Origin of the sequence: Roseobacter sp. FCG-D35, assembly GCF_033436665.1 — a bacterium.
GTDB lineage: Bacteria > Pseudomonadota > Alphaproteobacteria > Rhodobacterales > Rhodobacteraceae > JAWQFO01.
In genome coordinates this window covers 30,324-85,819 of sequence record NZ_JAWQFO010000012.1, presented here as the reverse complement: position 1 = coordinate 85,819, position 55,496 = coordinate 30,324, and the positions used below count along the sequence as shown (strand labels likewise).

The 55,496-nt window shown below is 66.2% G+C and carries 57 protein-coding genes (1 of these 57 only partly in view); 15 read left to right on the top strand and 42 right to left on the bottom strand.

Features of this window, described 5'->3' with window-relative positions; translation table 11 throughout:
• The 6 genes in view from xdhB to R5H30_RS20605 are tightly spaced (at most 52 nt apart) and all read left to right on the top strand, a layout consistent with a single transcriptional unit that may run on beyond the window.
• Positions 1–2,094, top strand: the 3' portion of a protein-coding gene (gene xdhB, locus R5H30_RS20630; protein ID WP_318330631.1) for a xanthine dehydrogenase molybdopterin binding subunit. Its footprint begins 183 nt before the window's first position; only the last 2,094 of its 2,277 coding nucleotides appear in the window; the start codon falls outside the window, past its left edge; it ends in the stop codon at positions 2,092–2,094.
• Complete coding sequence (gene xdhC, locus R5H30_RS20625) at positions 2,091–2,855, top strand: xanthine dehydrogenase accessory protein XdhC (RefSeq protein WP_318330630.1); 765 nt, start codon at positions 2,091–2,093, stop codon at positions 2,853–2,855. The genes xdhB and xdhC overlap by 4 nt, the downstream gene beginning before the upstream one ends.
• Entirely contained in the window at positions 2,852–4,366 is a 1,515-nt protein-coding gene (locus R5H30_RS20620) for an ABC transporter ATP-binding protein (protein ID WP_318330629.1), read from the top strand. Before xdhC ends, R5H30_RS20620 begins: the two co-directional genes overlap by 4 nt.
• Positions 4,367–4,384: 18 nt before the next feature.
• Positions 4,385–5,467, top strand: coding sequence for an ABC transporter permease (locus R5H30_RS20615; protein WP_318330628.1), 1,083 nt, complete (start codon positions 4,385–4,387; stop codon positions 5,465–5,467).
• Entirely contained in the window at positions 5,467–6,387 is a 921-nt protein-coding gene (locus tag R5H30_RS20610) for an ABC transporter permease (protein WP_318330625.1), read from the top strand. Before R5H30_RS20615 ends, R5H30_RS20610 begins: the two co-directional genes overlap by 1 nt.
• 52 nt (positions 6,388–6,439) lie before the next feature.
• Positions 6,440–7,513: a BMP family ABC transporter substrate-binding protein gene (locus R5H30_RS20605; protein WP_318330623.1), complete on the top strand. Its 1,074-nt coding sequence runs from the start codon at positions 6,440–6,442 to the stop codon at positions 7,511–7,513.
• A gap of 169 nt (positions 7,514–7,682) precedes the next feature.
• Here the strand turns inward: R5H30_RS20605 and R5H30_RS20600 are convergent, their stop codons facing one another.
• On the bottom strand, positions 7,683–8,111 hold the full coding sequence (locus R5H30_RS20600; protein ID WP_318330622.1) for a CBS domain-containing protein: 429 nt from the start codon (positions 8,109–8,111) through the stop codon (positions 7,683–7,685).
• Between the two features lie 171 nt (positions 8,112–8,282).
• On the opposite strand from R5H30_RS20600, the gene R5H30_RS20595 reads away from it, so the two are divergent.
• Positions 8,283–9,164: a sulfotransferase domain-containing protein gene (locus R5H30_RS20595; RefSeq protein ID WP_318330621.1), complete on the top strand. Its 882-nt coding sequence runs from the start codon at positions 8,283–8,285 to the stop codon at positions 9,162–9,164.
• Positions 9,165–9,231: 67 nt separating this feature from the next.
• On the opposite strand, the gene R5H30_RS20590 is transcribed toward R5H30_RS20595, so the two are convergent.
• The 3 genes from R5H30_RS20590 to R5H30_RS20580 all read right to left on the bottom strand — a co-directional run bounded on the left by R5H30_RS20590 (position 9,232) and on the right by R5H30_RS20580 (position 11,908).
• Positions 9,232–10,602, bottom strand: a complete 1,371-nt coding sequence (locus tag R5H30_RS20590) for a glutamate--cysteine ligase (protein ID WP_318330620.1) — start codon at positions 10,600–10,602, stop codon at positions 9,232–9,234.
• A 68-nt stretch (positions 10,603–10,670) separates the two neighbouring features.
• Entirely contained in the window at positions 10,671–11,198 is a 528-nt protein-coding gene (locus tag R5H30_RS20585; RefSeq protein ID WP_318330648.1) for a hypothetical protein, read from the bottom strand.
• A complete protein-coding gene (locus R5H30_RS20580; protein ID WP_318330618.1) occupies positions 11,189–11,908 on the bottom strand; it encodes a 16S rRNA (uracil(1498)-N(3))-methyltransferase in 720 nt (239 codons plus the stop codon). Before R5H30_RS20580 ends, R5H30_RS20585 begins: the two co-directional genes overlap by 10 nt.
• An 11-nt stretch (positions 11,909–11,919) precedes the next feature.
• On the opposite strand from R5H30_RS20580, the gene ubiA reads away from it, so the two are divergent.
• Genes ubiA through R5H30_RS20565 form a run of 3 tightly spaced genes read left to right on the top strand, consistent with a single transcriptional unit; the run spans position 11,920 to position 15,271 of the window.
• Entirely contained in the window at positions 11,920–12,882 is a 963-nt protein-coding gene (ubiA, locus tag R5H30_RS20575) for a 4-hydroxybenzoate octaprenyltransferase (protein ID WP_318330617.1), read from the top strand.
• A 60-nt stretch (positions 12,883–12,942) separates the two neighbouring features.
• Positions 12,943–14,955 (top strand): OmpA family protein, encoded by a 2,013-nt coding sequence (locus tag R5H30_RS20570; protein WP_318330615.1) that lies wholly within the window; start codon positions 12,943–12,945, stop codon positions 14,953–14,955.
• A complete protein-coding gene (locus tag R5H30_RS20565) occupies positions 14,948–15,271 on the top strand; it encodes a hypothetical protein (RefSeq protein ID WP_318330613.1) in 324 nt (107 codons plus the stop codon). The genes R5H30_RS20570 and R5H30_RS20565 overlap by 8 nt, the downstream gene beginning before the upstream one ends.
• Here the strand turns inward: R5H30_RS20565 and R5H30_RS20560 are convergent.
• The gene (locus tag R5H30_RS20560; RefSeq protein WP_318330612.1) at positions 15,268–15,891 is read right to left on the bottom strand and encodes a methyltransferase domain-containing protein; all 624 of its coding nucleotides are present in this window, start codon (positions 15,889–15,891) and stop codon (positions 15,268–15,270) included. The genes R5H30_RS20565 and R5H30_RS20560 overlap by 4 nt on opposite strands.
• Positions 15,892–15,993: 102 nt before the next feature.
• Between R5H30_RS20560 and R5H30_RS20555 the strand changes: the two genes are divergently transcribed.
• The gene (locus R5H30_RS20555) at positions 15,994–16,887 is read left to right on the top strand and encodes a LysR family transcriptional regulator (protein ID WP_318330610.1); all 894 of its coding nucleotides are present in this window, start codon (positions 15,994–15,996) and stop codon (positions 16,885–16,887) included.
• Between the two features lie 2 nt (positions 16,888–16,889).
• Here the strand turns inward: R5H30_RS20555 and R5H30_RS20550 are convergent, their stop codons facing one another.
• From R5H30_RS20550 to R5H30_RS20505, 10 genes are all read right to left on the bottom strand, one after another.
• Complete coding sequence (locus R5H30_RS20550) at positions 16,890–17,333, bottom strand: molybdenum cofactor biosynthesis protein MoaE (protein WP_318330609.1); 444 nt, start codon at positions 17,331–17,333, stop codon at positions 16,890–16,892.
• A gap of 3 nt (positions 17,334–17,336) precedes the next feature.
• Positions 17,337–17,582 carry a molybdopterin converting factor subunit 1 gene (gene moaD / locus R5H30_RS20545; protein ID WP_318330607.1) on the bottom strand — a complete coding sequence of 82 codons (246 nt, stop codon included), beginning with the start codon at positions 17,580–17,582 and terminating at the stop codon, positions 17,337–17,339.
• Positions 17,582–18,247: a CDP-diacylglycerol--glycerol-3-phosphate 3-phosphatidyltransferase gene (gene pgsA / locus R5H30_RS20540; RefSeq protein ID WP_318330605.1), complete on the bottom strand. Its 666-nt coding sequence runs from the start codon at positions 18,245–18,247 to the stop codon at positions 17,582–17,584. Before pgsA ends, moaD begins: the two co-directional genes overlap by 1 nt.
• A gap of 64 nt (positions 18,248–18,311) precedes the next feature.
• Positions 18,312–20,195 (bottom strand): excinuclease ABC subunit UvrC, encoded by a 1,884-nt coding sequence (gene uvrC, locus R5H30_RS20535; RefSeq protein ID WP_318330604.1) that lies wholly within the window; start codon positions 20,193–20,195, stop codon positions 18,312–18,314.
• Between the two features lie 278 nt (positions 20,196–20,473).
• Positions 20,474–21,253, bottom strand: coding sequence for an SDR family oxidoreductase (locus R5H30_RS20530; protein ID WP_318330602.1), 780 nt, complete (start codon positions 21,251–21,253; stop codon positions 20,474–20,476).
• A 25-nt stretch (positions 21,254–21,278) separates the two neighbouring features.
• Complete coding sequence (locus R5H30_RS20525; protein ID WP_318330600.1) at positions 21,279–22,226, bottom strand: calcium/sodium antiporter; 948 nt, start codon at positions 22,224–22,226, stop codon at positions 21,279–21,281.
• Positions 22,223–22,396 carry a hypothetical protein gene (locus tag R5H30_RS20520; protein WP_318330598.1) on the bottom strand — a complete coding sequence of 58 codons (174 nt, stop codon included), beginning with the start codon at positions 22,394–22,396 and terminating at the stop codon, positions 22,223–22,225. The genes R5H30_RS20525 and R5H30_RS20520 overlap by 4 nt, the downstream gene beginning before the upstream one ends.
• 3 nt (positions 22,397–22,399) lie before the next feature.
• Positions 22,400–23,197, bottom strand: a complete 798-nt coding sequence (locus tag R5H30_RS20515) for a S49 family peptidase (RefSeq protein ID WP_318330595.1) — start codon at positions 23,195–23,197, stop codon at positions 22,400–22,402.
• A gap of 69 nt (positions 23,198–23,266) precedes the next feature.
• Positions 23,267–24,028 carry an ABC transporter permease gene (locus tag R5H30_RS20510; RefSeq protein WP_318330592.1) on the bottom strand — a complete coding sequence of 254 codons (762 nt, stop codon included), beginning with the start codon at positions 24,026–24,028 and terminating at the stop codon, positions 23,267–23,269.
• Positions 24,025–24,978: an ABC transporter ATP-binding protein gene (locus R5H30_RS20505; protein WP_318330590.1), complete on the bottom strand. Its 954-nt coding sequence runs from the start codon at positions 24,976–24,978 to the stop codon at positions 24,025–24,027. Before R5H30_RS20505 ends, R5H30_RS20510 begins: the two co-directional genes overlap by 4 nt.
• A gap of 202 nt (positions 24,979–25,180) precedes the next feature.
• Here R5H30_RS20505 and R5H30_RS20500 point away from each other — a divergent pair, with 202 nt between their 5' ends.
• Positions 25,181–25,951, top strand: a complete 771-nt coding sequence (locus R5H30_RS20500) for a class I SAM-dependent methyltransferase (protein WP_318330588.1) — start codon at positions 25,181–25,183, stop codon at positions 25,949–25,951.
• 74 nt (positions 25,952–26,025) lie between these two features.
• On the opposite strand, the gene R5H30_RS20495 is transcribed toward R5H30_RS20500, so the two are convergent.
• Positions 26,026–26,550 (bottom strand): SRPBCC family protein, encoded by a 525-nt coding sequence (locus R5H30_RS20495; RefSeq protein ID WP_318330585.1) that lies wholly within the window; start codon positions 26,548–26,550, stop codon positions 26,026–26,028.
• Positions 26,551–26,671: 121 nt separating this feature from the next.
• Here R5H30_RS20495 and R5H30_RS20490 point away from each other — a divergent pair, with 121 nt between their 5' ends.
• On the top strand, positions 26,672–27,646 hold the full coding sequence (locus tag R5H30_RS20490) for a DMT family transporter (RefSeq protein WP_318330584.1): 975 nt from the start codon (positions 26,672–26,674) through the stop codon (positions 27,644–27,646).
• A gap of 6 nt (positions 27,647–27,652) precedes the next feature.
• On the opposite strand, the gene R5H30_RS20485 is transcribed toward R5H30_RS20490, so the two are convergent.
• From R5H30_RS20485 to R5H30_RS20455, 7 genes are all read right to left on the bottom strand, one after another.
• Positions 27,653–28,615: an NADPH:quinone oxidoreductase family protein gene (locus tag R5H30_RS20485; RefSeq protein ID WP_318330580.1), complete on the bottom strand. Its 963-nt coding sequence runs from the start codon at positions 28,613–28,615 to the stop codon at positions 27,653–27,655.
• A gap of 169 nt (positions 28,616–28,784) precedes the next feature.
• Complete coding sequence (locus R5H30_RS20480) at positions 28,785–29,339, bottom strand: VPLPA-CTERM sorting domain-containing protein (RefSeq protein WP_318330577.1); 555 nt, start codon at positions 29,337–29,339, stop codon at positions 28,785–28,787.
• A 159-nt stretch (positions 29,340–29,498) separates the two neighbouring features.
• Complete coding sequence (locus R5H30_RS20475) at positions 29,499–29,606, bottom strand: DUF2474 domain-containing protein (RefSeq protein ID WP_318330575.1); 108 nt, start codon at positions 29,604–29,606, stop codon at positions 29,499–29,501.
• A complete protein-coding gene (gene cydB, locus R5H30_RS20470) occupies positions 29,606–30,613 on the bottom strand; it encodes a cytochrome d ubiquinol oxidase subunit II (protein WP_318330573.1) in 1,008 nt (335 codons plus the stop codon). Before cydB ends, R5H30_RS20475 begins: the two co-directional genes overlap by 1 nt.
• A gap of 10 nt (positions 30,614–30,623) precedes the next feature.
• Entirely contained in the window at positions 30,624–32,036 is a 1,413-nt protein-coding gene (locus tag R5H30_RS20465) for a cytochrome ubiquinol oxidase subunit I (RefSeq protein WP_318330571.1), read from the bottom strand.
• A gap of 141 nt (positions 32,037–32,177) precedes the next feature.
• Positions 32,178–33,557 (bottom strand): sensor histidine kinase, encoded by a 1,380-nt coding sequence (locus tag R5H30_RS20460; protein WP_318330568.1) that lies wholly within the window; start codon positions 33,555–33,557, stop codon positions 32,178–32,180.
• Positions 33,554–34,225 (bottom strand): winged helix-turn-helix domain-containing protein, encoded by a 672-nt coding sequence (locus R5H30_RS20455; protein ID WP_318330563.1) that lies wholly within the window; start codon positions 34,223–34,225, stop codon positions 33,554–33,556. Before R5H30_RS20455 ends, R5H30_RS20460 begins: the two co-directional genes overlap by 4 nt.
• Positions 34,226–34,425: 200 nt before the next feature.
• Here R5H30_RS20455 and R5H30_RS20450 point away from each other — a divergent pair, with 200 nt between their 5' ends.
• A complete protein-coding gene (locus R5H30_RS20450; protein ID WP_318330561.1) occupies positions 34,426–35,541 on the top strand; it encodes a Do family serine endopeptidase in 1,116 nt (371 codons plus the stop codon).
• 175 nt (positions 35,542–35,716) lie between these two features.
• On the opposite strand, the gene R5H30_RS20445 is transcribed toward R5H30_RS20450, so the two are convergent.
• The 11 genes from R5H30_RS20445 to glpD form a co-directional block, all read right to left on the bottom strand.
• Positions 35,717–36,259, bottom strand: a complete 543-nt coding sequence (locus R5H30_RS20445) for a hypothetical protein (protein ID WP_318330557.1) — start codon at positions 36,257–36,259, stop codon at positions 35,717–35,719.
• A gap of 203 nt (positions 36,260–36,462) precedes the next feature.
• On the bottom strand, positions 36,463–37,608 hold the full coding sequence (locus tag R5H30_RS20440) for an iron-containing alcohol dehydrogenase (RefSeq protein ID WP_318330647.1): 1,146 nt from the start codon (positions 37,606–37,608) through the stop codon (positions 36,463–36,465).
• Positions 37,609–37,617: 9 nt separating this feature from the next.
• A complete protein-coding gene (gene glpK, locus R5H30_RS20435; protein ID WP_318330556.1) occupies positions 37,618–39,105 on the bottom strand; it encodes a glycerol kinase GlpK in 1,488 nt (495 codons plus the stop codon).
• 85 nt (positions 39,106–39,190) lie between these two features.
• Positions 39,191–40,915: an ABC transporter substrate-binding protein gene (locus R5H30_RS20430; RefSeq protein WP_318330552.1), complete on the bottom strand. Its 1,725-nt coding sequence runs from the start codon at positions 40,913–40,915 to the stop codon at positions 39,191–39,193.
• 71 nt (positions 40,916–40,986) lie between these two features.
• On the bottom strand, positions 40,987–41,259 hold the full coding sequence (locus R5H30_RS20425) for a DUF2160 domain-containing protein (RefSeq protein WP_318330549.1): 273 nt from the start codon (positions 41,257–41,259) through the stop codon (positions 40,987–40,989).
• Between the two features lie 15 nt (positions 41,260–41,274).
• The gene (locus R5H30_RS20420) at positions 41,275–41,604 is read right to left on the bottom strand and encodes an SH3 domain-containing protein (RefSeq protein WP_318330548.1); all 330 of its coding nucleotides are present in this window, start codon (positions 41,602–41,604) and stop codon (positions 41,275–41,277) included.
• A complete protein-coding gene (locus R5H30_RS20415) occupies positions 41,604–42,491 on the bottom strand; it encodes a carbohydrate ABC transporter permease (protein WP_318330546.1) in 888 nt (295 codons plus the stop codon). The genes R5H30_RS20420 and R5H30_RS20415 overlap by 1 nt, the downstream gene beginning before the upstream one ends.
• Positions 42,491–43,363 carry a carbohydrate ABC transporter permease gene (locus R5H30_RS20410; protein ID WP_318330544.1) on the bottom strand — a complete coding sequence of 291 codons (873 nt, stop codon included), beginning with the start codon at positions 43,361–43,363 and terminating at the stop codon, positions 42,491–42,493. The genes R5H30_RS20415 and R5H30_RS20410 overlap by 1 nt, the downstream gene beginning before the upstream one ends.
• Complete coding sequence (locus R5H30_RS20405) at positions 43,363–44,448, bottom strand: ABC transporter ATP-binding protein (protein WP_318330540.1); 1,086 nt, start codon at positions 44,446–44,448, stop codon at positions 43,363–43,365. The genes R5H30_RS20410 and R5H30_RS20405 overlap by 1 nt, the downstream gene beginning before the upstream one ends.
• Complete coding sequence (locus R5H30_RS20400; protein ID WP_318330534.1) at positions 44,448–45,536, bottom strand: ABC transporter ATP-binding protein; 1,089 nt, start codon at positions 45,534–45,536, stop codon at positions 44,448–44,450. The genes R5H30_RS20405 and R5H30_RS20400 overlap by 1 nt, the downstream gene beginning before the upstream one ends.
• A 10-nt stretch (positions 45,537–45,546) precedes the next feature.
• Complete coding sequence (glpD, locus tag R5H30_RS20395) at positions 45,547–47,151, bottom strand: glycerol-3-phosphate dehydrogenase (protein ID WP_318330531.1); 1,605 nt, start codon at positions 47,149–47,151, stop codon at positions 45,547–45,549.
• A gap of 242 nt (positions 47,152–47,393) precedes the next feature.
• Here glpD and R5H30_RS20390 point away from each other — a divergent pair, with 242 nt between their 5' ends.
• Positions 47,394–48,155 carry a DeoR/GlpR family DNA-binding transcription regulator gene (locus tag R5H30_RS20390; RefSeq protein ID WP_318330530.1) on the top strand — a complete coding sequence of 254 codons (762 nt, stop codon included), beginning with the start codon at positions 47,394–47,396 and terminating at the stop codon, positions 48,153–48,155.
• A 1-nt stretch (position 48,156) separates the two neighbouring features.
• Here the strand turns inward: R5H30_RS20390 and R5H30_RS20385 are convergent, their stop codons facing one another.
• The 8 genes from R5H30_RS20385 to R5H30_RS20350 form a co-directional block, all read right to left on the bottom strand.
• Positions 48,157–49,599: a PAS domain-containing sensor histidine kinase gene (locus R5H30_RS20385; RefSeq protein ID WP_318330529.1), complete on the bottom strand. Its 1,443-nt coding sequence runs from the start codon at positions 49,597–49,599 to the stop codon at positions 48,157–48,159.
• 6 nt (positions 49,600–49,605) lie between these two features.
• Positions 49,606–50,640 (bottom strand): adenylate/guanylate cyclase domain-containing protein, encoded by a 1,035-nt coding sequence (locus R5H30_RS20380; RefSeq protein WP_318330528.1) that lies wholly within the window; start codon positions 50,638–50,640, stop codon positions 49,606–49,608.
• Positions 50,630–51,001: a group I truncated hemoglobin gene (locus R5H30_RS20375; RefSeq protein ID WP_318330527.1), complete on the bottom strand. Its 372-nt coding sequence runs from the start codon at positions 50,999–51,001 to the stop codon at positions 50,630–50,632. Before R5H30_RS20375 ends, R5H30_RS20380 begins: the two co-directional genes overlap by 11 nt.
• Positions 51,002–51,120: 119 nt before the next feature.
• Positions 51,121–52,296: an NAD(P)/FAD-dependent oxidoreductase gene (locus tag R5H30_RS20370; RefSeq protein ID WP_318330526.1), complete on the bottom strand. Its 1,176-nt coding sequence runs from the start codon at positions 52,294–52,296 to the stop codon at positions 51,121–51,123.
• Between the two features lie 12 nt (positions 52,297–52,308).
• Positions 52,309–53,553 (bottom strand): flavin-containing monooxygenase, encoded by a 1,245-nt coding sequence (locus R5H30_RS20365; protein ID WP_318330523.1) that lies wholly within the window; start codon positions 53,551–53,553, stop codon positions 52,309–52,311.
• A 25-nt stretch (positions 53,554–53,578) separates the two neighbouring features.
• Positions 53,579–53,725 (bottom strand): hypothetical protein, encoded by a 147-nt coding sequence (locus R5H30_RS20360; protein ID WP_318330521.1) that lies wholly within the window; start codon positions 53,723–53,725, stop codon positions 53,579–53,581.
• 63 nt (positions 53,726–53,788) lie between these two features.
• Positions 53,789–54,370, bottom strand: coding sequence for an OsmC family protein (locus tag R5H30_RS20355; protein ID WP_318330520.1), 582 nt, complete (start codon positions 54,368–54,370; stop codon positions 53,789–53,791).
• A 677-nt stretch (positions 54,371–55,047) separates the two neighbouring features.
• A partial coding sequence (locus R5H30_RS20350; protein ID WP_318330519.1) for a glutaredoxin domain-containing protein occupies positions 55,048–55,496 on the bottom strand: 449 nt, incomplete at its 5' end.

Sequence of the window (55,496 nt, the reverse complement as noted above, 5' to 3'; positions counted from 1 at the left end):
GTGGCGGTGCTGACTGCCTCTGATCTCGACAACGACGCCGATTGCTCGCCCTCGAACCACGACGAACCGCTCTTGTCGACCGGCGAGGTGCACTACGCCGGCCAGCCGCTCTTTCTGGTGATCGCGACGTCGCATCTTGCCGCGCGCAAGGCGGTGCGGCTGGCCGAAGTCTCGATCAAGGTCAATGACCCGATCCTGTCCATCGAGGATGCGCTCAACGCCGAATCGCGGTTTGAGGACGGTCCGCGTATCTACGAAAGGGGCGGCCCCGCCCAAGCGCTCGCCGACGCACCGCACCGCATCGAAGGCCGGATCGAAATCGGCGGGCAGGAACATTTCTACCTCGAAGGCCAGGCCGCGCTGGCGATCCCGCAGGAAGGCGGCGACATGGTCGTGCACTCCTCGACCCAGCACCCCAGCGAGATCCAGCACAAGGTCGCCCACGCATTGGACATCCCGATGCACGGCGTGCGGGTCGAAACCCGACGCATGGGCGGCGGCTTCGGCGGCAAGGAAAGCCAGGGCAACGCTCTGGCCATCGCCTGCGCGCTGGCCGCGCGCCGGACCGGTCGGCCCTGCAAGATGCGCTATGACCGCGACGACGACATGGTGATCACCGGCAAGCGGCACGATTTCCGCATCGACTACGCCGCCGGGTTCGACGACGACGGTGTGATCCGTGGCATCTCCTTCACTCATTACACCCGCTGCGGCTGGTCGATGGACCTGTCGCTGCCCGTGGCCGACCGCGCGATGCTGCATGCCGACAACGCCTACCACCTGCCCCACGTTCGCATCACGTCGCACAGGCTGCGCACCAACATACAGAGCGCCACCGCCTTCCGCGGCTTCGGCGGCCCGCAGGGGATGCTGGGCGTCGAGCGCGTCATGGATCATGTCGCGGCACATCTCGGGCGTGATCCGCTGGAGGTGCGCCGCGCGAATTATTATGCCAAGGACGGCACGCAGAGCACGCCCTACGGCCAGCCGGTCGAGGATTTCATCCTGCACGAGATGACCGAGACCCTGGCCAAAACGAGCGACTACGCCGCGCGGCGGGAGGCTGTCGCCAAGTGGAACGCGGAAAACGATGTGCTGAAGAAGGGCATCGCCCTGACCCCGGTCAAGTTCGGCATCTCCTTCACCCTTACCCATCTCAACCAAGCCGGCGCGCTGGTGCATGTCTACAACGACGGCTCGATCCACATGAACCACGGTGGCACCGAGATGGGCCAGGGCCTGTTCCAGAAGGTGGCACAGGTCGCCGCGGCGCGGTTCGGCGTGCCGCTCGAATTGGTCCGGATCACCGCGACGGATACCGGCAAGGTGCCGAACACCTCGGCCACCGCCGCCTCGTCCGGCAGCGATCTCAACGGCATGGCGGTTCAGGCGGCCTGCGACACCATCCGCGAGCGCATGGCAGACGTACTGGCCGAAGAGCACCAGTGCGCCGCAAGCGACGTGATCTTCGCGGACGGCAAGGTGCGCGTCGCGGGCGCCGAGTACAGCTTTGCCGAGGTGGCGCAGAAGGCGTACCTCGCCCGCGTCAGCCTGTCGGCCACCGGCTATTACAAGACACCGAAGGTGGCCTGGGACCGCCTCAAGGGTCAGGGCCGGCCGTTCTTCTACTTCGCCTACGGCGCGGCGGTGACCGAGGTGGTGATCGACACGCTGACCGGCGAGAACCGTATCCTGCGCGCGGACATCCTGCATGACGCGGGTGCCTCGCTGAACCCGGCGCTCGACATTGGCCAGATCGAGGGCGGTTACGTGCAGGGCGCGGGCTGGCTGACGACCGAAGAGCTGGTGTGGGACGACAAGGGACGCCTGCGCACCCATGCCCCCTCGACCTACAAGATTCCGGCCTTCTCGGACCGGCCACGGATTTTCAACGTGGCGCTCTGGGATGCCGAGAACCGCGAGGAAACCGTCTATCGCTCGAAGGCGGTGGGCGAGCCACCGTTCATGCTGGGCATATCGGCCTTCGCAGCGCTTGGCGCCGCCGTCCAGGCCTGCGGGCCGGGCTACGGCGACCTGCACGCTCCGGCGACCGCCGAGCAGATACTCGCCGCCGTGGGACGGACCCGGGCATGACCGCGCTCTGGGTCGAGATCACCGGCACGCGCGGATCGGCACCGCGAGACACGGGCACGGCGATGAAGGTCACGGAGAAGGACATCGAGGGCACCATCGGCGGCGGCGCGCTCGAGCATCGCGCGGTCGCGCTGGCCCGGGACCTGATGGCGCGCGGCGATGCCGAACTGTCGCGCAGCTATCCGCTGGGGCCGGATCTGGGTCAATGTTGCGGCGGTGCGGTCACGTTGCGCTTCACGCGCCAGCCCTGCCGGACGGACGCAGTGCCGCAGACGCCGCTGCCTGCCGCCTTACCGACGGGCGAGCGGTGCGACCTCTGGCTCTGGGGCGCAGGGCATGTCGGCCGCGCCGTGGCGCTTGCGGCCCCGCCCGAGGCCTTCCGCATCACATGGATCGACAGTGCGGCGGAGCGCTTTCCCAAGAGCGTTCCCGACCACGCGACCGCCCTGCCCGCCGCCGACATGCCGCTTCTGGCCACGCGCGCGCCGCAGGGCGCGCATCACCTGATCTTCACCTATTCCCACGACATCGACTTCGCGCTCTGCGCGGCCCTTCTCGACCGTGGCGCGACCGCGATCGGACTGATCGGGTCCGACACCAAACGCGCACGTTTCTTCAAGCGCCTGCGCGCCGCGGGCCTCGATCCCGCCCCGATCACCTGCCCAATCGGGGACAAGTCGCTCGGCAAGCGCCCCGACCAGATCGCCCGGGGCACCATCGCCGCCCTGATGGCAGGAACTTGCGAGACCGCCGCTTCATGACAGCACTACTCAAACTCGAAGGTCTCACCAAGGCCTATCCCGGCGTCGTCGCCAATGACGATGTGTCGCTGCAGATCGCACCGGGCGAGGTCCACGCCCTGCTCGGCGAAAACGGCGCCGGCAAGTCGACCCTGGTCAAGATGATCTACGGGCTGGTGAAACCGGATGCCGGGCACATGCAGATGAACGGCACCGATTTTGCCCCGTCCGAACCCAGCGCCGCGCGGGCGGCCGGGGTCGGGATGGTGTTCCAGCATTTCTCGCTTTTCGACGCGCTGACCGTGGCCGAGAACATCGCGCTCGGCATGGAGCACGCGCCGAAGATGCGCGATCTTGCGCGGCAGATCCGCGAGGTGTCGGAAACCTACGGCCTGCCGCTGTCGCCCGACCGGATCGTCGGCGATCTCTCGGCAGGCGAACGCCAGCGGGTCGAGATCATCCGCTGCCTGTTGCAGGAACCGAAACTGCTGATCATGGACGAGCCGACGTCGGTCCTGACCCCGCAGGAGGTCGAGATCCTTTTCGAAACCCTGCGCAAGCTCAGCGCCGAGGGCACGGCGATCCTCTACATCTCCCATAAACTCGAGGAGATCCGCGCGTTGTGCGACACCGCCACGATCCTGCGGCTCGGCAAAGTCGTGGGCCACTGCACGCCGCGCGAGACCACCGCGCGCGACATGGCCGAAATGATGGTGGGCAAGGTGCTCTCGACGCCCACGCGCTCGGGCGTGACACCGGGCGAGGTGGTGCTGGAACTCGACCGGCTCTCGCTGACCTCGCCGTCCGCCTTCGGCATGCCGTTGCGCGAAATATCCCTGAAACTGCGGGCCGGCGAGGTGCTGGGCATCGGCGGGGTCGCCGGCAACGGGCAGGACGAACTGCTGGGCGCGCTTTCCGGCGAACTGGTCAGCGCACCCGGCATGATCCGCCTCAAGGGGCGCGAGATCGGCACGACCCGCCCCATCGCGCGGCGCGCGATGGGCCTTCTGACCGCGCCGGAGGAACGGCTCGGCCATGCCGCCGCCCCGGACATGTCGCTGACGGAGAACGCGATGCTGACCGGCGCCGCCCGCGAGAACCTCGAGCGCCGCGGTTTCCTCGACTGGCCCGCCGCCCGAGGCTTTGCCGAACGCATCATCGAGGCGTTCGACGTCCGCACACCGGGACCGGCCAACGCCGCGCGATCGCTGTCGGGCGGCAACCTTCAGAAATTCGTCATCGGCCGCGAGGTGCTGCAGCGCCCCGAGGTCCTGGTCGTCAACCAGCCGACCTGGGGCGTCGACGCATCGGCCGCCGCCGCAATCCGGCAGGCGCTGCTCGATCTCGCGACCGCCGGGGCGGCGCTGCTGGTGATCTCGCAGGATCTCGACGAGCTGATGGAGATCTCCGACCGGTTCGCGGCCCTGAACGAGGGGCGCCTGTCCGACCCGCGCCCAAGCGCCGGTCTGACCGTGGACGAGATCGGGCTGATGATGGGAGGGGCGCACGGAATGGAGGTGGCGCATGTCTGAAACTAAAGGTCGCGCCGCGTGATCCGGCTGGAAAGGCGCCCGCAGCCCAGCCGGGCCTTCGCCTGGGCAACGCCCCTGCTGGCCGTGCTCGCCACCTTCTTCTTCGGCGGGCTGCTCTTCGCCGCACTCGGCAAGGACCCGGTGCAGTCGATCCTGACGATCTTCTGGCAACCGCTCTTCGGCGAGTTCTCGTTCTTCTACCGCCCCCAACTTCTGGTGAAGGGCGCGCCGCTGATCCTGATCGCCATCGGCCTGTCGCTGGGATTCCGCGCCGGTGTCTGGAACATCGGCGCAGAGGGCCAGTACATCATGGGCGCGCTGTTCGGCGCTGGTGTGGGCCTCGCCTTCTACCCCGCGGAGAGCGTGCTGATCTTTCCGCTGATGGTGCTGGCGGGCGCCTTCGGCGGCTGGATCTGGGCGATGATCCCGGCCTTTCTCAAGGTCCGCTTCGGCACCAACGAGATCCTCGTGTCACTGATGCTGGTGTATGTCGCCGAGCAGTTCCTCGCCTCGATGTCACTGGGGCTGCTGAAAAATCCCGAGGGCTTCGGCTTTCCCGGCAGCCGCAACCTGCAGCAGTACCCCTCGGCCTTCAACGGAGAGCTGATCGCGGGGACCGGCATGCACTGGGGCGTCGTCGCGGCCTTCATCGCGGTGATCCTCGCCTATGTCCTGCTCGCCCGGCACAAACTCGGCTTTGCCATCCGCGTGACCGGCGAGGCGCCGCGCGCCGCACGCTTCGCCGGCGTCAACCCGGCGCGGCTGGTGCTCTTCTGCCTCGGCATCTCCGGCCTGCTCGCCGGGCTTGCCGGGCTCTTCGAGGTCTCGGGCCCGGCGGGTGTGGTCAGCATCGATTTCAACGTCGGATACGGCTTCACCGCGATAATCGTGGCCTTCCTCGGCCGTCTGCACCCCATCGGCATCCTGCTGGCCGGGATGCTGATGGCGCTGACCTACATCGGCGGTGACATCGCGCAAAGCCAGCTCGGCCTGCCCGCTGCCGCGATCCAGGTCTTCCAGGGCATGCTGCTCTTCTTCCTGCTCGCCTTCGACATCCTTACCCATTTCCGGCTGCGCATCGGCCAAGCGGAGGCCGCCTGATGGACCTGTCTGCAATCAACCCGCTGCTGCTGATCGCGGCCCTGATGAGCGCCGCCACGCCGATCCTGCTGGCCGCGACTGGCGAACTGGTCGTCGAGCGGGCGGGCGTGCTGAACCTCGGCGTCGAGGGCATGATGATCGTCGGCGCGATATGCGGCTTCGCCGTCGCGGTCGAAAGCGGGTCACCCTTGCTGGGCTTTATCGGCGCAGCCCTCGGCGGGGCCGTGCTGAGCCTGCTCTTCGCCTTCCTCACGCAGGTGACGCTGGCCAACCAGGTCGCCTCGGGCCTCGCACTCACGCTTTTCGGCCTTGGACTTTCCTCCCTGCTGGGGCAGGGGTACGTCGGTGTGAAGCCGCCGCGCATGGGCGACATCGACTTCGGCCCACTGGCCGACATCCCCGTCATCGGTCCGATCCTCTTCACCCACGACCTCATCCTCTACATCGGCCTCGCGCTCGTCGCCGGCGTCTGGGCGCTGCTGCGCTACACCCGCGCGGGGCTGATCCTGCGCGCCGTGGGCGAGAACCACGATGCCGCACATGCGCTCGGCTACCGCGTGGTGCGGGTCCGCACGCTTGCCATCCTCTTCGGCGGTGCCTGCGCCGGGCTGGGCGGCGCCTACATCAGCCTCATTCGCGTGCCGCAGTGGACCGAAGGCATGACGGCGGGTGTCGGCTGGATCGCGCTGGCCCTCGTCGTCTTCGCCAGCTGGAAGCCCTGGCGCGTTCTGCTGGGTGCCTATCTTTTCGGCGGCATCACCCAGTTGCAGCTCAATCTGCAAGGGGCGGGCGTTGCCATACCGGTCGAGTATCTGGCAATGTCGCCCTACCTGATCACGATCATCGTGCTGGTGATCCTGTCCGCGGACAAGAGCGCGGCGCCCGGCTCTTTGGGCCGCAGTTTTCACGCCTCGAACTAGGGGCCAAACAAGAGCCCCGCGAAGGGGCGTTCAACATGGGGAAGACCTGAAAATGAAACTCACAACGCTTCTGACCGGCGCCACGCTGGCGCTTGGCCTTGCGACCGGCGCCCTGGCGCAGGACAAGACCAAGGTCGGCTTCGTCTACGTCGGCCCGGTGGGCGACGGCGGCTGGACCTACGAGCACAACGAAGGCCGCCTTGCCGTCGAGGAAGAGTTCGGCGATGCGGTCGAGACCGTCTTCGTGGAAAGCGTGCCGGAAGGTCCCGACGCCGAGCGCGTCATGACGCAGATGGCACTCGACGGGGCGGACCTGATCTTCACCACCTCCTTCGGCTACATGGACCCGACGATCAACGTCGCCCAGAAGTTCCCGGACGTGAAGTTCGAGCATGCCACCGGCTACAAGCGCGCCGACAACGTGTCGACCTACTCTGCGCGCTTCTACGAAGGCCGCGCGATCCAGGGCCACATCGCCGGCAAGATGACCGAATCGAACATCATCGGCTACATCGGCTCCTACCCGATCCCCGAAGTGATCCGCGGCATCAACGCCGCCTTCATCCACGCCCGCAACGCCAATCCGGACGTGCAGTTCAAGATCGTCTGGGCCTACACCTGGTTCGACCCGGCCAAAGAGGCGGATGCCGCCAAGGTGCTGATCGAACAGGGTGCCGACGTGGTGTTGCAGCACACCGACTCGACCGCGCCCCAGGCGGCAGCCCAGGAGGCCGGCAACGTCATCACCTTCGGCCAGGCCTCCGACATGGCGCAATATGCGCCGAAGCCGCGGGTCTCGTCGATCATCGACAACTGGGCGCCCTACTACATCGCCCGCACCAAGGCGGTGATGGACGGAACCTGGGAGAGCATGGACACCTGGGACGGGATCGGTGCCGGCATGGTCGGCATCGGCGAGATCACCGACGCGGTGCCCGAGGACGTCAAGGCCGAGGCGCTCGAGATGAAGGACAAGATCGCCAGCGGCGAGTACCACCCCTTCACCGGCCCGATCAACAAGCAGGACGGCAGCGCCTGGCTTGCCGAGGGCGAGACGGCGGATGACGGCACGCTGGCCGGGATGAATTTCTACGTCGAGGGCATCGAGGGCGACATCCCGCAATGATCCCGCGCCGCCCGGTCACATCGACCGGTGCGGACAGCGACCTGTTACAGCCGCCCCGACCGGGGCGGCTGTTTCTGCTTCGGGAATGCGCAAAAAACGCGTTGAAACCCCGCCAATCGCGGGAGCTTCGGTCAGGGACTCGGGCGGCGCGGAGCCGGTGGTCCTGCGCTCAGCCCGTTGCGGGGCTCAGGCTCTTGCGCAGACGCGCGCCAAGACCGGGCCCGGCAGGCTGGAAATCGCGGATCGACACCATTCCGACGACCTTGCCGTGGTCGCAGACCGGCAGGTGACGAAAACGCCCCTTGTTCATCACCGCGACAGCCTCGGCGGGTTTGGCGTCAGGCGGCAGCCATTGCGGGTTCGGCGTCATCACCTGCTTGACGGTGGTCTTGTCCGGCGTCCGGTTGACGATTACGCAGCGCCGGATCACGTCGCGTTCGCTCAGCATGCCGACGAGGTCTCCGTTCAGGTCGACCACCGGCAGCGCTCCGACATTGGCCGCACTGAGGATCATGCAGGCGGTCTGGACGCTTTCGTCCGGGGTGGTCTTGTGGACCGGGCCGCTGGAAATGACATCGGCCAGTTTTGTGAATTTCATGCTCGAACCCTCGACTGGATGCCCCTTCGCCCCAGTACCACGCCCGGCACCTTCCAGGCTAACGGTTAGTGGCTTGACTTTTAATCGTTTTTTTTCCGGATCGTTCGAAACTGCCGAGGTGCGCTGCTGCGCCTGTCGTGCTAGGGTCGCGACAGGGACGGGAGGGCGCCGATGCGGACCGGGCCGCGGATCTATAACTCACTCATAACCGACAACCGGCGCTGGGCCCATATCGCGCTGCGCACCGGCGACATCCTGGTCTGCACCCCGCCGAAATCCGGCACGACATGGACCCAGGTCATCACCGCGCTGCTGTTGAGCGGGGATCCGGACCTCGCCCCCGAACTCTCGGTCAATCACCCCTGGGTCGACAACCGGATGCGCCCCATCGAGGACCGTGTCGAGGCTCTGACATCGCAGACGGGACCGCGCAGCCTGAAATCTCACACGCCACTCGACGGTCTGCCCTGGCACGACGGTGTCTACTACATCGCCGTCTACCGCCACCCGCTCGATGCTCATTACTCGATGCGCAACCACGTCGCCAACATGCCGGACGCGATCACCGCCTTCGCGTGGTACTTCCCGGAGGACGATCGGCTCTGCTTCCGGCGCTTCCTCGAGGGGGCGGACGAGGGGGCCGACTACGACGCGCTGAGCCTCGCCAGCATCCTGACCCACTACCGGACCTTCCGCGACGCGGCCCAGCGGCCGAACGTGTCCCTGCTGCACTATGCCGACATGTGCCGCGACCCGGCCGGAACGGTGCGGCGCATCGCCGGCATCCTCGGCATAGATCACGACGCCGCACTGATGGAGCGGCTGATCGGGGCAGCGGGCTTTGCGAACATGAAGGCCAACGCCGGGCGCTACGCGCCGGCGGGCGGCACCGGATTCTGGCGCGCGGACGATCGCTTCTTCGACAGCGCCTCGCATGGCAAGTGGCAGGGAAAGCTGAGCGACGCGGAGATCGCGGCCTATGGCGCGATCATGGACGAAACACTCGACCCCGAGGACCGGCGCTGGCTCGAATGGGGATCACAGAGCCCATGACGGCACCGCGCGGGACCCGAAAAATTGCAATTTTCCGGCCCGTTTTCTTGCAAGAAAACGGTGGCGCTCAGTAGGAATAGTCCGCGTAGATGCGGTCGAGATCGCCGTCCCAGTCGCCATGATAGCGATCGATCAGCTCGTCTGCCGGCGCCTTGCCGCTTTCCACGCTTTCTTGCAGCGCGTTGAGGAAATGCGTCTCGTCCGGGATCATCCCGCCGGCCCCGGCACGCGCGCGTTCTTCGAGACCAGCCCGGCTGATCGCTACCGCCTCGCGCGCGACGTCGAGCAGCTTGACCCCCGCGACCTCGGCCGCAAGACCGTCGACCGAGGCCGCGACGCGCAGGGCCTCGCGCGTCTCGGCGTCCCAGCCCTTCACCAGATCCCAGGCCGCGTCGAGCGGGCCTTGCTCGTACATCATCCCGACCCAGAAGGCCGGCAGGGCGCAGAGCCGGCGCCAGGGACCTCCGTCCGCGCCGCGCATCTCGATGAAGCGCTTGATGCGGGCCTCGGGGAACAGGGTCGTCAGGTGATCGGCCCAGTCCGACAGCGTCGGCGTCTCGCCCGGCAGGGCCGGCAGCTCGCCCTTCAGGAAGTCGCGGAAAGACTGGCCCAGCGCGTCGATGTACTCGCCGTTGCGGTAGACAAAGTACATCGGCACATCGAGCGCGTATTCGACCCAGCGCTCGAAGCCGAAGCCCTCCTCGAAGACGAAGGGCACCATCCCCGTGCGCGCCGCATCGAGGTCGCGCCACACCCGCGAGCGCCACGACTTGTGCCCGTTGAGCTTGCCCTCGAAGAACGGCGAATTGGAAAACAGCGCCACCGCGACCGGCTGCAGCGCGATGGCCACGCGCAGCTTCTGAACCATGTCGGCCTCGGAGGCGAAGTCGAGGTTGACCTGCACCGTGCAGGTGCGCCGCATCATCACGCGCCCCATAGTGCCGACCTTGCCCATGTATTCGTTCATGAGCTTGTACCGGCCTTTCGGCATCATATCCATCTGCTCATGGGTCCAGACCGGGGCCGCGCCGAGCCCGATGAACCCCGCACCGATGCGGTCGGCCACGTCCTTGACCTCGCGCAGATGGGTGTTCACCTCGTCGCAGGTCTCGTGAATGGTCTCGACCGGCGCGCCCGAAAGTTCGAGCTGCCCGCCGGGTTCCAGGCTGATGTTGGCCCCGCCCTTCTCAAGCCCGATGATGTGTCCGCCCTCGCGGATCTCGGCCCAGCCATGCGCGTCCCGGAGACCCTCGAGCATCGCCCGGATCGAACGCTTGCCCTCGTAGGGCAACGGCAAAAGCGTATCCTTGCAGTAGCCGAACTTCTCGTGCTCGGTACCGATCCGCCAGTCGGACTTCGGCTTGCAGCCGTCCGCGAGGTATTGCGCAAGTTGCTCGTGTCGTTCGATCGGGCCGCCGCCGGACTGGGGGATGGACATGCGTGGGGGCTCCGATCAGGCGTTCGTTTCTCAATACCGTCAGGACATGCGAAAGTTACGCCAGCGTGTCAATGCAGACGAAATTCCGCAGGCCGCGAGGGTCGGCGCTCCCAGATCACCACGCCCTGCACTGCCGGTGACTGCAATTCCTGCAGCATGCGTTCGGTCCGAAGGCCGGGCAGTGTGGCGAATGCGTCAAAGAGCGCATCGGTCCCGGCAGCGTTCACCGGGATCATCAGCGGCGGCTGCCCGGGCTGGTCGAGCCGCCAGTGCGCTGGGTGCGGTTCACGAAGAAGTGTCAGCCGTTCCAGTTCGCGCAACGCGACAGAGCCTCCGGTCAGCGGTCCGAGGTAATAGACCCGTCCCTCGTCGACCTGCACGGCCCCGACCCCGTCGCTCGGCCCGCGGAAGCGCCCGCGCTGGACGCCGACCCAGAGCAATCCGAGCCCCGCCGCCAGAAGCCCCAGCGCCGGCAGCACCATGATCCCTCCGGGACCGGCCAGCCACCAGAGCCCCAGGAGCACCAGCGCGCCGCCGACCAGCGCCTCGCGCCAGCGCAGGAGGGCCGCGCGCGCCTCGGGCCGGATCACGTCCAGTCTCCCAGGTGCGTCTGCCAGAGCGTCATCGCGGCGACGGCGGCGGTGTCCGCGCGCAGGATGCGCGGCCCGAGGGCGACGGCATGGGCCTGCGGCAGCGAGCCGAGCCGCGCGCGCTCCGGCTCCGAGAACCCGCCTTCGGGTCCGATCAGGATGGCCCAGGGTCCGGGGTCGGCAGGCAGATCCGTCACCGCGCCGGCCAGCGCCTCGTCGCAGAACATGATCCGGCGCGTCGCGTCCCAGCCGTCGAGCAGCCGGTCGAAGCGGACCATCTCGGCCACCTCCGGCACGTAGGTTCCGCCGCATTGCTCGGCCGCCTCGACCGCATGAGCCTGCAGCCGCTCGCGCTGGATGCGTCCGGAATTGGTGAACGCGGTCTGCACCGGAACGATCCGAGCCGCGCCCATCTCGGCAGCCTTCTCGACGATGAAATCGGTGCGCGCCTTCTTGATCGGCGCGAAAACGAGCCAGAGGTCGGGCGGCATCCGCAGCGGCGCAGTCTGCTCGACAGCCGCAAGCGTGCCGCCCCGCTTGCCCGCCTCGGCGACCTCGGCGCGCCATTCTCCGTCGCGCCCGTTGAACACCAGCACGGCGTCGCCTGCGCCCAGCCGCATCACCCCGAAGAGGTAATGCGCCTGCTCGCGCGTCAGAGGAAAGGTTTGCCCCTGCCCCAGCGGGTGATCTACATAAAGCCGGATTTTCGCGGTCATGGGAGTTACATATGCGCGACAAGGTGCAAGCGCCAGACGGGCAGGTCGCCGACGCCGTCCGCGGCAACTGGGTCGACCGCTACGCCCCGGCAGCCATGCGCCCGTATCTGCGCCTGAGCCGCGCCGACCGGCCCATCGGCACCTGGCTCTTGCTGCTGCCCTGCTGGTGGGGTCTCGCGTTGGCCATGTTGCACGACCAGAGCGCCAGCTGGCACGATCTCTGGATCGCCGTCGGCTGCGGCATCGGTGCCTGGCTGATGCGCGGCGCGGGCTGCACCTGGAACGACATCACCGACCGCGATATCGACGGCAGTGTCGAGCGCACCCGCTCGCGTCCGATCCCCTCGGGGCAGGTCAGCGTGATGGGCGCGCTTGCCTGGATGTGCGCCCAGGCGCTTGTGGCCTTCGCCATCCTGCTGACTTTCGCCCCGGCCGCCATTGCGCTCGGCGTGTTGGCACTGCTGCCGGTCTGTATCTACCCTTTCGCCAAGCGATTCACCTGGTGGCCGCAGATCTTTCTCGGCCTTGCCTTCAACTGGGGCGCGCTGCTGGCCTGGACGGCGCATACCGGCCGGCTCGAACTGCCGGCCGTGATCCTTTATGTCGCGGGGATCTGCTGGACACTTTTCTACGACACGATCTACGCCCACCAGGACAGGGAAGACGACGCGCTGATCGGGGTAAAGTCCACCGCACGTCTCTTTGCCGACGACACGCCCAGATGGCTGCGGCGGTTTCTCGTCGGCACCGTCGCGCTGATGGGCCTCGCCGTCCTCTACGCCGCCCTGCCGCAGGCTTCGGTGCTTGCTCTGGTCCTGGCGCTCGGAGGGCCCTGGGCGATGGGCTGGCACATGATGTGGCAGCTGCGCATGCTCGATATCGACAACGCCGACCGGTTGCTGAGCCTCTTCCGCGCCAACCGCGATACCGGCATGATCCCGCTGGTCTTCTTCTGCGCGGCCCTGCTGGCCTGATTGAAACCGGCAGGCACGGGGCGTACATCTCTCATCTGACGAAACCACTCCGACGGTGACATGCGCCTTTCCATCGCCCTCTTCACAGGTCTCTCCTTCGCTGCGGCAGCCGGTCTGTCCTACGTGACCGCAAACGCCTCGGTGCAGTTCATCGAGGACAATACCGAGATCGAAGTCCGCGATACGCTCGACGAGGAGGGCCTGACCTGGGCCGAGGTCGAGGCCGACGGCCTGCGTGTCATCGTGGCCGGCACCGCCCCGACAGAGGCGCTGCGGTTCCGGGCGCTGAGCACCGTGGGCTCGATGGTCGACGCCGCTCGGCTGGTCGACGAGATGGAGGTCGAGGCGACCGCGGCCATCGACCCGCCGCGTTTCTCTGCGGAGATCCTGCGCAACGATTCGGGGTTTTCCGTGATCGGCCTGATCCCGCAGAGCACCGACCGCGAGGCGCTGATCGAAGCCTTCGACCGGCTCAGCGACGAACCGGTCGCCGACCTGCTGGAGACCGCCGACTATCCCGCGCCGTCAGGCTGGCAGGATGCCGTCGCCTTTGCGACCAACGCCATGCGCGACCTGCCGCGGGCCAAGGTCTCGATCGCCTCGGGCAACGTCTCGATCACCGCAATTACCGACAGTGAAGAGGACAAGCAGGCGCTCGAAGAGAAGCTGCGCAGGGCCCAGCCGCCGGGACTTTACGTCACGCTGGCGATCTCGGCCCCGCGCCCGGTCATCACGCCCTTCACCCTGCGCTTCGTCATCGACGAGGCCGGACGGCGCTTCGATGCCTGCTCGGCCGATACCGAGGACAGCCAGCAGCGCATTCTCGACGCCGCGATGGCAGCGGGGCTGACCGGGCCGGGCCGCTGCACCATCGGCATGGGCGTGCCCAGCCCGAACTGGAGCGATGCTGCCGTGACCGCGATCGCGGCACTTGCGGAACTGGGCGCCGGCTCGGTCACCTTTTCCAACGCGGACGTGACCCTGACCGCCGCCCCCGGCACCGAACAGGCGCTCTTCGACCGCGTCGTCGGCGAGTTGCAGAACGATCTGCCCGAGGTCTTCGCGCTGCATGCCGATCTGCCGAAACTCGAGGATCCCTCGGCCGGGCCGCCCGAATTCGTCGCCACGCTCAGCCCCGAAGGCCAGGTGCAGCTGCGCGGGCGCATCTCGGACGAGGAGATGCTGCGCCTTGCCGACAGCTTCGCCAAGTCGCGTTTCGGCAGCGGCAACGTCTACACCGCGACGCGCATCGTCGAGGACCTGCCCGAGGACTGGCAGATGCGCGTCTTGACGGGGCTGGAGGCCCTGGGCGAACTGGGCAATGGCGCGGTCTCGATCCAGCCGGAGCTCGTACGCGTCACCGGCAGCACCGGAGACCCCGACGCAAGTGCCGAACTTGCCCGGCTGCTCGCCGCCCGGCTTGGCGACGCCGCGCGTTTCGAGATCGACGTGGCCTACAAGGAAGAATACGACCCCGTGGCGCTCGCCCCGACGCCCGAACGCTGCGAGGAAGAGATCGCCGGGATCGTCGCCGTGGGCAAGATCAACTTCGAACCCGGCAGCGCCACGATCGACGCCACTGCGCTCAAGACAATGGACGAGATCGCGGACGTGCTGAAGGAATGCGGCGACCTCCCGATCGAGATCCAGGGACATACCGACAGCCAGGGCCGCGAGGAGATGAACCTCGCGCTGAGCCAGGCGCGAGCAGAGTCGGTCATAAACGAGCTGCGCGCGCGTCGCGTGTTGACCGGCTCGTTCGTGGCCGTGGGTTACGGTGAAACGCAACCGGTGGCCGACAACGGCACTGAAGATGGTCGCGAGGAAAACCGGCGGATCGAATTCCACCTGATCCGCCCGGATACCGTGACGCCAACGGGCGAAACGACACTGGAAAGCCTCGCCGAAAATGGCGATACAGGGGCCGAACCGGACGCCGCCGCATCGGAAGAGACCGACGCGGACGCGGACGGCGATTCGGCTGAAACGGAGACTGCGGATGGCGATGCGCCCCCGTCTTCGGAGGCCGGGGACGATGCGGCATCCGAAGAAGGGGACAGCGCCAGTGAATAGAACCGAGTTCGTCGTCGCAACGGCCGTCGTCCTTTTCGTGGCCTTCTGCCTCGGCTGGTTCGCGCACTGGCTTCTGAACCGGTTCACGCGCGTCAAAGCCGAGGACGTGGCCCAGCTTGACCGGATGAGCCAGGAGTTGCACGAGGCCGAAGAAACCCGCGATCAGGCGATCACCTACCTGCAGCAGCGCGAGGCGGAGCTTACCAACCAGCTTGCCCAGACCGAAGCCGAGCTGCGCGCCGCGATGGACGGGCTGCGCGACGCCCGGCACGAGGCCGAGGACCTGCGCGCCCGGCTCGAACGGCAGGCCGGCTAAAGCTTTCGCGCGACGACGAACCGGCTCGGCGGCGACCGGTCGGGATACGACCCCGTCTCGACGATCTCGAATCCGGCCCGCGCGATGCGCGCCTCGATCTCTTCGGTCGTGAAGGCGTGAACCATCGGCGCCTTTCCGACCAGTTGCATGACCTTGATCATCGCCAGAAGCAGGCGCTTGCCGCCCACGCAGCCGGTCTTGGAAATGAAGAGCCCGCCAGGTTTGAGCGCGGCATGGACTTGCGCAAGCGTGCCGTCCACGTCCGGCACGAGGTGCAGCAGGTTGAAGGCCATCACCACGTCCAGCGGCTCGGGCGTGCCGATCCCCTCGGGAAAGGCCGTCACGCGAAAATCGAGATTCGCCGGACCGTCCGTCTGCGCCTTGCGCCGCGCGATACGGATCATCTCGGCGGAGATGTCGGTCGCTGTCAGATGGGCAACCGAAGGCGCCAGCACCAGTGCGGTCGACCCGGTCCCGCAGCCGATCTCGAGCGCGCGGTCGGTCTCGTTCAGCCAGGAGCGCGTCCGCTCCAGCGTCTGCGCGTAGGCGTCGGGATCCGACACCGGGCGCCTGGAGTATTTCTCGGCGACCTTGTCCCAGAATTTCGCATTGGCGTGCATGGCAATATCCGTCCTCGGCTCTCTTGCGCGTCGGCGTCGACATAACAATGCAATTCCGTTAGGTGAACTGGTCAGAACTCTACCGTTGCTATGCAGGAACGCATGGATAACCGGCTTGCCGATTTCGACTGGATGCAGGCGCGCGCCTTTCTCGCCGTGGCCGAGGCCGGATCGCTTACCGCCGCGGCACGGGTGCTGGGTCTCGCCCAACCGACGCTGGGCCGGCAGATCCGCGCGCTCGAGGCGGACATCGGCGTCGCACTTTTCGAGCGCGCTGGCCGGGGGCTGACGCTGACCCCGACCGGGCTCGACCTGCTGGAGCATGTCCGCACGATGGACGCGGCGGCGCAGCGCTTCGCGAGGGTGGCCTCGGGTCGCAGCGAAGTGCTGGAGGGCCGGATCGTCATCACCGCCAGCGAGATGATCGCGGGCTACACGCTTCCGCCGATCATCGCCGCCCTGCGCCGAGCCCACCCTGGCATCCAGGTCGATCTGCTGCCCTCAAATGCTGCGAAGGACCTGCAGCGCCGCGAGGCCGACATCGCGATCCGCAACTTCCGCCCGACCCAGCCGGACCTCGTGGCGCGCAAGATCCGCGAGGATCGCGCGGGTTTTTACGCCACGCCCGAATGCTTCGAGCGGTTCGGACGGCCCGAGACCCTCGCCGACCTGGCGCGCGCCGAATTCATCGGTTTCGATGCGGGCGACGGCATGATCGAGGCGATGAACGGCCTGGGCCTCGCCGTGACCGAGGCCAACCTCACCCTGCGCGGCGGCAACCACTTCGTCTGCTGGGCGCTCTGCCTCGAAGGTCTCGGGATCGGCGTCGTGCCGGAAGAGGTCGGCGATGCAGAAAAGCGCGTCGTCCGCGTGCTGCCGGCGTTCGACAGGATGGTCTACCCGCTCTGGCTGACCTCGCACCGCGAGGTCCGGACAAGCCGCCGGGTGCGCGTCGTCTTCGATTTCCTGGCCGAGGCGCTGAGCCGCAACGCCTGAGGCTACCAGCGGTCGAGCGCGGCTTCGTCCTCGTCCTTGGCCTCGACCCAGTGCGCGCCCTTGGCGGTGATCTCGCGTTTCCAGAAAGGCGCGCGCGACTTGAGGTAGTCCATCAGGAACTCGGCCGCCTCGAAAGCATCCTTGCGGTGCGGTGCGGCGGTGCCCACCATCATGATCAGCTCACCCGGCGCAAGACGTCCGTGGCGGTGAATGACCAGCACCTGCCCCAGCGACCAGCGCGCGACCGCCTGCTGCGCGATCTCGCGGATCGACGCTTCGGTCATGCCCGGGTAATGCTCGATCTCCATCGCCTGAAGCGGCACGCCAGGAAGGTCGCGCACGATCCCGGTGAAGGTGACCACCGCGCCCATGTTGCTGCAGCTTTCCGCGAAGACCGCGGTTTCCGCGCCCAGGTCGAACGGTTCCTGCTGGACCGCGATGCGCATGGCTCAGCCCCCGGTCATCGGCGGAAAGAACGCGACCTCGCGGACGCCTGCCAGCGGCGCGTCGAAGTCGGACAGCTGCTGGTCGAGCGCCACGCGCAGGGCGCTGGTGTCGGCGAAAGCCGCCTCGTAGCGTGCCTCGCGTCCGCGCAGTTCGTCGACCAGTTCCGACACGGTCGCGGCTCCGGTCTCGATCCTCTCCCGCGGCAGGCCGATGCGTTCGCGCACCCAGGCAAAGTACAATACGTCCATCACGTCTCATCCTTCAGATGCGGCAATGCCTTGCGAAAATAGTCCCATCCCGTCACCAGCGTCAGAGCCGCGGCGACCCAGAGCAGGAACAGCCCGAGAATACCGGCCGAGTGCATCGCCCAGCTTTTCCAGCGCAGGTTCTGCGTGTCCTCCGCAGCGCCGGCCAGTGCCGCCTGCACCTGCCCGGGATCGAGCCCCTCGGCGGAAACCGCGAGGTAGTGCTCGAAAACGCCCTGCGAGAACAGTACTGCGATCGCGACCATCTGGAAGGTCGTCTTCCACTTGGCGAGGTTTGTGACCTTGAGCGTGCCGGCCACGTCGCCGAGAAATTCGCGCAGCCCGGACACGAAGACCTCGCGGAACAGGATCATGGTCGCCGGCAGAACCAGCCAGGCCGACCAGCTGGAAAAGCCGATGATGACCATCAGCGCGATCACCACCATCGCCTTGTCGGCGATCGGGTCGAGCATCGCACCAAGCTTGCTTTCCTGCTTCCAGGCCCGGGCGAGATAGCCGTCGAACCAGTCCGTAATGGCCGCCGTCACGAAGAGAACCAGCGCGAACCAGTCCGCCAGCGGACGGCTGAAATAGAGGAACATGATCGCAACGCCGGGCGCCGCGAGAAGGCGCAGAACCGTGAGCAGATTGGGCAGGTTCATCGTCATGCGCTCACATTACATCGCCGCCAGAACGGGCGAAAGCGACAAGCGCCGCGGAGACGAGCGCCCCTCATCCGCGTTCGTTGAAGTAGTCATAGACCTTCTGCGCCAACCCTTCCGAGATGCCGTCGACGGCCCGCAGGTCGGCGAGGTTGGCCCGGCTGACCGCCTTGGCGGACCCAAAATGCGCCAGCAGCGCGCGTTTGCGCGCCGCCCCCACGCCCGGCACGTCGTCGAGCGGTGTCGCGCCGACCGCCTTCGCGCGCTTGGCGCGGTGCGTGCCGATCGCGAAGCGGTGCGCCTCGTCGCGCATGCGCTGGATGAAATAGAGCACCGGGTCGTTGTGGCGCAGCGCGAAGGGGCGCCGGTCGGGACGGTGAAACTCTTCCTTGCCGGCGTCACGGTCGATGCCCTTGGCGACGCCGATGACCGGAAGGTTCTCGACCCCCATCTCTCCCATGATCTGCGCGACCGCACTCACCTGCCCGGCCCCGCCGTCGATCAAGAGCAGATCCGGCCACTGGCCTCGGCTGCGGTCGGCATCCTCCTTCAGCAGCCGCTTGAACCGCCGCGTCAGCACTTCCTTCATCATGCCGAAATCGTCGCCGGGGGTCAGGTCTTCGCCGCGGATGTTGAACTTGCGGTACTGGTTCTTCAGGAACCCTTCAGGGCCTGCGACGATCATGGCGCCGACGGCGTGCGCGCCCTGGATGTGCGAGTTGTCATAGACCTCGATCCGCCCCGGCGACGCATCGAGCTCGAACGCCTCGGCCAGCCCCCGAAGCAGTTTCGCCTGCGTCGCGGTCTCGGCCATGCGCCGCGCAAGGCTTTCGCGTGCGTTGCGCAGGGCGTTCTCGATCAGTTCGGCCTTTTCGCCCCGCTGCGGCACGAGAAGCTCGACCTTGCGCCCGAGTTTTCCGGTCAGCGCCTCGGCCATCAGGTCGGGATTTTCGATCTCGTTGCTGAGGATCAGCTGTCGGGGCGGTTCGCGGGTGTCGTAGAACTGGCCGATGAACGCTTCGAGCACCTCGGCGGGCTCGACGTCGAGGCCGACGCGCGGGTAGTAGTCGCGGTTGCCCCAGTTCTGCCCGGAGCGGATGAAGAACACCTGCACGCAGGCCTGCCCGGTATCCATGTGCAGCGCGATGATATCGGCCTCGGTGACGTTCCTCGGGTTGATCCCCTGCGCCGTCTGGACCTGCGTCAGCGCCTTGATCCGGTCGCGCAGGGCGGCGGCGCGTTCGAATTCCATCGCCTCGGAGGCCTCGGCCATCTGCGCCGCAAGCTTGCCCTGAACGTCCGTCGACCGGCCCGACAGGAATCGTTCGGCATCCTTGACCGAGGCGCGGTACTCGTCGCGGCCGATCTTGCCGACGCAGGGCGCCGAGCAGCGCTTGATCTGGTACTGAAGACAGGGCCGCGTGCGGGTCTCGAACATGCTGTCCGAGCAGTCGCGCAACAGGAACACGCGCTGCAACTGGTTGAGCGTGCGGTTCACCGCCCCGGCGCTGGCGAACGGTCCGTAATAGCTGCCTTTTTCCTTTTTCGCGCCGCGGTGTTTCTTGATCTGCGGAAAATCGTGATCCCCGGTGACGAGGATGTTCGGAAAGCTCTTGTCGTCGCGCAGCAGCACGTTGAACTTGGGCTTGAGCTGCTTGATGAGGTTCTGTTCCAGCAGCAGCGCCTCGGCCTCGGTGCGCGTGGTCAGGAACATCATCGAGGCGGTCCCAGCGATCATCCGCGATATCCGGGGCGAATGCCCCAGCGGCCGCGCGTAGCTCGACACTCTCGCCCGAAGGTTGCGCGCCTTGCCGACGTAGAGCACACGATTCTGCGCGTCGAGCATCCGGTAGACGCCCGGCGATCCGTCGAGCGTCTTCAGGTAGCCCTGAACCACCTCGTGGCCGGTCGGCACGTCGCGCGCCGGGGACTGATCGGTTGTGTCGCCTGTCATGATTCTCCGCTCTGGCTGCACCTTACAGCGGTCGGTTTCAAGCCTTAAGGTTTCCACGGTTCATGTGGATAACTCTGCGCACAAGTTGCAGCCTCGCCGGATTTTCCCTTGTATCCCGCAGGTTTCAACGGTTTGCACAATAATTCAGCGTATTTTCAAGCTATTGAAATCGCGATATTTTTTTATCTTGGTCGCGCAAACATATGAAATCAAAGGCATTTTCGTAACGCTTTTGTAACGCTTTTGTCAGCAGGTGCGTAAGTCCGGCGAGAGGTCGCTCACCCGTCCCCGAGCACGTCCGGCGTACGCCATGCCAGGTGCTGTCCGCCGTCGACACAGAGCAGCTGCCCCGTGACCCCCGGTGCGTCGAGAAAGTAGCCCAGGGCCGACGTGACATCTTCGGGATTGGCCCCCCGTTCGAGGATGGTCGCGGCACGTTGCCGCGCCCAGTGCGCTTCGCTTTGGCGTTCACCCCGCAGGGTTGGTCCCGGGCCGATCGCGTTGACACGTATAGCGGGCGCCAGCGCGCGAGCCGATGTCTGCGTCAGCGCCCAGAGCCCCATCTTGGCCAGGGTATAGGTCATGAAGTCCGGGGTCAGCTTGCGCACGCGCTGGTCCACCATGTTCACGATCAGCCCCGAGGCCACCGGCTCGCCAGAAGGGTCGGTGTCGGGCGCAAGTCCCTGTGCAGCTATTGCCTGGGTCAGGAGGAAGGGTGCGCGAAGGTTCGACTGGATATGCCGGTCCCAGCTGTCGCGCGTCGCCGTCTCGATCGTGTCGCGCTCGAAGATCGAGGCATTGTTGACGAGGCAGGTGATCGGCCCGCCCAGCGCTTCGGTGGCCTCGGAAAAGAGCCGTTCGGTCTGCGCATCGTCAAGCAGGTCGGCCTGTAACGCCACGGCCTTGCGCTCCATCAGCCTGACCTTGTCCGCAACCTCCTCGGCCTCGGCTTCGGAACTGGCGTAGTGCACGGCGACGTCGTAGCCGCGGGCGGCAAGGTACAGCGCCATGGCACGGCCGAGGCGGCGGCCGGCGCCGGTGACGAGACAACGGGACATGTCATGCCTCCTTTCGGATCTGAATTCAGCTCAGGACGATGGCGAGATAGGCAAGATAGAGCCCCGACAGCACAACGCCCCAGACTCGGGTGATGTCCATCCGCATGAAGACGAAGGGGAACAGCAACACGGATGCCCCCAGCATCACCCAGAGATCGAAGTCGAGAAAGGCCGGATCGACCGGGATCGGCCGCACGAAACTGGCGATGCCGATGATGGCCAGCAGGTTGAACATGTTCGAGCCGATTACGTTGCCAAGCGCCACGTCGGCCTGGCGCCGCAGGGCGGCCATGACGGTCGTCGCAAGTTCCGGCAGCGAGGTGCCGACCGCGACCAGCGTCAGCCCGATCACGGTGTCGGAAACGCCGTAGGTCTGGGCGATGATCGTGGCGTTGGTGACCAGAAGGTCGGCCCCGAGCGGCAGCCCGACGAGACCGAGCACAAGGTAGACGATGATCCGCCACCAGCGCATCGACGGGTCCGCACCCTCGACCTCGTCCTCGGGATCGGCCTTGCAGGCCTGCCGGTGCAGATGCGCATCGCGGAACGCATCGGCCAGCATCAGCGCGAGACCGGCCAGCAGCACCAGGCCCGCGATCCAGTCGAAGACACCGCGGAAGGCCAATGCGATGAATAGCAGCGACGCGGCGATCATCTGAACGTAGGTCTTGCGCGAGTTGCAATGCGACGTATGCATCGTGGCCAGCAGCGCCGGGATGCCCAGAACCATCAGGATGTTGGCAGTGTTCGAGCCCACCACGTTGCCGAGTGCGAGCCCCGGCACGTTGTCGAGCGCCGCCGAGATCGAGATCAGCAGTTCGGGCGCGGAGGTGCCGAAGGCCACGATGGTCAGGCTGACGATCAAGGCCGGCACGCCGAGGCGAAGCGACATGTTGACGGCTCCCTTGACCAGCGCGTCGCCGGCCAGCAGCAGGATCACGAGCCCCAGCCCGCACAGCAGCCATGCGGTCATCGCTCACGCCCCCCGTGGCCGCAGGCGCAGGGCCCCTTGCCGATGCGGAACCGCCCGCAGGCAGGGCATTTCGGGGACGCGATGCGGGGGCCGCCGAGCCAGTGCAATTTGCCCATCATCGCGAAGACCGCGATGACCAGCAGGAACAGCAGTACGATCTTTACGATCATCGATCAGAGCCCGAACCGGGCAAAGGCGGCGCGTTCCTCGATATCGTCGGCGAGATGTCCGAATACCTGTGCGCCGAAGCGCGACAGCCAGGGCCGTTTCACGCCGTAGCGGCGAAAGCTCACCTTGTCGCCGAAACGTTCCTTCATCATCGGGCGCAGGTGGCCCACCCCATCGATCAGGCCGAGTTCGGTGGCCTGCTCCGCAAGCCATATCTCACCGGTGAAAAGGTCCCTGTCCTTGACGATCTTGCCTTCCCGCCGCCGCGCGACATGCGCCTTGAAGCTGTCATGGATACCGTCGAGCAGGGTCTTCAGCCGGGCCACGTCCTCGGGGTTCTCCGGACGGAACGGGTCGAGCATGGATTTGGACTTGCCGGCGGTGTAGACACGGCGTTCGACACCGTGGCGTTCGATGAACTGGTGCACGCCGAATGTCGCCGAGATGACACCGATCGAGCCCAGGACCGAGCTTTCGTCGGCATAGATCTCGTCGGCCGCAGCAGCCAACCAGTAGCCGCCCGAGGCCGCAACATCCTCGACGAAGGCGTAGACCGGGATTTCCTTTTCCGCCGCAAGGCGGCGGATGCGCGCGCCGATGAGCGAACTTTGCACCGGCGAGCCTCCCGGCGAGTTGATCTGTAACGCAACGGCCGCAGGCTTGCCGCGGCTGAAGGCCTTTTCAAGAACAGGCCCGAGCGTGTCGTCGTTCAAGGTGCCGCGCCCCGAGGCGCTGATCATCCCGGACATGCGGACGATGGCGACGACGGGGTCGGATTTCAGGAAGGGGATCCAGCGCTTCATGCAGCCCATGTAGATTGCGCGGGCTGGCGGGACAAGGCGGGCGGCGGCAAGTCTTTTGCCCCGCGCCCGTTATTGCCGCAGCCGCCAGCCGGTGCGGAAGATCCACCAGATCGTGCCGAGGCAAATCGCCGTGAAGGCCGCGATGGCCAGCAGGCTCAGCCCGATCGGCACGTCGGCCTGTCCGAAGAAGGCCCAGCGGAAGCCGGAGATCAGATAGACCACGGGGTTGAACATCGAGATCGTCTGCCAGACCGGCGGCAGCATCGAAATCGAGTAGAACGAGCCGCCGAGAAAGACCAGCGGGGTGACGATCAGCAGGGGCACCAGCTGCAACTGCTCGAAGTTGCCGGCCCAGATGCCGATTATGAACCCCATCAGCGCGAAACTGACGCAGGTCAGCACCAGGAAGGCGATCATCGCGACCGGGTGCAGGATCGTGATGTCGACGAAGAAGAACGCCGTCCCGAGGATGATCAGCCCGATGATCAGCGCCTTGGTCGCCGCGGCCCCGACATACCCCGCGACGATCTCGAGAAAGTTGACCGGGGCGGAAAGCAATTCGAAGACGGTCCCGATGAATTTCGGGAAATAGATCCCGAAGGAGGCGTTCGAGATGCCTTGCGTGATGACCGACAGCATGATGAGCCCCGGCACGATGAAGGCGCCATAGCTGACGCCCTCGACCTGGTCGATGCGGCTACCGATCGCGGCGCCAAAGACGACGAAGTAGAGCGATGTCGAGATCACAGGCGAGATCAGGCTTTGCGCCAGCGTGCGGAAGAACCGCGTCATCTCGTACTTGTAGATGGCCTTGATGGCGGTCCAGTTCATGCCGCGTCGTCCTTTGTGTCCTGGTCGTCGGCGTCTTCGTGAACGAGACCCACGAAAATGTCCTCGAGGCTGCTCTGGCGCGTGACCACGTCGCGCAACACCAGCCCGCAACCCGAGACGTCCGACAGCAGCTTGGTGATCCCGGTCCGTTCGCGGCGCGTGTCGTAGGTGTAGACCAGCGTGTCCGGTGCCTTCAGCGACAGATCATATTTCTGCAGTCGCTCCGGGATCGCCTCGACCGGCTCGGAGAGCTGAACCTCGAGCTGCTTCTTGCCCATGCGCGCCATGAGGCTTTGCTTTTCCTCGACAAGCAGCAACTCGCCCTTGGCGATGACGCCGACGCGGTCGGCGATGGCCTCGGCCTCCTCGATGTAATGCGTGGTCAGCACGATGGTCACGCCGGCCGCCTTGAGCCCGGCAACGACCTCCCACATGTCCTTGCGCAGCTCGACGTCGACGCCGGCGGTCGGTTCATCGAGAAACAGCAGTTGCGGCTCGTGGGCCAGCGCCTTGGCGATCAGAACACGGCGTTTCATGCCGCCCGACAGCGCGCGGATCTGGCTGTCGCGCTTGTCCCAGAGCGATAGGTCGCGCAGCACCTTCTCGACCAGCGCGTCGTCCGCGCCCTTGCCGAAAAGCCCGCGCGAGAAGCGCACCGTGTTGATGACCTTCTCGAACGGCTCGAGCGAGATCTCCTGTGGCACCAGCCCGATCATCGAGCGCGCCGCGCGGTAGTCGTTGATGATGTCGTGGCCCCCGACGCTGACGGAGCCCGAAGTCATGTTGGTTATGCCGCAGACCGTCGAGATGAGCGTTGTCTTGCCCGCTCCGTTCGGGCCCAGAAGTGCTATGATTTCGCCATGCTCGATGGACAGGTTCACGCCCTTCAGGGCTTCGAACCCATCGGGATAGGTCTTCCGGAGATCCCGGATGTCCAGAATTGCCGCCATGCGTTCCGTCCCTCTGCTTTGACGGAATACCTAATACGCGCCAGCGCAGAGCGACAGTGCATATCCGCACATCGCGCTCTGCGCTTGTGCGAACGCCGGTTCTCCCGGGGCATGGGAGTTACAGGCGATTGTCGCTTGCACGCGCACCGATCCACGGCAAACCGTGATATGACAGGGCAAGACCGCAATCGGAGCCTTGGCAATGTCGCGCGACCACCTGACCATCAACCGGGATCTCTGGAACCGAGACGCCGTCAACTGGGTCGAAGTCGGAGAACGCCTCTGGAGCCTTGAGACACCGGTGTGGGGAAACTGGAGTCACCCCGACGACGGACTGAACCTGCTTCCCGCGGACCTGACCGGAACACAGGCGATCGAACTGGGCTGCGGAACGGGCTACGTCTCGGGCTGGATGATCCGAAGGGGCGCGAAGGTCACGGCGATCGACATTTCCACCGAACAGCTAGCCGTCGCGCGCAGGCTTGCGCACGAGCACGGTGCGGACATCACGTTCATCGAGGGGAACGCCGAACAGACCGGCCTGCCGGACGCCGCCTTCGACTTCGCGATCTCGGAATACGGCGCGGCCATCTGGTGTCCGCCGGACGTGTGGTTGCGGGAAGCCTGGCGGCTGCTGCGTCCCGGCGGGCGGCTGGTGTTCCTCGGGAACCATCCGCTGTCGCTGATCTGCTCACCGCTTAACGGCGCGCCCTGCGACACGACCCTTCACCGCCCCTACCGGGGGATGTGGGGCGCGGACTGGACGGAGGTCGAATTCGAACCGAGCGGCATCTGCTTCAACCTGACCTTCGCGGACTGGATGGACCTGTTTGCAACCATCGGCTTTGCCGTCACGAAGTATCAGGAGGTCTATGCGCCGGAATGGTCTTCGGGAACACGCGGGGCCGTTCCGGCGGACTGGGCCAAGACCTACCCGGTCGAGCAGGTCTGGCACTTGCATAAGACCGCCTGACACGGCCACCGCAGGCTTTTCCTTGGCAGGTAAGAACCGACGCCGACCTTTCGCGGCCGCGCCCGAACCCCGGACTATTCCTTGCCGGTCAACCGCTTGAGCCAGCTGCGCTTTTCCTCGACCGGGGCGTCGTCGTCGGGCGCATCTTCGGACTGGGCGGGACCTTCGATCGTGGTCTGCAGGTTCTCGAAGAACTGGTCGGCCATCTTCTTGGCGAAGCCGTCGATGATCCGGCTGCCGAGCTGGGCGAGCTTGCCGCCAACCTTGGCGTCGACGTCGTAGCTCAGTTCCGTGCCGCCGTCCTTCTCGGCCATACGTACGTCGGCGCTGCCCTTGGCAAAGCCCGCGGCTCCGCCCTTGCCCTCGCCGGCGATGGTAAGGCTCTGGTTCTCGACCATGTCCGAGATCTGCACCATGCCCTTGAACGTCGCCTTCACCGGGCCGACCTTCTGCACCACGGTCGCCTCGAACCCCTCTTCGGGCGATCCGGTGACCTCTTGCGCGCCGGGCACGCAGGCCTTCAGGACCTCGGGCGTCAGGAGCGCGGCGTAAACCTGTGCCGGGCTTGCGGCGATCTGGCGGGTGTCGGACATCTGCATGGGGCGCACTCCTGAGCTTGACTTGGCCTCTCTTAGCGCATGCCAAGGCACTTCGCCACTGGCCGAAAGTGGGCGTTGCGTCGGTGCTGGACACCGCCAGCGGCGCTGGTAGGTCTGATCCATGACCGCCCTCGCCCAGAATCGCGCCACCGTCGGCATCGCCTTCATCCTTGTCGGCGTGCTTGCGATCTCGGTCAACGACATGCTGGTCAAGCGGCTGTCCGGTGGCTACCCGCTGCACGAAATCGTCTTTGCGCGCAGCGCCATCGGCATCTGCTTTTCGCTGATCATCGTTCAGATCGAAGGCGGCTGGCGTATCCTGCGCACCAGCCAACCGGGCCTCCAGCTTCTGCGTTGTCTCCTGGTGGTCATCGCCAACATGACCTTTTTCGTTGCGCTGGCGGCAATCCCGCTGGCGGAAGCCACGGCACTGTTCTTCGCGGCCCCGCTCTTCATCACCGTGCTGTCGATCCCGTTCCTGGGCGAGAAGGTCGGTATCATGCGCCTTTCGGCGGTGCTGGTGGGGTTTGCCGGGGTCGTCATCATGCAGCGTCCCTGGGCCGGAACCGAAAGCCTTGGCGTATCGCGCATTGTCCTGCTGCTGCCGGTGTTCTCGGCGCTGACCTATGCGCTGAACCAGATCCTCACGCGCAAGCTGGGGGTCACGAGCAAGGCCTCGGCCCTCGCAGTCTACATGCAGGGCACCTTCGTCGCGGTCTCGCTGGGGTTCTTCCTCGTCGCTGGCGACGGGCGCTTCGCGGAAGGCTCGGACAGCGCCTCGATCATCTTCCTGCTGCGCGCCTGGGTCTGGCCGCACGGCGGCGACCTCTGGCTGATGACGGCGCTCGGCGCCAATGCGGCGATCATCGGCTACTGCCTGGCACAGGCCTACCGTTCGGCGGACGCGGCGACGGTTGCCCCGTTCGAATATGTCGGACTGCCGCTTGCGGTGTTCTGGGGCTGGCTGATCTTCGGGACCCTGCCGGCCTGGGAGGTCTGGGCCGGCATCGCGCTGATCCTCGGCTCGGGTCTGTTCGTCTTCCTGCGCGAGCGGCAGAAGGCGAAGGTCATCAGTCGCGCGCCCTCGCGGCGCTGAGGCGCGTCAGGCCACCTGCACCACGACCTTGCCCGTCGCCTTGCGGGTGCGCAGCAGATCGAGCGCGGCATCGGCCTCCTCGAGCGGCAGGACGTGCGAGACATGCGGGCGGATCTTTCCCTCGACGTACCAGTCGATGAGGGTTTTGAAACTGTCGGTGAGCACGGCAGGCTTGAAGCGCATGTAGCCGCCCCAGTAGAGCCCGATCACCGTGAGGTTCTTGACCAGCAGGTGGTTGGCCGGGATTTGCGGGACCTCGCCCGAAGCGAACCCCAGCGGGATCAGGCGCGCCTCGGGATTGCAAGCGCGCATCGCCGCCTTGAACTGGTCGCCACCGACCGGGTCGTAGACCACATCGGCCCCGCCCAGGTCCTTGACCGCCTGGCGGATGTCGTCAGTTTCGGAATCGATCAGGTGGTCGGCGCCGGCATCCCGAGCGATGGCGAGTTTTTCCTGGCCGCGGGCCACGGCGACGACTTCGGCGCCCATGAGCTTGCCCAATTCGACCGCGGTAAGACCGACGCCACCGGACGCGCCCAGCACGAGTAAACGCTCGCTCGATTGCAGCTTGGCCTTGTAGTCGAGCGCGACGTGGCTGGTGCCGTAGGAAATCAGGAAGGCGGCCGCGTCGGTGTCGGTCATCGCATCCGGGATCGGCACGCAGAGCTCGGCCGGGATCGCGGCATATTCCGCCATTGCCCCGAAACCGCAATAGGCGGCGACGCGCTGGCCGACGACCACGCCCGTCACGCCCTCGCCCAGCGCGGTCACGGTGCCGCAGAGTTCCATCCCCAGCGTGAAGGGCAGCGGCGGACGTTCCTGGTAGGTTCCCTTGATGATCAGCAGGTCGCCGAAGTTCAACCCGCAGGTGTGCACCTTGACCAGGACTTCACCGGGTTTCGGCTCGGGCCGGTCGATGTCCGAAAGCGCAAGAGGCTGGTCGTGCTCGGTCACTTGCATCGCGCGCATCTGGCAATCCTTTCCGCTGCTGTCGGCGCAAAGAGGGCCAGAGGACGACCGGATTGGCAAGGGATCGTCGGCGTGATGTGGCGTCAGGTCCCCGCAGGTCGCGCGCGCAAACGAAAAAGGCAGGCGAATGGTCACGTTCGCCTGCCTTTGAACTATCTGGGATCGAAGCTCAGGCCTTGCGGCGGCGCTTCATCAGCCCGAGACCGCCGAGACCGGCGACCAGCAGCCAGCCGGCTGCCGGAAGTGGCACCGCCGGCACGTCGAGGTCCAGAGCGCCGCGCGTCTGCCCGGCGTTGAACGTCGAGCTGCCGCGGAAGACGATGTTGCCGTTGCCGCTGAACAGGAAGGCCACGCCTTCGTAGAAGCTGGTGGCGGCGCCAAGGGTGGTCTCACCGAGCGCGTCGAAGAAGTCGCCGGTGTAGCCGAGGTCAGCGTTGCGGCCGTTCAGGAACGCAAGGATGCTGCCTGCGCCCGAAGTCACCGAGTTGTTCATGGTAGCGACGTTGAAGGTGTCGCCGGCGTTGAGAACGGTGCCGTTGCCTTCGCGTACGCGGAAGAAGCCGATGTGGGTCGCCGACGCGTCGCCTAGATACGCGGCCTGCGCGGCCGACAGGTTGTAAACACCGTCGTTCGTCGTCTTGTTGAACTGCGTGATGGTTGCGGCCGATGCCGCGCCCGCGAGGCTCGCGATGCCAACGGCAAGTGCCAAAAGTGCTTTTCTCATAGGTCTACCTACTGGTTAAGAAGTTCTTTCTTGATCGCCTTATAGGCGACTCTTGTCCTCCACCAGTATTTGAATGCAAATGACAATACAATGGTCCAAGGAGGGCAGAACGGAAACAGTCTATTGCTTGGGGCATATTGGGCCCAAAGTGCCGCAACGTCACAAGAGTACCGAGCGCAATCCGTAAGCGACGATGCCCAGTGCGCCCACGGAGACGCACCAGATCAGCACGAACCAACCGGCCCGTTTGAGCCAGGGACGCTGCATCAGTGATATCCCTCTTCGGGGTCGATCTTGCCGCGAAACACCCAGTAGGCGTAGGCGGTGTAGCCTAGGATCAGCGGGACCAGCACCAGCGTGCCGACCAACGTGAAGGCCAGCGAATCGTCAGGTGCGGCTGCATCCACGATGGTCAGCGAGGGTGGCACGAGCCACGGGTAGAAGCTGACGCCGATGCCCGCGAACCCGAGGATGAAAAGACCCAGGGCGCAGAAGAACGGCGTCATGTCATGATAGTTTCGCAGCCCGTAGAACACGCCTCCCGCGCAAAGCAGGACGAGAAACGGCACCATCACGGAAAACACGGCCGAAGGCCACGTGAACCAGCGCGTGAAATAGACGGTGTCGAGAAAGGGCGTCCAGAGGCTGAAGATGGCCATGAAGACCAGCGTCGCCAGCGTGAGCGGCCAGGCCAGATCACGCATGTGCGCCTGGATGCGGCCCTCGAGCTTCATGTTGAGCCAGGTGGCCCCCAGCAGGGCGTAGCCAGCGGTAACGGCGATGCCGGTGACGATCGAGAACGGCGTCAACCAGTCCCACCAGCCGCCGGCATAGGCGCGGTCGGCGATCTCGATGCCCTGGACCAGAGCGCCGAGGGCTATGCCCTGACACATCGCCGCCGTCAGCGATCCGCCGAAGAAGGCGATGTCCCACAGCCCCTTCCAGCGCTTCGTGCGCCAGCGGTATTCGAAGGCCACGCCGCGAAAGACAAGGCCCAGCAGCATCAGCATGATCGGCATGTAGAGCGCCGGCATGATGACGGCGTAGGCCAGCGGGAAAACGGCGAAAAGACCGCCGCCGCCGAGAATCAGCCAGGTCTCGTTGCCATCCCAGACCGGGGCCACGGAATTCATCATCACGTTGCGCTCCTGCTCGTCCTTGGTGAGCGGGAACAGGATGGCGACGCCGAGGTCGAAGCCGTCGAGGATCACGTAGACCAGCACCGCGAAGGCGATGATCCCGGCCCAGATGAAGGAAAGTTCCAGTCCGAACATCGCGCGTCTCCTACTCGGCCGGGGTCGGGTTCTGTTCGGGGTCCTGCGCCGCGACGCGGCCGGCGGTACGGATCGGACCCTCGCGCAGGCCGAGCTTTGCGCCCATGACCGGGGGCTGGCCCATCATCCGAAGGATGTAGTAGACCCCGGCGCCGAAAACGAAGAAGTAGACGACGACGAAGGCCGTCAGCGAAGCCGCGACAGCAGGCGCCGCGATCGGCGACAGGCTGTCGGAGGTTCGCAGCATGCCGTAGACCGTGTAGGGCTGGCGCCCGACCTCGGTCGTGACCCACCCGGCGAGCACGGCGACAAAGCCCATCGGACCCATCGCGACCGTCGCACGGTGCAGCCAGGGCGCCTCGTAGAGCGTACCGCGCATCCGCGCCCAGACGCCCCAGAGACCCAGGCCCAGCATCAGGAAACCGAGACCGACCATGATGCGGAAGGAAAAGAAGACGATTCCGACGGGCGGTTCCTCGTCGTCGGGGATGGTATCCAGCCCATCGAGCGGGGCGTTCAGGTCATGTTTGAGGATCAGCGACGACAACTTGGGGATCTGGATGGCATAATCGACGCGCTTTTCCTCGGAATTCGGAATTCCGAACAGGATCAGTGGTGCGCCGTCCGGATGGCTGTCGAAATGGCCTTCCATCGCCATGACCTTGGCCGGCTGGTGCTCCAGCGTGTTGATGCCGTGAAAGTCGCCCGCCACGATCTGCAACGGCGTCACGAGGCAAAGCATCCACATCGACATCGAGAACGAGCGTCGCGCAGCCCGGTTGCGGTTCTCGCGCAGCAGGTGCCAGCCGCCGACACCGCCGACCACCAGCGCCGTGGTCAGGTAGGCCGCCAGCACCATGTGCACGAGGCGGTAGGGAAAGGACGGGTTGAAGATGATCTCCATCCAGTTCTCGGGCACGAACTGCCCAAGCTCGTTCATGCTGTAGCCCGCGGGCGTCTGCATCCAGCTGTTGACCGACAGGATCCAGGTTGCCGAGAGCAGCGTGCCGAAGGCGACCATGCCGGTGGCGAACATATGCAGCCCGTCGCCCACCCGCTTTCGCCCGAAAAGCATGATCCCGAGGAAGCCGGCCTCGAGAAAGAAGGCCGAGAGCACTTCGTAAGCCATCAGGGGGCCGACCACCGGACCCGCCTTGTCCGAGAACACCGCCCAGTTGGTGCCGAACTGGTAGGACATCACCAAGCCCGAGACGACGCCCATGCCGAAGGCAACGGCGAAGATCTTTTTCCAGTAGTTGAAAAGGATGTGGTAGGTCTCGTCCCGGGTCCAGAGCCACAGACCGTTCAGCACCGCGAGGTAGCTCGCCAGACCGATCGAGAAGGCCGGGAAGATGATGTGGAACGAAACGGTGAAGGCGAACTGGATGCGCGCCAGCATCTCCGCGGTCATTCCGTCGAACATTGTCCCACTCCCATTACATGCCCCGGTGGCGCAGCATGTTTCCCCGCGCCGAACCCTAGGGTAATACGATTCATCTGTCGGTCGACCGGGCTTTCGGTCGCAGGTCGTCGAATGCTTCGCGCGCGGCCTCGCCCGGCTGCGCTAGGTCTGCGACAGATCGGCCCCGAGGCGCGGGAACCGCAGCGCGACACGCAGTCCCGGCGCGTTGTCCTGCAATGCAATGGTCCCGTCGTGCAGCTTGACCACGCCTTCGACAAGGCTGAGCCCAAGCCCGTTGCCCGGTGTCTTGCGGCTGCGGTCGAGGCGGTAGAGGCGCTGCAGGACGCGCGTGCGTTCGTCTTCCGGAATGCCGGGGCCCGTGTCCGTTACGTCGAGCCGCGCAATCTCGCCATCAGCGCTCAGCGACACCGTGATGGCGGTGCCCTTCGGCGTGTGCCGCAGGGCGTTCTCGATCAGGTTCGCCAGCACCTGCCCGAGCAGGCCGCGATCCCCGTTGATGCGGATCGTCCCGTCCTCGGGAACCGCGCAGGACAGGCTTTGCCCGCCGGCGGCGGCGGACGGTTCATAGACTTCCACCAGAGTCCGGCACAGATCGGCAAGGTCGACCGGACGGAAGTGCGCACGGGGCGAACCGGATTCCACCTGCGCCAGCTGCAACAGCGACTGGAACACCGACGCGATGTCATCCACCTCACTGCGCGCCAGCGCCACGCGGGCCGCTTCCGGCGCATCGGGCGGCAGGTCGCGCGCGAGATCGTCGAGATGCACGGCGACGCGCTGGATCGGCGTCTTGAGATCATGCGCGATGTCCGAGGACACCTGCCGCAGCATCGTCGTGCTGGCCTCCTGTGCCGCGGCCATCTGGTTAACCTTGCCACCGATCCGCGCGAGGTCGTCCGACCAGTTGCCCTCGACGGCGACCCGGGCCGCGAGGTTTCCGGTGGTCAGATCGTCGAGCGTCGCGCCGATCACGTCGACGTCGCGCTTGCTGCGCCGCGCCAGCCACAACCCGCCCGAAAGCGCGATCAGCACTGTCGGCAACAGGCTGATCCACAGGATATTGGCATAGGCCTGCCCCAAGGCCTCGACCTCGGCCCAACTGCGCGCAATGGTCAGTTGCCCACCGTAGAGCCGCGAGGACAGGGTGAGATAGCGGCCGCCAAGCTTTTCCGCCGCATCGCCGGTCAGCGACACGATGCGATAGCCTTCGTCGTCGCGCGAGATCGCCGCGTTGCCGTAAACCCGCCCGTTCGGCGAATGGTAGCTCAGCACGAAGCGGCTGGGATCGCTGCCGCGCGACTGGGCCTCGACCAGCGCGGCGACGGCGCGCGCGTTGGGCGCGATGCGCAGGCCGACGAGGTCGCGCGTCAGGTCCTCGCGGATGGACTGTTCGAAGGACCGCTGGGTGTAGGCATAGGTCGCGGCCAGGCTCAGCAGGCTGACCAGCGTGAAGAGCAGCACCAGCGCCAGCGCCAGGCGCACCGGCATCGAGCGCAGCAGCGTGGTGAGGCGCGTCCTCATCCCTCGATCTTGTAGCCGGCGCCGCGCACGGTCTGGATCAGGTCGCTGTCGAAGGGCTTGTCGACCTTGGCGCGCAATCGCGAAACGTGGGTCTCGACCACGTTGGTCATCGGGTCGAAACTGATGTCCCAAACGGCCTCGAGCAGCATGGTCCGGGTCTGCACCCGTCCCTTGCGGCGCATAAGGTGTTCAAGCAGCGCGAACTCGCGTGGCAGAAGGTCGATCTCGCGCCCGTCGCGCGTGACCTTGCGGGTGATCAGGTTCATCTCGAGCGGCCCGCAGTGCAACACCGTCTCCTGCTCCATCGCCTGCGGCCGTCGCGCCAGTGCCGCAACCCGCGCCGAGAGCTCTCCGAAGGCGAAGGGCTTGACGAGGTAGTCGTCGCCGCCGGCGTTTAGCCCGCCGATCCGGTCGTCGACGCTGCCGAGAGAGGTCAGGAAAAGCACCGGGGTCTGGTTGCCCGCCCCGCGCAGCGTCTTGACCAGCGTCAGACCGTCGAGGCCAGGCAGCATGCGGTCGACGATCATGACGTCATAATTGCCCTCTGTCGCCTGGAACAGCGCCTCGCGGCCGTCCTCTACAAGGTCGACCGTCTGGCCCTCCTCGCGCAACCCGCGCGCGATATAGGCCCCGGTGGTGGCATCATCCTCCACGACGAGCAATTTCATCGTCTTTTCCTCACATCCCGGCGCAGCGCCCGACGCATCGGCCGATCCGGACCCAAGATAACTTGCGCCGCTCGGAATTTAACCGCCCAACGGGGCCCGGTCAGCCGCACGCGCATTACAAATTTGTATAGCCCCGCGAACGCGCCTGTAAGCCCGGCGCGCCACCTTGTCTGCCATCAACGAATGCAAGGAGCGTATTCATGCACATTTTGCACACCTCAAAACGCGTCGCCGCCTCGATGGCTACGGCCGCCGCGCTGGCCTCGACCGGCCTCGTTGCGATCGCACCCTCGACCGCGCTGGCGGTTCCCGAGGGCGGCTATGCCGATCTGGTCGAGCAGGTCTCGCCCAGCGTCGTCTTCATCGAGGTGACGACCAAAACCGCGCCGGCGAACTTCGAAGGCCGGATGCCCGACAACATGCCCGAGGCGTTCAAGCGCCAGTTCCGCGACATGTTCCCGCAACCGGGCGAGGGGCGCGAACGGCAGGGCGTCGGGTCGGGATTCATCATCTCCGAAGACGGCCAGATCGTCACCAACGCGCATGTCGTGGACGGGGCCCAGGTCGTGACCGTCAAGCTGTCGGACGGCCGCAGCTTCGAGGCCGAGGTCCTGGGCAGCGATCCAATGACCGATGTCGCCCTTCTGAAGATTGAGGCCGATGTCGACCTGCCGGCGGTCACCTTCGGCGATTCCGGCGCGCTGCGCGTCGGTGACGAGGTGATGGCCGTGGGCAATCCCTTCGGGCTCGGCGGCACCGTGACCTCGGGAATCGTCTCGGCGCTGTCGCGCAACATCAACGCGGGCCCCTACGATGACTTCATCCAGACCGACGCCGCGATCAACCGCGGCAACTCGGGCGGGCCGCTTTTCGACAACGACGGCAGGGTCGTCGGCGTGAACACGGCGATCATCTCTCCGATGGGCGGATCGGTCGGTATCGGCTTCGCGGTTCCGGCGGACATGGTGCAGACCATCGTTGCCGACCTGCAGGACGACGGCAGCGTCGAACGCGGCTGGCTCGGCGTCTCGATCCGGCCGATGACCGACGAAGTCGCCTCGGTTCTGGGCTACGATCAGCCGAAAGGCGCGGTGGTGCAGGGCGTGTCCGCCGACAGTCCGGCGGCGAAGGTGGGGCTGGAGGATGGCGACATCATCCTGTCCTTCGACGGCACCGAGATCACGGAACTGCGTGACCTCACCCGGGCCGTCGCCGACACTCGGCCCGAGACCGCGGCCAAGGTCGTGCTACTGCGCAAGGGCGAGGAGATAACGATGGACGTGACCGTCGGCACCCTGCCCCGCAACGACGCCTGACGCGGATCTCCTGACACCGCGAAAACCCCCGGTGCTGATCCCCCGGCGCCGGGGTCAGCCCCGCCCCGCAGGGCGCGTGGCGGCATGCTCCGAGGTTTGGGGAGGCTTCGGAGCATGACTTACTCCAGAACTCCCTCCGGGCGGGTGGCGCATCTTTAATGTGCCGTCCGCCCGATCAGCGACGCGCCAGCCCGATCAGCGCGATACCGGTCGACACGAAGTTCGCGGCGACCAGACCGCCGAAGAACACGGCCGAGGCCACCGGCCAGACCGACAAAAGCAGCACAGCCAGCACTATTGAGAAGCCGCCGCACCAGGCCAGCCAACCCCAGGCCGGCGCGCTGCGGCGCAGTCGCAGGCCCAGCAGAAGCGCCCCGGCGCCCTGCCCTGCAAAGACCGTGGCGAGGAAGAGGGCGACATTTCCGGTCTGACCGGTCCCGGAAATCGCGTAGTAGAAACCGGCAGCGACCCCGAACACCGCAAGGCCAAGAAACACCATGCGGTAGACATTCTGCCGCGCCGTGTAGGCGACCATCACGCCGCCCGAGCCCCAGAGGATCAGCAGCAACGTCAGGAGCCGTTCGACGGGCAATCCCGTCACGAAAGGCATCAGAAGCGAGGAGAGGCCCAAAGACAGGAACGCGACCCCGATAAGTCGGATATGGTCTGGACTACTGAGTTCGGGGCGGTTCGGGGTGGATCGTGCAATCGCGGCCATCAAAAAGCTCCTCGTCGCGCGGCGACATGCAATAAAAATCTACTTGCAGGCGAATAATACCACGCTTCCGAGAAATCATGCAGATGACTGACGCACGATATCTTGCGTCGATGCATAAATGTTTCCTGCCGCGAAACGCCCTAAAACATTGGCGCTGTGAAGGTCGGCGTCGGGTCGATCGGTTTCCGGTCGGCAAGTTCCCGCTAAAGGGCTGCCCGGATTGCGCGGATCAGCGCCGGTGGCGAAAGTGCAACGGGATTCGCGGCCATCGACGATGCCGAGGCCGCGTCTGTCGCCACGGCATCGAGGTCTGCTTCCTGCGGAACCCATTGGGCGAGGCGCGGTAGTCCACGCGCGTCAAGCCAATCCGCAAGGTCCGCGGCACCGCTTTGCGAAGGCAAGGCAAGTTCCGTCGCGATCCAGCGCTCTACAGCGTCGAAGCGGGCCAGATCACCGCCGGTATTCGCGACCGCACCGCGGTTCGCGGACAGCACGGGACCCAGCAATCGTCCGCAAATCACGCCATGCGGCGCGTCGTGGCGCCCGCCGATCACGCCCGCGAGACCGTGCACCGCTCCGAGACCGGCATTGGCAAGTGCAAGCCCGCCGCACAGGCTGACATAGGCCATTTCATCCCGGGCCGTCGCGTCTTCGGCCTGGGCGAGGCGTGCCAGCGCCCTCAGCCCGCGCGGGATGGCGTCGCGGCACAGTGCGTCGGTCAGCGGGTTGGCCCGGCGCGACAGGTAGGGCTCGATCACCTGCACGACCGCGTCCAGCCCCGAGGCGAAGGTGACCGAGGCCGGCGCGTGATCGGTGAGCGCGGGATCGACGATGGCGACATCCGCCAGCATCCGGTCATCACGAAGGCTGACCTTGCGCCGGGCCTCGGGCACGCCGATCACGGCATTGCGGGTCACCTCCGAACCGGTGCCGGCCGTGGTCGGCAGTGCGACGAAGGGCAGCGGTGCCGCCTCGAGCGGCCTGCCGCCGCCAACGGTCTCGAGATGATCCATCAGCGCGCCACGCCCCGGGGCGATGGCGGCGACGGCTTTTCCGAGGTCGATGACCGTGCCGCCACCGACGGCAACGACTACATCGCACCCTTCCGCCCGCGCCCGGTCCACCGCCGCCTCGACTTGTTCCACGGTCGGTTCGCCACGCGCCGCCACGCGGATCACGCTGCAGCCTGCCGCGTCAAGCTGATCCTCCAGCCGGTCGACCCAGGGCACCGACCTTCCACGCACCAGCAGGACGCGCCGCCCATGTCCCGCCGCGATGCCGGCCGCCTCTTCGGCCTGGCCCCGGCCGAAGAGGATCCGGCCCGCGGTCGAGAACCCGAAGGACGGCAGCGGCACCGGTCAGACGCTCATCGTCGCTTCCACGGCGCGTTTCCAGGCCTCGTACTTGCGGTCCCGGACAGTCTCGTCGGAATGCGGCTCGAAGGTCCGGTCTAGGGCCCAGGTTTCGGCAAAGCCCGCCATGTCCGGGTAAAGCCCCGCCCGCTGTCCGGCCAGCCAGGCGACACCCAGAGCCGTGGTCTCGAGCACCTTCGGCCGATCGACGGGCGCGCCGAGGATGTCGGCGAGGAACTGCATCGCCCAGTCGCTGGCGCTCATCCCGCCGTCGACCCGCAACGTCGGATCGGCGTCGCCCGAGGTCCAGTCGGCATGCATCGCCTCGAGCAGGTCGCGGGTCTGGTAGCCGACGCTCTCCAGTGCCGCCTTGGCGAACTCGGCCGGGCCGGAATTGCGCGTGAGCCCGTAAAGTGCGCCCCGGCACTCGGCGTTCCAGTAGGGCGCACCGAGCCCCACGAAGGCCGGCACGAGGATCACGTTTTGCGCGGGGTCCGCACTTTCGGCGAGGCCTTGAGTTTCCGGGGCCGTCTTGATCACCTTCAGCCCGTCGCGCAGCCATTGCACGACCGCACCGGCGACGAAGATCGAGCCTTCGAGCGCGTAGGTCGGTGTGCCGTCGAACTGATACGCGATGGTCGTCAGCAGGCGGTTCTTCGAGCGCACCGCCGTCTCGCCGGTGTTGAGCAGCGCGAAACAGCCCGTGCCGTAAGTCGATTTCAGCATCCCCGGCTCGAAGCAGGCCTGACCCAGAGTCGCAGCCTGCTGGTCGCCCGCGACGCCGAGGATCGGGATCTCCGCCCCCAGAAGGTCCTGGTCGGTGGTGCCGAAATCGGCAGCGCAGTCCTTCACTTCGGGGAGCATCTCCATCGGAATGTCGAAAAGCTTGCAGATGGTCGTGCTCCAGCGGCCCTTGTGGATGTCGTACAGCAACGTCCGGCAGGCGTTGGTGGCGTCGGTGACATGCGCCTTGCCGCCCGTGAGCTTCCAGATCAGGAAGCTGTCGACGGTCCCGAACAACAGCTCGCCTCTCGCCGCACGTTCCCGCGCGCCCTCGACTTCATCGAGGATCCACTTCAGCTTGGTGCCGGAGAAGTAGGGATCGATCAGCAGGCCGGTGCGCTCGGTGAACATCTCCTCGTGATCGGCCTCGCGCAACTCGCGGCAGTACTCGGCCGTGCGCCGGTCCTGCCAGACAATGGCGCGATGCACCGCCTCGCCGGTCTTTGCGTCCCAGACCACGGTGGTCTCGCGCTGGTTGGTGATGCCGATCCCTGCGATGTCGGCGGCGTCTATCCCGGCCTTCTCGATGGCCTTGCGGCAGCTGTCGAGCGTGGTCTGCCACAGATCCTGCGGATCGTGTTCGACCCAGCCGCTGTCGGGGTAGTGCTGGGGAAACTCCTGCTGGGCGGACGCGACGATCGTCATCTCGGCGTCGAAGACGATGGCGCGCGACGACGTGGTGCCCTGGTCGATGGCGAGGATATGGGTCATGGCATCCCCCGAATGGTGCGAAAATGGTGCCGGTGAACGGCAATGGGCCGGGGCGTCCGCCGCCCCGGCCCGGGTCTTCAGAGGCTTACTGCCAGGACTTGATCAGCTCTTCGTAGCTGACGGTCTCCGGCTCGGGGTCCTCGTTGTCGAGCTTGGCAACGGGCGAGCCTTCCTGCTCGAGCCAGTAGGACGCATCCTGCGGCTCGTTCATCTTCGGCCCCAAGTCACCCTGGACACCGGCCCGCTCGAGGCGTTCGAGAACCTTCTCCTGCTCTTCGCAGAGGCTGTCGAGCGCTTCCTGCGCCGTCTTGGCACCGGACATGGCGTCCCCGATGTTCTGCCACCACAGCTGCGCGAGCTTCGGGTAATCCGGCACGTTCGTTCCGGTCGGCGACCACTGGACGCGGGCCGGCGAGCGGTAGAATTCCACCAGGCCGCCCAATTTCGGGGCGCGCTCGGTGAAGCTGTCGTGCTGGATCGTGCTCTCGCGGATGAAGGTCAGGCCAGCGTGCGACTTCTCGACGTCGACCGTCTTCGAGGTCACGAACTGGGCGTAGAGCCAGGCCGCCTTGGCGCGGTCGACCGGGGTGCTCTCCATCAGCGTCCAGGAACCCGCGTCCTGGTAGCCAACCTTTTGGCCGTCCTTCCAGTAGGCGCCGTGCGGGCTGGGCGCCATGCGCCAGCGCGGGGTGCCGTCGTCGTTGAGCACGGCGGTCGCCGAGTCGTTGACCATGTCGGCGGTGAAGGCCGTGTACCAGAACATCTGCTGGGCGATCGACCCCTGTGCCGGGATCGGACCCGCCTCGGAGAAGGTCATGCCCGCAGCCGCCGGCGGCGAGTACTTCTCGAGCCACTCGATCGCCTTGGTCACGGCATAGACCGCCGCGGCATCGTTGGTGGCCCCGCCGCGTGCGACACAGGAGCCGACTGGCTGGCTGTTCTCGTTCACGCGGATGCCCCACTCGTCGACCGGAAGGCCATTGGGCTCGCCCACGTCGCCCATGCCGGCCATCGACATCCAAGCGTCGGTGTAGCGCCAGCCAAGCGACGGGTCCTTCTTGCCGTAGTCCATAGAACCGAAGACGCCATCCGACGGGCCGCCGGCATAGCTCATGTCGCGCCCGGTGAAGAACTCGGCGATGTCCTCGTAGGCCGACCAGTTGACCGGAACGCCGAGGTCGTAGCCGTACTCGGCCTTGAAGTCCTCCATCGTCTTGGCGTCAGTGAACCAGTCGTGGCGGAACCAGTAGAGGTTGGCGAACTGCTGGTCGGGCAGCTGGTAGAGCTTGCCGTCCGGACCGGTCACGAACTTGAGGCCGATGAAGTCCTCGACATCAAGACCGGGGTTGGTCACGTCCGCGCCCTCGCCGGCCATCCAGTCGGTCAGGTTGCGCGCCTGCTGGTAGCGCCAGTGTGTCCCGATCAGATCCGAGTCGTTGATGTAGGCGTCATAGATGTTCTCGCCCGACTGCATCTGCGTCTGCAGCTTCTCGACAACGTCGCCTTCGCCGATGAGATCGTGGGTGACGTTGATGCCGGTGATCGCGGTGAAGGCCGGGGCCAGCACGTTGGCCTCGTACTCATGCGTGGTGATGGTTTCCGAGACCACCTTGATGTCCATGCCCTGGAAGGGCTGGGCAGCATCGACGAACCACTGCATCTCCGCTTCCTGTTCCTCGCGGGTCAGGGCGGAGCGTTCGATGTTCTCGTCGAGAAAGGCCGTCGCGGCCTCCATGTCGGCGAACACGGGGCCCGCCAGGAGGCCAAGGGTGATCCCCAGGGCCGTTGTCGATTTCAGTGCCAGATTCATATTGTCCTCCCTAGACATATTGAAATCGTTTCGGTGTGCGGCCCGGAGCCCGGACCGCGGTGGAACCTTTCCTAGACCCAGCGGAACACCGCCGCGGCGTAGACAAGGCAGGCCAGCAGCGCCCATGGCTGCGGCGCGACCTCGAGACCCAGCCAGATCAGGTTGATGAAGGCCGAGCCAAGAAGCGTGATGAACAGGCGGTCACCACGGGTCGTTTCAATTCGGAGGATGCCAACGCGGGGCGTCTCCGGGTACTTGATCGCGAGCACGGTGAAGATGATCAGCAGTGTCGCGATGACGGCGAAGAAAATCGCGGTCGGTATTGTCCATGCCATCCAGGCCATGTCTGAACTCCTCCCCTACGGATAGAACTGGCACCAGGCGTCGTAGATCCAGCCGCGGAACTTCGCCTCCCGCCCGCCGATTGCGCCGTTCTCGACATAAAGCCAGCGGCCCGCCGGCGGCGCGGCAAGATAGGCCGCGTCGCCGTTGCGCAGGCTGCCGATCTGGGCGTGGTCGCTGCCCGGTCCGGCGCGCAGGGCCAGAAACCCGTCGCCGTTGGGATCGAGCCCCTGGACGAGGCAGCCGGTTTCCATCGCCGCCCGATTGCTCGGCACAAGGATCTGTTGCGCGCTCGCCGGTGCGGCCATCAGCGCGACAAGGGCGAGCGAAGCCAGTTGCCGCTTCATCACACCCTCCCCAAGGCGAAGCCCTTGGCGATGTAGTTGCGGACGAAGTAGATCACGAGCGCACCCGGAACGATCGTCAGCACGCCCGCGGCGGCCAGCACGCCCCAGTCGAGGCCGGAGGCGGACACCGTGCGGGTCATGGTGGCCGCGATCGGCTTTGCGTTCACGCTGGTCAGCGTGCGCGACAGCAGCAGCTCGACCCAGGAGAACATGAAGCAGAAGAACGCCGCGACGCCGATGCCGCTGGCAATCAGGGGCATGAAGATCCGCACGAAGAACCGCCCGAAGCTGTAGCCGTCGATGTAGGCCGTCTCGTCGATCTCTTTCGGCACGCCGCGCATGAAGCCTTCGAGGATCCAGACCGCAAGCGGCACGTTGAAAAGGCAATGCGCCAGTGCCACGGCGATATGCGTGTCGAAAAGACCGACCGAGGAATAAAGCTGAAAGAACGGCAGCGCGAAGACCGCCGGCGGGGCCATGCGGTTGGTCAGCAGCCAGAAGAACAGGTGCTTGTCGCCCATGAAGCTGTAGCGGCTGAAGGCGTAGGCCGCGGGCAGTGCCACGGCGAGGCTGATGACCGTGTTCATCACCACGTAGATCAGCGAGTTGACGTAGCCCATGTACCAGGACGGATCGGTCAGGATCTTCGCATAATTGGCGAAGGTCAGGTTCTGCGGCCAGAGGCTGAACCCGCCGAGAATCTCGGCATTGGTCTTCAGGCTCATGTTCAGCAGCCAGTAGATCGGCAGCAGCAGGAACAGCAGGTAGAGCACCATGACCACGGCGGATCCGTTGACGGGAAGCCGCCGCCGCGACCCGGTCTTCGCCGGCGCGCGATCCGTCACCTTGCCCGGGATGCCGTCGGAATGAACGGTGGTATCGGTCATCAGACGCCGTCCCTTTTGTCGAGGTTGGTCATCACCGTGTAGAAGACCCACGAGATCAGCAGGATCACGAGAAAGTACATGATCGAGAAGGCCGCGGCGGGGCCGAGGTCGAACTGCCCCAGCGCCATCTTGACGAGGTCGATCGACAGGAAGGTCGTCGCGTTGCCCGGCCCGCCCCCGGTGACCACGAAGGGCTCGGTGTAGATCATGAAGCTGTCCATGAACCGCAGCAGGATCGCGATCATCAGCACGCCGGCCATCTTCGGCAGTTCGATGTAGCGGAACACTTTCCAACGGCTCGCCTGGTCGATCTTTGCGGCCTGGTAGTAGGCGTCGGGGATCGACTGAAGTCCGGCATAGGCAAGAAGCGCCACCAGCGACGTCCAGTGCCAGACGTCCATCACGATCACGGTGATCCAGGCGGCGAGGATGTCCTGCGTGTAGTTGTAGGAGATCCCCATCGCATCGAGCGTGTGACCCAGAAGCCCGATGTCGACGCGCCCGAAGATCTGCCAGATCGTGCCGACCACGTTCCACGGGATCAGAAGCGGCAGCGACATCAGCACCAGGCAGACCGAGGCCCAGAAGCCGCGCTTGGGCATGTTCAGCGCCACGAAGATGCCCAGCGGCACCTCGATGGCGAGAATGATCGCCGAGAAGACCAGCTGCCGCCAGAGCGCGTCCCACATCCGCTCGGATTCGAGCATCTCCTTGAACCACTCGAGCCCGGTCCAGAAGAAGACGTTGTTCCCGAAGGTGTCCTGCACGGAGTAGTTCACGACGGTCATGAGCGGGATGACGGCCGAGAAGGCGACCAGCACCAGCACCGGCAGAACGAGGAACCAGGCTTTCTGGTTGACGGTCTTGTTCATCAGGCGGCCTCCCCTTCGGCGCGCACGCGCCAGTCGTCTGCATAGACGTTGATGCCCTTGGGATCGAAGGTGATGCGCGTGGCGTCGGCCTCGACCCGTGCGCCCTCGGCGGCGATGGCGTTGACCGGCTGGCCCGCGACGTCGAGGCGGATGATCTTGTGCCGGCCCACGTCCTCGACGCGCGTGACCTTGGCCGGCAATCCGTTGGGATCGTCGCCGAGCCGGATGAATTCGGGGCGCACGCCGATCTGGACCTTGCCGCCTTCCGGACTGTAGCCGCGCCCCAGCTCGACGGTGGCCCCTGCCACACGCGCCTCGTGGCCCGCGATCTCGGCATCGAAGACATTCATCCCCGGCGAGCCGATGAAGTATCCCACGAAAGTATGCGCCGGCCGCTCGAAAAGCTCCTGCGGCGTCCCGATCTGCACCACGCGCCCGTCGTACATGACGACGACCTTGTCGGCGAAGGTCAGCGCCTCGGTCTGGTCGTGAGTCACGTAGATCATCGTGTGCCCGAAGTCGTTGTGCAGCTGCTTGAGCTGGGTCCTGAGTTCCCACTTCATATGCGGGTCGATCACGGTCAGCGGTTCGTCGAACAGCAGCGCGTTCACGTCCTCGCGCACCATGCCGCGCCCGAGGCTGATCTTCTGCTTGGCATCCGCCGTCAGCCCGCGCGCCTTGCGGTCAAGCTCGGCCTCCATGCCGATCATCTGCGCGATTTGCTGCACGCGGCCGGCGACATAGCCCGCGTCGGCACCGCGGTTGCGCAATGGAAAGGCGAGATTGTCGCGCACGGTCATCGTGTCGTAGACCACCGGGAACTGGAACACCTGCGCGATGTTGCGCTCGGCCGTGGGTGCGTCGGTCACGTCGACATCGTCGAAGAGAATCCGGCCCTGCGACGGCCGCAACAGGCCAGAGATGATGTTGAGAAGCGTGGTCTTGCCGCAGCCCGAAGCGCCGAGCAGCGCATAGGCCTCGCCATCGACCCAGTCGTGGTTGAGTTCCTTGAGCGCGTAGTCAGCTTCGCCCTTGGGGTTCGGCAGGTAGGAATGCGCGAGATTGTCGAGCGTGATCTTGGCCATCAGGCGGCCTCCGCATAAGGCGCGGCCGACACCAGCGACCCGTCCGGCTTGAAAAGGTAGACGAAGGCGGGGTCCAGATAGACCGTCAGGGTCTGTCCCGGTTTCAGGCTTTGCACCCCATGCACCAGCCCGACCCAGCGGGCGTCGTGATAGTCGAGATGCACGAAGGTCTCGGACCCGGTGATCTCGGTCACGCCGAGGCGCGCATCGAAACTCATCACGCCGGGGCTGTCGCTGTGAAGCTCCAGATGGTTCGGCCGGAAGCCCGCCGTATAGTCTCCGTCCGCGAGTCCCTGCATCGAAGCCGGCACCGGCACCGAACGGTCGCCCCCGAAGGTCAGCCGGTCGCCGCGCTTGGTGATCTCGAGAAAGTTCATCGGCGGGTCCGAGAACACCCGCGCGGTGGTCGCGTTCACCGGCTTACGATAGACCGACGGCGTCGGGCCGAACTGCGTCACCCGGCCTTCCCAGAGCGTCGCGGTGTTGCCGCCCAGCAGCAGCGCCTCTTCGGGTTCGGTCGTAGCGTAGACGAAGATCGCGCCGGATTTCTCGAAGATGCGGGGAATCTCAGCGCGCAGTTCCTCGCGCAGCTTGTAGTCGAGGTTGGCCAGCGGCTCGTCGAGAAGCACCAGCCCGGCGTTTTTGACCAGCGCCCGTGCCAGCGCGCAGCGCTGCTGCTGTCCGCCCGAAAGCTCCAGCGGCTTGCGGTCGAGCATCGGGCTAAGTTTCATCAGCTCCGCCGTCTCGCGCACCGCCCGGTCGATCTCGTCGCGCGACTGGCCCATCAGCTTCATCGGCGAGGCGATGTTCTCGTAGACCGTCATCGAGGGGTAGTTGATGAACTGCTGGTAGACCATCGCCACCTTGCGGTCCTGCACGCGCATGCCCGTCACGTCCTCGCCGTTCCAGAAAACGCTGCCGGTGGTCGGCACGTCGAGCCCGGCCATCAACCGCATCAGCGAGGTCTTGCCCGCCAGCGTCGGCCCGAGCAGCACGTTCATCGTGCCGTTCTGCAGCTCGAGATCGGTGGGGTGGATATGCACCTGCCCGCCGACCGATTTCGACACGCCCTTGAGTTGCAGCGTCATTCCAAGCCCCCTATTCCGCCGCCCGTTCGAGCGCCGCGCGGCGCCGTGCCTGCATCCAAGCGTCGAGATCCGCGACCTGTTCCTTGCTCAGCCGCAGACCCAGCTTGCTGCGGCGCCACACCACGTCCTCGGCGCGCTGCGCGTATTCACGGTCCATCAGCCAGGTCACTTCCCGCTCGGTCAAAGTCGCTCCGAAGTCGCGCCCGAGGTCCTTCAGGTCGTTAACGCCGGACAACATCTCGCGACTTTGCGTACCATAGGCCCGAACCAGCCTCAGCGCCCAGCGCCGATCGAGATACTCGTGCTCGTCGCGCAACTGTGCAACCAGCGTGTCGACACCGGACACCTCGAAATCGCCGCCCGGAAGGGGCACTTCGGCGGTCCAGTGGCCGGGCATGTCCTTGAAATAGGGCGCAATCCTGTCCATCGCGTCTTCGGCGAGCTTGCGGTAGGTGGTGATCTTGCCGCCGAAGATGTTCAGGATCGGCGGACCATCACGGTCGTCGACCTTGAGCGTGTAGTCGCGCGTGGCTGCCGTCGCGCTGCTGGCCCCGTCGTCGTAGAGCGGACGCACGCCGGAATAGGTCCAGACGATATCGTCGGTGCTGATGTCCTGCTTGAAGTAGCCGTTGGCGAAATCGACGAGGTATTTCTGTTCCTCGGGCGTGCAGACCGGCTGTACGTCAGGATCCTTGTGTTCGGCGTCGGTGGTGCCGATCAGGGTGAAGTCGGTCTCGTAGGGGATCGCGAAGATGATGCGCCCGTCCGCACCCTGGAAAAAGTAGCACTTGTCGTGATCGTAGAGCCGCGGCGTGACGATGTGGCTGCCGCGCACGAGGCGCACTCCCTCGTTCGAGCGCACCCGCACCTTGCCGTGGATGATGTCGCCGACCCAGGGCCCGCCCGCGTTGACCAGCATCCTGGCACGCAGCACGGTTTCGGCGCCGGTCTCGGTGTCGCGCAGCTGAACGTTCCAGTGATCGCCCGCGCGCTCGGCCCGCTCCAGCTTGGTGCGCACCATGATGCGCGCGCCGCGGTCTTCCGCGTCCCGTGCATTCAACACCACGAGCCGCGAATCCTCGATCCAGCAATCGGAATACTCGAACGCCTTCTCGAACCGATCCTCGAGCGGCGCACCTTCCGGCGTGTCGCGCAGATCGACCGTCGTCGTTCCCGGCAGCAGCCTGCGGCCCCCGAGCGTGTCGTAAAGATAGAGGCCGAAGCGGATCATCCACGCCGGGCGGCGGCCTTTCATCCACGGCATCACCCGGCTTAAAAGGCGCGAGGCGGGCGTATCGCCTTCAAAGCGCATGTCCGGGTGATAGGGCAGCACGAAGCGCATCGGCCACGAGATATGCGGCATCGCCTTCAGCAGCACTTCGCGCTCGGCCAGCGCGTGCCGCACGAGGTTGATCTCGAAATACTCGAGATACCGCAGGCCACCGTGAAACAGCTTGGTCGACGCCGAGGAGGTTGCGGAGGCAAGGTCGTTCATCTCGACAAGCGCCACGCTCAGTCCCCGACCCGCCGCGTCGCGGGCAATGCCGCAGCCGTTGATGCCGCCGCCGATGACGAACAGGTCGTAGCTGTCTGGCGCGGATGGCGCGTGCGGCACGAGACCCCTCCCCGGTCGGATGTGCGTGGTGCGCCGACATGGTTAAGGACCGGTCCGGCATTAGGCAAGCGGAATTTTCGTTTATGTTCGCTTTGGCGCTCAGTTCACCGGATCGCGCGAGAAAATGGTAGCCATTATGCGGTATTCGGGCATTATCTGCCGAAACGCACATAAACGAACCCTTGGCGCTTGCGATTCTTTCGCAGGCGCAGAAACTACAGGTGAAGGGAGGGTAGCGCCCGATGTCGCAGACCTTTCGGCATCCCGAGATCCTCGAAACGGCCCGCCGGCTGGGCAAGGTCACCGTCGAAGGGCTTGCCGAGCAGTTCGGCGTCACCCTCCAGACGATCCGGCGCGACCTGACCGAACTGGCGGACGCCGGCAAGCTCGAGCGCGTGCATGGCGGAGCCGTGCTGCCCTCGGGCACCACGAACATCGTCTACGAGGAACGCCGCACGCTCAACCAGGAGGGCAAGCAGGCCATTGCGCGGGCCTGCGCCCGGGACATCCCGGACGGCTGCTCGCTGTTTCTGAACATCGGCACCAGCACCGAGGCGGTGGCCCGCGAACTGCTGCATCACCGCGATCTGCTGGTGGTGACCAACAACATGAACGTGGCCAACATCCTGGTCGCCAATTCAGACTGCCAGACCATCCTGACCGGCGGGACGCTTCGACGCACCGACGGCGGTCTCATCGGCACGCTGACCATCGACACGATTCGCAAATTCAAGTTCGACCTCGCCGTCATCGGATGTTCGGCGCTCGACACCGAGGGCGACCTGCTCGATTTCGACATCCAGGAGGTCGGGGTGAGCCAGACCATCATCGCCCAGTCACGCCGCACCTTTCTTGTCGCCGATCACTCCAAGTTCAAGCGCAGCGCCCCCGCCCGCATCACGTCGATGTCCGAGATCGACACCTTCTACACCGACGAAGCCCTGCCGCCTCCGCTGCCGGAGCGTTGCGAAGGCTGGGAAACCACGGTGATCGTCGGCGGCTAGCTCATAGTCGGGCCACGGGCAGGGTCAGGACGAAGCGCGCGCCGGCCTGCTGTCCGGGGTCGAGGTGAATCTCGCCGCCATGCGCTGCCACGACGCGGTGACAGAAGGCAAGTCCGACACCGGTCCCCTTGCCGACCTCCTTGGTGGTGAAGAGCGGATCGAAGATGCGGCGCGCGATCTGCTCGGGAACGCCGGGACCGTTGTCCGAGACGCTGACGGCGACCACATCGCCCTGCATCCCCGCCGTGACCGTCACCGCGTCGCCGATGCCGCTGTCCGCGATCGCATGAACCGCGTTGGTCAGCAGGTTGATGGCGACCTGCGACACCTGGACCTCGTCGACCATCACCTCGGCCAGAACCGGAGGCAGCTCGACCGACAGGGTGATGCCGGCTGGCCCGGCCAGCGGCTGCACGGTGTCCACCGCCAGGTCCAGCAGACCGGCCAGCGCGGTCGGGCGCGGATCGAGCGGTTCCTGCCGGGCCATCGAAAGGAACGAACGCACGATGCGAACGCAGCGATCCGCCGCCGTGCCGATCTTGCCGATGCGCGGGGCATGCGCGGACCCCTCGAGATCCTCGTGCAGGAACTCGGCATTGCCCACGATCACCGACAGCGGGTTGTTGAGTTCGTGCGCGACTCCGGCCAGCAACTCGCCCAAGGCCGACATCTTCTCGGCCTGGAATACCTGCGCGCGCTGTCGGGCCAGTTCGGCCTGCACGGCAAGCCGCGCGCTCAGATCCTCCATGTCCGACACGATCACCTCTTCGCCGCCATAGTCGATGAGGCGCGCGGAGATACCGGCGGGAAACTCGCTCCCGTCGCCGCGAACTCCGGTCACGCGCATGTCATCGACCCGGCCGTCCGGCAGCAGTGCGGTGATGAAATCCGCGCGCTCCTCGCGCCGTGCGAAATGCGAGAAGCTGCTCTTGGCCAACCCAAGCAGGGCCGAGGCTGCCGGCGAGCGGTAGATGATCTGCCCGTCGCCAACGCGCGACATGGTCAGGCATGCGGGACTGGCATCGAGCACCTTGGTCAGCAGTTCCTCGAGATCGTGCTGCGCATCGCCCTCTGCGCCCTCCGAAGGGACCTGTGACTGGACCAGCACGAAACCGCCGCCGGGGCTTGGCGAAAGCTGCAGCGTGTGCGCATGTCCGCGCCCGGTCTCGACCCGCAGGTGCCGCATCGCCTCCGGGCCCTCGAGCATGTCAGCCTCGATCACGGCAAGCGCTTTGCAGGTGTCATCGGGCAGCGCCGCGCGATGCGCCGCCTCGCGCAGCAACACGTCCCAGGACAGTCCAGGCGACAAGAGGTCGGCGAGACCCGGGTTCATGGTGCGGAAGGCGCGGTTCACGCGCAGCAGGGCGCCCGCGTCGTCGAACAGCGCCACCCCTTCGCCGAGCGTATCGAGCGTATGCGCAAGCAGCGGATCGAGACCGGACACCGTGTCTTACTGGCCGCCCGGTCCGGCGACGGATCCATGCTGCGCCAGCGTGAGCGCGCAGGCATCGTCGCCGGCCGGAGCGCGGTCGAACCCTTCGTCGAGCAGCGCCGCGTGGTCCCGGTCGGCCAGAAGCGTCATCGGAGCCGCCCTTGCCCGTAGCGTCAGCGCGCGCGTCACCGCCGGCCCGAAAACGTCGTAGATGTAGCGCTTGACGCCCACCACCGAGCCTACGACCGAACCCGATGCAACTCCGATCCGTGCCTGCCAGCGGATCGCGTGGCTTTCGTTGCGCCGCTCGAGGTAGCGCAGGTAGCGGATAGCCGAATTGGCGACCGCCGATGCGTGATCGGCGACCGGATCGGGCACGCCTGCGACCGCGACATAGCTGTCGCCGTGGGTACGGATGCGCTGGCAGCCGAACTGCTCGCCGATACGGTCGAAGGCGCCGTAGAGGTCGTTGAGCTCGCTCACGATCACGCCCGGGTCGTGATCGGCGAGCATCGCGTCGAACCCAGCAAAATCGAGGGTCAGGACCGAAACCGGCGCGAAGTGGCGCGGGGCGACGATACCGAAGGACTTGTATTCCTCGTAGGCGGCGCGCGGCATCATGTCGAGCAGCAGCTTTTCCACCTGCTCCTTCTCGCGCTTGATCTCGAAGGTGTTGCGCTCGACCATCACCGAGTAGCTGTCGATCATCGACTCCAGCTCCTTGATCCGGGTGATGTTCTGACAGACCAGCACCGCGATCCGCGCCCCCGCCTCCTCGGCGCGGTTGAACTCGGTCGCGACGGTCATCCGGCGCCGGCGCAGCTTGAACGAGACCTCGGCCGAATGCCGCCCCTCAGCTTCGAGCCCGGCGCGCATGGCCGTGATGTCGAGCGTCGGCAGCAGGTCCTGTAGCGTGGCCGTGGGGCCGTTCGAGGCGAACCATTCGTCGAAGGTGTCGTTGCGATAGACCAGCACGAGGCTGTCGATGTCCACCAGCGCCACGCCGACGCCGATGGCGCGCAGCAGCTGCTCATTGATCGCTTCAATGGACATCCGCGGCCCCGACCAGCAGAGGGCGGCGCGCCTCGAAGGCGGCCAGAACGGTCTCGATATCGCCGGCATCGACGTCGAATTCCTCGAGCGTCTGCCGGACAAGCTCCTTCAGCCGGTCGAAATGCAGGTCGTTCACCTCCAGATGGCGGTGCGCGCGTTCGATATGCCCGTCCGAAAAGGAGGCGGGTCCGCCCATGAGCGAGGACACGAACTTGGTCTGGTGGTCGATCAGTTTCGGCATGTCCACGTCGTCAAAAAACGGGCCGACGTCGTCGTCGTCGAGCAGCTTGTCGTAAAGCGACATGATGATCCGGCTGACGGTCGAGAAGCCGCCATACTTGTCGAAGAGCGATTTTTCCATCTGGCCTTCCCCACTTGCCGCCGGATTTCCCGCCAATCGTGGCAGCAGAAACCCGATCTGGCAACAATCCCGCCGGGCTGTCCTGCCGGCGGGATCGTCTCCGCGTTGTGCCGCCGCCGTCACGCGGCGATCCTGGTCTCGGCCTGGCGCGTCGCCATCCAGTCCTGTTCCTGCTTCATCACCGTGTTGAGCCGCATGTGCAGCGCCTGCAGGTCGGGCAGGGACCAACCGAAGCCCGCGATCTCGTCGGAGATATCGAAAAGCTCGGTCGACAGGGCGTCGCGGTCGCGCTGGTAGGCCTGCAGCGCCTGCCCGGTTCCGGCCAGGACGGCCTCCGCAAGGCTCTCGGCATCGCGTAACGCATCGGTGATCCCGTGAGCGGTCAGCGGATCCTTGAAGTAGCCCGCATCGCCCACCAGCGCCCATCCCGGGCCCTGGCACTGCCGCATGTGGCCGTTTTGCCCGGCGAACAGCGTCACCTCCGAGGTCCGGCGCGCCGGGCGCATCATGTCGGCAAAGACAGGCTCCTCGTCGGCGAGGATCGCCGCCACCGGGTCCTCGGCCAGAACGCCGCGCACGTCGCTGTTGAACCGCTCCATCGGCAGGGCGACGAATACGCAATGCGCGCCATCGTTTGTCGGGATCTTGCCGGCCGCGAAACGCGGCAGGTAAAGCCAGTGCGAGCCGGTGTCCTCGATGCCTTCGTAGTAGGCGTAGGCGCAGGCGATCCGGTTGCGCGACACGAGGTTCGTCCGGGCCTCGACACGCCGGGCGACGCTCGACCGGCGGCCATCGGCACCGATCACGATGTCCGCCGAGACCTCGATGCGGCCGAACCGGCTCGATGCGAGCACCGCGCCACGGACGCGGCCCTGCGCATCGCGCAGCACGTCGCGGAACGAGATGCCGAAGCAAAGCTCGGCCCCGGCGGCGCGTGCGGCGGCGACGAGCGCCGCGTCCAGTACCGTGCGGCGCGGCGCGTAGAGCGCGTCGACACCATGCGAGGGCTTGATGTCGAGCGGGATCTGCTGCGCGCCATACTGGAAGGTCGTGCGCCGGATGGCAGGCGTTCCCGCGGCCACGATCCCGGGCAGCACGCCCCAGCGGTCGAGTTGCATTACCGCGCCGCGCATCAGCGCGTGGGTGGACATGGTGTCCGAGCCTTCCTCGGCCCAGTCGACCACCAGCACGCGCTGCCCCGCACGGGCCAGAAGCATCGCGGTGGCGGCACCCGCGCAGCGGGCGCCGACGATGATCGCGTCGTAATGATCGTTCGAAAATACCTTGGTCTGCATTGTCTTGTCCTTTCAGGCCGCCCGGCTGGCGATATGTCCCAGGTGCCGGGCGATACGGGTTGAAATGAAGTCCGCGTCGCGACCGACGCCGTCGATGAAAGTTGAATTTCGGTGCCGCATGAACGGCAGGCCGAGGGTGAAGAGGCCCGGAACCGGCGTGACCCCGCCGCGCTGACGGATTTCGCCGTGAGCGTCGAAGACGGGTGCGTCGAGCCACGGGTAGGCGCGCCGGTACCCGGTGGCCCAGATCACGCTGCGCACGCCGGCGCGGACGAGGTCGATCTCGGCGGCGATTGCCGGAACGGTCAGCGGCGCGGGACGGTGTGCGGCGGGTGCATCAAGGCCCTGTCCGGCGATGAAGCCGTCGATCCGGTCGAGCAGGCGGGTGCGGCGCAGCTCGGCCGCCGCCACCGACGTGGCAAGGTCGCCCGCGAAGGAGATGCGGCGTCCCGCTCCGGACAGCGCGCGACCGGCAAGCCTCACACCGCTTGCCGCAAGCGCCCCGAGGTCGAGGGTCCGCGGCTCGGGGCCGCCGACCAGCTGGAACGACGGGTGCCGCGCGGTCCGCGCCTGCGGGACGTCGCGGCGCCGGGGGTCGTCGAGAAACCCGCAGGCATCGAGCCAGCCCATGATGTCGCGCGCCCGGTAGCGGCGCGGCAGTGGCACGTGGCTGCCCACGGCCAGCGTCACCTCGCGGCCGGCCCGCGCAAGCTCGTCCGCCAACTGGACACCGGTGGCCGAGGCCCCGACGACCAGCACCCCGCCCGCCGCGACCTGGCGCGGGGACTTGTAGGTGCTCGGGGTGATCTGCGCGATGGACGTGTCGAGCGCCGCCGCAAAGCCCGGCACGCGGGGCCGGTCACAGGCGCCGCTGGCAACGACGACGCAACGCGCGCGCCAGGTCCCGCGTCCGGTCACGATGGCAAAGCCGCCGGCACAGGGTGCGACCGAGAACACCTCGGCCCCGGTGACGACCGGTGCGGCGGATGCAGCCCCATAGGCCTCGAGCATCGTCACCACGGCACTCTTGTGCATGAACCCGTCCGGGTCCCGGTCCGTGCCGGCGCGCCCCGGGAGCCGTGTCAGGCGGTTCGGGGTCAAAAGGTGCAGCGAATCCCAGCGCTCGTCGCGCCATCTCTGGCCGATGACGCCACGCTCGAGAACCACGTGGTCGATCCCGCACCGGCCCAGGCAATGGCTCATCGCGAGCCCGGCTTGCCCAGCGCCGATGATGATCACGTCTGTCCTGGAAGTCATCGGTCCCATCCCTTGTGTTGCGATGTCAGAAAGGCAGATCCGTGCGTCCCGGCTCGGGGTCGCGGTACGGATCGGTGTCGAGCGGCGCGCGAAGGGACGCCGCGGCGTGCGGGGCACGCAGGCCGGCCATGTCCCGGCGGGCCTTGCGGTTGCTTCTGGAAAAACGTGCCATGTCTGAAATGTCCTGTTGAAAAAGGCGGTTGGGTGACCGGCGGAGTGATCCCCGCCGGTCGGGTCAGGCTGCGACGTCGACATCGACGGTCGTGCCGTTGGTCAGCATGTCGAGCACGGCGGAACGCGCCATCGACTGGTGGACGATCTTCTCGAGAACCTCGCGCGGCGCGTCGCCGTCGATCTCGAACCGGGCGCGAATGGCGCTGAAGCCGTTGCGCACCGTCTTGTCGATCCCGAGGATGCCTTGCAGGTCGGCGTCGCCCTCGACCGTGCCCTTGACCGACCGGAGCGTGACCTGGCGGGCCGAGGCGATGTTTCCGATGCCGGCAGTAATGCAGGAGGCAAGTGCCGCCAGCAGGTATTCTCCCGGCGTCGGCCCGTGGTCCGCGCCGCACAGCACCGCGGGGTGATCGGCTTCGACGACGAACTCGCCGGCCTCGCGGGCATGTTCGCCGCCCGCGCCCGCGTAGTCGTTGATGCGCGTGCGGCTGTAGGTGCCGGCCGCCCATTCCGATCTGGCGCGGAAGGTGAATTGCGCCAGCGCGGGCTGTTCGGCTACGGCGCCGATCGTGGCGAGCAGCGTCGGCACGTTCACTCCGTTCATCGCGATCTTGGCGGGCCGGTTCATCGTGTCTGTGGTCATGTTCTCGTTCCTTGAATGCGTGGTCTGCGGTGTGCCGGACCGGAGGGGCGAGGCCCGTCGTCCCGGTGACACGGGTTTACGCAGCCCGTGTTTCAGCCCGACGCCGCGACGCCGCCTTAGGGGTTTCAAATGTTTCGGGTGTGTTTCCGCGACTGCGCGCGCGGCAGGCCTGGAAATGCAAAAGCCCCCGCGACAAGGTCGCAGGGGCTCTGGGTACTCAAACGTTATACTCTGTAACTTGTGCGGACCTCCGTGGGGACGAGGCACCGCCTGAAATCCGGGGACCGGGCTTTTCGATCTCGGTGCGGGGGCTCCGACCCTGCTCCGCCTCCAAGGCGGCGCGTGATCGGCACACGGCGAAATCTGAGACCCTGGTGAACGAGCTCGCTGAAACTGCGTGCCGTCCGGCTTTGCGGGTCTGCCTTGTCCTTCATGTCAACACGCCGGGTATCTGTTGGTTCCGGGCATCGACAGAAAAAATGTCGTCTCTCTGCCCGAGCGGGCATCGTGCACCGTGTCGAGGGCGCCCGCTGCTTCGGGCGACCGCCTATTCCGCTACGCGGACGCTTCGAGGTTCCGGCTTGGAACAATCCGTGCTGTCGCTTTTGCCCCGCGTTCGGACAAAGATCGCGGCGGATCCGGCAACACTGACCGGAGCCGCCGCGTTTCGCCGCCGATCATCCCGCCTTGCGCGGGTGCAGCCAGGCCGGAAGCAGGGCGTAGGCATCGGCGGGCAGATTTCCCCCGACGCCCGCGCCGCAACCGTGCAGCGCCTCCAGCAGGGATCCGCCGTTGCAGGCGTCGAAGGTTTCGGTCGCGCCGCCGACGTAATTGCCGCCGACAAAGACCTGCGGGATCGTCGGAACGCCCGTGATCTCCAGCAGCGCGGCGCGCAGCGCAGCGCCTTCGCCGCTCTTCTGCATTTCGGCGGTGTCGAGATCGACCGACAGATAATCGATCCCGGCCCGGTCGAAGAGCTTGCGCACCGACCAGCAGAACTCGCACCATTCCAGCGAGAAGACGACGACGCGGTTATCGGCCACGATCTTTTCGATCCGTGCCCTGGCCTCCGGCTGCGCGGCGGCCTGCGCAGGCGTCGCCTGCGCAGGCGCCGCGATGTCGAACC

Coding starts and splice junctions, on each gene's coding strand:
- xdhC (WP_318330630.1), top strand. CDS start 2,091: ATGACCGCGCTCTGGGTCGAGATCACCGGCACGCGCGGATCGGCACCG.
- R5H30_RS20620 (WP_318330629.1), top strand. CDS start 2,852: ATGACAGCACTACTCAAACTCGAAGGTCTCACCAAGGCCTATCCCGGC.
- R5H30_RS20610 (WP_318330625.1), top strand. CDS start 5,467: ATGGACCTGTCTGCAATCAACCCGCTGCTGCTGATCGCGGCCCTGATG.
- R5H30_RS20605 (WP_318330623.1), top strand. CDS start 6,440: ATGAAACTCACAACGCTTCTGACCGGCGCCACGCTGGCGCTTGGCCTT.
- R5H30_RS20600 (WP_318330622.1), bottom strand. CDS start 8,111: ATGAAATTCACAAAACTGGCCGATGTCATTTCCAGCGGCCCGGTCCAC.
- R5H30_RS20595 (WP_318330621.1), top strand. CDS start 8,283: ATGCGGACCGGGCCGCGGATCTATAACTCACTCATAACCGACAACCGG.
- R5H30_RS20590 (WP_318330620.1), bottom strand. CDS start 10,602: ATGTCCATCCCCCAGTCCGGCGGCGGCCCGATCGAACGACACGAGCAA.
- R5H30_RS20580 (WP_318330618.1), bottom strand. CDS start 11,908: ATGACCGCGAAAATCCGGCTTTATGTAGATCACCCGCTGGGGCAGGGG.
- ubiA (WP_318330617.1), top strand. CDS start 11,920: ATGCGCGACAAGGTGCAAGCGCCAGACGGGCAGGTCGCCGACGCCGTC.
- R5H30_RS20570 (WP_318330615.1), top strand. CDS start 12,943: ATGCGCCTTTCCATCGCCCTCTTCACAGGTCTCTCCTTCGCTGCGGCA.
- R5H30_RS20560 (WP_318330612.1), bottom strand. CDS start 15,891: ATGCACGCCAATGCGAAATTCTGGGACAAGGTCGCCGAGAAATACTCC.
- R5H30_RS20555 (WP_318330610.1), top strand. CDS start 15,994: ATGGATAACCGGCTTGCCGATTTCGACTGGATGCAGGCGCGCGCCTTT.
- R5H30_RS20550 (WP_318330609.1), bottom strand. CDS start 17,333: ATGCGCATCGCGGTCCAGCAGGAACCGTTCGACCTGGGCGCGGAAACC.
- moaD (WP_318330607.1), bottom strand. CDS start 17,582: ATGGACGTATTGTACTTTGCCTGGGTGCGCGAACGCATCGGCCTGCCG.
- pgsA (WP_318330605.1), bottom strand. CDS start 18,247: ATGACGATGAACCTGCCCAATCTGCTCACGGTTCTGCGCCTTCTCGCG.
- uvrC (WP_318330604.1), bottom strand. CDS start 20,195: ATGACAGGCGACACAACCGATCAGTCCCCGGCGCGCGACGTGCCGACC.
- R5H30_RS20530 (WP_318330602.1), bottom strand. CDS start 21,253: ATGTCCCGTTGTCTCGTCACCGGCGCCGGCCGCCGCCTCGGCCGTGCC.
- R5H30_RS20525 (WP_318330600.1), bottom strand. CDS start 22,226: ATGACCGCATGGCTGCTGTGCGGGCTGGGGCTCGTGATCCTGCTGCTG.
- R5H30_RS20520 (WP_318330598.1), bottom strand. CDS start 22,396: ATGATCGTAAAGATCGTACTGCTGTTCCTGCTGGTCATCGCGGTCTTC.
- R5H30_RS20515 (WP_318330595.1), bottom strand. CDS start 23,197: ATGAAGCGCTGGATCCCCTTCCTGAAATCCGACCCCGTCGTCGCCATC.
- R5H30_RS20510 (WP_318330592.1), bottom strand. CDS start 24,028: ATGAACTGGACCGCCATCAAGGCCATCTACAAGTACGAGATGACGCGG.
- R5H30_RS20505 (WP_318330590.1), bottom strand. CDS start 24,978: ATGGCGGCAATTCTGGACATCCGGGATCTCCGGAAGACCTATCCCGAT.
- R5H30_RS20500 (WP_318330588.1), top strand. CDS start 25,181: ATGTCGCGCGACCACCTGACCATCAACCGGGATCTCTGGAACCGAGAC.
- R5H30_RS20495 (WP_318330585.1), bottom strand. CDS start 26,550: ATGCAGATGTCCGACACCCGCCAGATCGCCGCAAGCCCGGCACAGGTT.
- R5H30_RS20490 (WP_318330584.1), top strand. CDS start 26,672: ATGACCGCCCTCGCCCAGAATCGCGCCACCGTCGGCATCGCCTTCATC.
- R5H30_RS20485 (WP_318330580.1), bottom strand. CDS start 28,615: ATGCGCGCGATGCAAGTGACCGAGCACGACCAGCCTCTTGCGCTTTCG.
- R5H30_RS20480 (WP_318330577.1), bottom strand. CDS start 29,339: ATGAGAAAAGCACTTTTGGCACTTGCCGTTGGCATCGCGAGCCTCGCG.
- R5H30_RS20475 (WP_318330575.1), bottom strand. CDS start 29,606: ATGCAGCGTCCCTGGCTCAAACGGGCCGGTTGGTTCGTGCTGATCTGG.
- cydB (WP_318330573.1), bottom strand. CDS start 30,613: ATGTTCGGACTGGAACTTTCCTTCATCTGGGCCGGGATCATCGCCTTC.
- R5H30_RS20465 (WP_318330571.1), bottom strand. CDS start 32,036: ATGTTCGACGGAATGACCGCGGAGATGCTGGCGCGCATCCAGTTCGCC.
- R5H30_RS20460 (WP_318330568.1), bottom strand. CDS start 33,557: ATGAGGACGCGCCTCACCACGCTGCTGCGCTCGATGCCGGTGCGCCTG.
- R5H30_RS20455 (WP_318330563.1), bottom strand. CDS start 34,225: ATGAAATTGCTCGTCGTGGAGGATGATGCCACCACCGGGGCCTATATC.
- R5H30_RS20450 (WP_318330561.1), top strand. CDS start 34,426: ATGCACATTTTGCACACCTCAAAACGCGTCGCCGCCTCGATGGCTACG.
- R5H30_RS20445 (WP_318330557.1), bottom strand. CDS start 36,259: ATGGCCGCGATTGCACGATCCACCCCGAACCGCCCCGAACTCAGTAGT.
- glpK (WP_318330556.1), bottom strand. CDS start 39,105: ATGACCCATATCCTCGCCATCGACCAGGGCACCACGTCGTCGCGCGCC.
- R5H30_RS20430 (WP_318330552.1), bottom strand. CDS start 40,915: ATGAATCTGGCACTGAAATCGACAACGGCCCTGGGGATCACCCTTGGC.
- R5H30_RS20425 (WP_318330549.1), bottom strand. CDS start 41,259: ATGGCCTGGATGGCATGGACAATACCGACCGCGATTTTCTTCGCCGTC.
- R5H30_RS20420 (WP_318330548.1), bottom strand. CDS start 41,604: ATGAAGCGGCAACTGGCTTCGCTCGCCCTTGTCGCGCTGATGGCCGCA.
- R5H30_RS20415 (WP_318330546.1), bottom strand. CDS start 42,491: ATGACCGATACCACCGTTCATTCCGACGGCATCCCGGGCAAGGTGACG.
- R5H30_RS20410 (WP_318330544.1), bottom strand. CDS start 43,363: ATGAACAAGACCGTCAACCAGAAAGCCTGGTTCCTCGTTCTGCCGGTG.
- R5H30_RS20405 (WP_318330540.1), bottom strand. CDS start 44,448: ATGGCCAAGATCACGCTCGACAATCTCGCGCATTCCTACCTGCCGAAC.
- R5H30_RS20400 (WP_318330534.1), bottom strand. CDS start 45,536: ATGACGCTGCAACTCAAGGGCGTGTCGAAATCGGTCGGCGGGCAGGTG.
- R5H30_RS20390 (WP_318330530.1), top strand. CDS start 47,394: ATGTCGCAGACCTTTCGGCATCCCGAGATCCTCGAAACGGCCCGCCGG.
- R5H30_RS20380 (WP_318330528.1), bottom strand. CDS start 50,640: ATGTCCATTGAAGCGATCAATGAGCAGCTGCTGCGCGCCATCGGCGTC.
- R5H30_RS20375 (WP_318330527.1), bottom strand. CDS start 51,001: ATGGAAAAATCGCTCTTCGACAAGTATGGCGGCTTCTCGACCGTCAGC.
- R5H30_RS20370 (WP_318330526.1), bottom strand. CDS start 52,296: ATGCAGACCAAGGTATTTTCGAACGATCATTACGACGCGATCATCGTC.
- R5H30_RS20365 (WP_318330523.1), bottom strand. CDS start 53,553: ATGACTTCCAGGACAGACGTGATCATCATCGGCGCTGGGCAAGCCGGG.
- R5H30_RS20360 (WP_318330521.1), bottom strand. CDS start 53,725: ATGGCACGTTTTTCCAGAAGCAACCGCAAGGCCCGCCGGGACATGGCC.
- R5H30_RS20355 (WP_318330520.1), bottom strand. CDS start 54,370: ATGACCACAGACACGATGAACCGGCCCGCCAAGATCGCGATGAACGGA.